We start from the raw sequence: 54896 nt of genomic DNA on the forward strand, positions 1-54896 counted from the left end.
GCATCCAGACCCTGGCCGAGTTGCAGCACAATCTGACGCAGCAAGGGTTTCTGCTGCTCAATGCCTCGCTGGTGTTCCGTTCCCATGTCGCGCCGGTGATCGATGCGCGCGCCTGGCTGCCGTTCCTGCAAACGGTCATGGCGGCGCTGGCCGCCCGGGAACAGGCGCCGACCCTGGTTTTATGGGGCAAGATTGCGGAACAACTACAAAAATTGCAGGAAACCAAGAGTTTTCCGCAGCTGAGCTCCGAGCATCCGTATAATTTGTCATTTATCCAGCATGCCGGCATGCAAGCCCTGTTCGGGCCGATGCACTTGTTGCGCGCCCCTAGCCTGTGACCCGCAGGGAAAAGTGAACATGGTTCCTGTGAAACTGACCGGGACGTCTACGTGCGGCAAGGGCCGACAATCCGCACGCCCAAGCCGCATCGTCCCATGCATGCCGGATAAGCCGCTACGCCGAAGCCCTGGCGCAATGCCGGGCTCGTGTCCAGTTGCCGGACCTGCCGCTCTTGGGGGAAATGGGGCCTTCCAAGACAAGATGCCCCGTATTTGGTATACTTGACTAATTCGATCAACTAATCCGGTCTTTGATGACAGTCTTCATCGACGTTGTTGATTGAAATGAGGCAATATTTTAACACTGTGACCGGGGTTGTGATGCGTCTGACCACAAAAGGCCGTTTTGCTGTAACTGCGATGATCGATCTTGCCCTGCGACAGGGCAAGGGCCCCGTCACGCTGTCGGGCATCAGCCAGCGCCAGGCCATTTCGCTCTCGTATCTGGAGCAATTGTTCGGCAAGCTGCGCCGCCATGAAATCGTCGAATCGATCCGCGGTCCGGGCGGCGGCTACAGTCTGGCGCGCCGCGCCGACAAGGTCACCGTGGCCGATATCATCATCGCGGTCGACGAGCCGCTCGATGCGACCCAGTGCGGCGGCAAGGAAAATTGCCACGGCGCCGATACGGCCACCGGCACCCGCTGCATGACCCACGAGCTGTGGGCCACGCTGAACGAAAAGATGGTCGACTATCTCGATTCGGTCTCGCTGCAAGACCTGGTCGACCAGCAGAAGCAAAAGAATTCTGAACAAAACGTCGTGCACGTACACCGCCCGCACGCCGCCGTCGGACAAAATTGAAGCATATTGGAGTGATTTGATGAACGCGCCTTTGGACAAAAACCTCGAGCAGACTTTCGTGACTGCCCCGCATTTCCCGATCTACATGGATTATTCGGCGACGACGCCGATCGATCCGCGTGTCGCGGACAAAATGATTCCTTACCTGCGCGAGCAGTTCGGTAATCCGGCATCGCGCAGCCATATGTACGGCTGGACCGCCGAAGCGGCAGTCGAGGAAGCGCGCGCCCATGTGGCCGCCCTGGTCGGCGCCGATCCGCGCGAGATCATCTGGACCTCCGGCGCGACCGAAAGCAACAACCTCGCGCTCAAGGGCGCGGCCCAGTTCTACAAGACCAAGGGCAAGCACATCATCACGGTCAAGACCGAGCATAAAGCCGTGCTCGACACCGTGCGCGAACTCGAACGCGTCGGTTTCGACGCCACCTACCTCGAGCCGCAAGACAACGGCCTGATCACGGTCGCCCAGCTCGAAGCGGCGATCCGCCCGGACACGATTCTGGTGTCGGTGATGCTGGTCAATAACGAAATCGGCGTGATCCAGCCGATCGAAGAATTGGCCGCGCTGTGCCGCTCGAAAGGCATCATTTTTCATTGCGACGCTGCCCAGGCAACCGGCAAGGTGCAGATCGACCTGGCCAACAGCAAGGTCGACCTGATGACATTCACCGCGCACAAGACCTACGGCCCGAAAGGCATCGGTGCCCTGTACGTGCGCCGCAAGCCGCGCGTGCGCCTGGAAGCGCAGATGCACGGTGGCGGCCACGAGCGCGGCTTGCGCTCGGGCACCTTGCCGACCCACCAGATCGTCGGCATGGGCGAATGCTTCCGCATCGCCAAGGAAGAAATGGACAGCGAAATTGCGCGCGTCACCGCGCTGCGCGACCGTCTGGCCAAGGGCTTGCAGGAGATCGAGGAAGTCTATATCAATGGCGACATGGAACACCGGGTGCCGCACAACCTGAACGTGAGCTTCAATTATGTCGAGGGCGAGTCGCTGATCATGGCGATCAAGGATATCGCCGTATCGTCCGGTTCGGCTTGTACTTCGGCCAGCCTGGAACCATCTTATGTCCTGCGCGCCCTGGGCCGCAGCGATGAGCTGGCGCATAGCTCGATCCGTTTTACCATCGGCCGTTTTTCGACCGAAGCCGACATCGACTTCGCAGTGGACCTGCTCAAGTCGAAAGTCCACAAGCTGCGCGAACTGTCGCCGCTGTGGGATATGTTCAAAGAAGGCATCGACATCAGTTCGATCCAATGGGCAGCCCACTAACCGTATTGAATATTCAGGAGTTTTACCATGGCATACTCGGACAAAGTGTTGGACCACTACGAAAATCCACGTAACGTCGGCGCCTTCGACAAGGGCGACGAAACGATCGGCACCGGCATGGTCGGCGCGCCGGCCTGCGGCGACGTGATGAAGCTGCAGATCAAGGTCGGCGCCGATGGCCTGATCGAAGACGCAAAGTTCAAGACCTATGGCTGCGGCTCGGCAATTGCCTCGTCGTCGCTGGTGACCGAATGGGTCAAGGGCAAGACCTTGGACCAGGCGCTGTCGATCAAGAACACCCAGATCGCCGAAGAACTGGCACTGCCGCCGGTCAAGATTCACTGCTCGATCCTGGCGGAAGACGCGATCAAGGCAGCCGTACTGGACTACAAGACCAAGCATCCGGCCGTCGCCTGAAGTTGAAATAAGCGTTGTAAACGCGGAGGGAAACATGGCAATCACAATGACCGAAAAAGCAGCCAAGCACATCAACCGCTTCATTGAACGTCGCGGCAAAGGTGTCGGCTTGCGTTTTGGCGTGCGCACCACGGGCTGCTCGGGCCTGGCCTACAAGCTCGAATATGTCGATGAAGCGGCGGCCGAAGACAATGTCTTCGAGTCGCATGGCGTGAAGGTCTTTGTCGACCCGAAAAGCCTGCCGTACATCGATGGCACCGAGCTCGACTTCACGCGCGAGGGCTTGAACGAAGGCTTCCGCTTCAACAATCCGCACGTCAAGGATGAGTGCGGTTGCGGCGAAAGCTTCCGCATCTGACCTCGGTCGGATAGCCGCATCCATGCAGAATCACTTCGATCTCTTCAACCTGCCGCCCCGTTTCACGCTCGACACGGGCGCCCTCGACGCCGCTTACCGCGACGTTCAGGGGCAGGTGCATCCCGACCGCTTCGTCAACGCCACCGACGCCGAAAAACGCGTCGCCATGCAGTGGGCCACGCGCGCCAACGAAGCCTACCAGACCCTGAAAAACCCGCAAAAGCGCGCGCAGTATTTGTGCGAGCAGAACGGCGTCGACCTGCAAACCGAGTCCAACACGGCCATGCCGATGGCGTTCCTGATGCAGCAGATGGAATGGCGCGAAGCGCTCGGCGACGCGCGCGCTGGCAAGGATATCGGCGCGCTGGAAACGCTCGACGAGCAGGTCAGGCAGGAGCGCACCTCGCGCCTGGTCCAGGTCGGCGAGCAGCTCGACGCGGGCGATTACGAACAGGCGGCGCAAGGGGTGAGGGCGCTAATGTTTCTGGAAAAATTCGGCGAAGAACTTAGCTTCGCCTTTGACGCGTTGGAGCAGTAGGCACGCTGTCGGACGCATGCGCCTTGCGTGTGTATGTGCTTCCCGTCCCGCGCGTACCCCGTCGTTCCCGCGCGTGCCACGTCCTTCCCGCCTGCGGGAACGACGACGTCATTCGCATATAAAAAGAAATCGGTAATCACATGGCACTTTTGCAAATTTCAGAACCCGGCATGTCGACCGCGCCGCACCAGCATCGGCTGGCCATCGGCATCGACCTGGGCACCACCAATTCGCTGGTCGCCACGGTGCGCAGCGGCAGTCCTGAAGTGTTGAGCGACGAAGAGGGCCGCCCGCTGCTGCCATCCATCGTGCGCTACCTGCCGAACGGCCACGCCAACATCGGCTACAAGGCCCAGGCCCACCAGACCACCGACCCGAAGAACACCATCGTCTCGGTCAAGCGCTTCATGGGGCGCGGCCTGGCCGACATCGCCTACGCCGAAAATCTGCCCTACGATTTCCAGGATTCGCCCGGCATGGTGCAGCTCAAGACCGTGGCCGGCGTCAAAAGCCCGGTTGAAATCTCGGCCCAGATCCTGGCCACGCTGCGCCAGCGCGCCGAAGACTCGCTCGGCGACGAGCTGGTCGGCGCCGTCATCACCGTGCCCGCCTACTTCGACGACGCCCAGCGCCAGGCCACCAAGGACGCGGCCCAGCTGGCCGGCCTGAACGTGCTGCGCCTCTTGAGCGAGCCGACCGCCGCGGCGATCGCCTACGGCCTCGATCACGGTTCCGAAGGCGTGTTCGCCGTCTACGATCTTGGCGGCGGCACCTTCGACATCTCCATCCTCAAACTGTCCAAGGGCGTGTTCGAGGTGCTGTCCACGGGCGGCGATTCCGCTTTGGGTGGCGACGACTTCGACCACCGCCTGTTCTGCTGGGTGTGCGAGCAGGCCAAGCTGGCCCCCTTGTCCGACGAAGACACCGCGATCCTGATGGTCAAGGCGCGCCAGGCCAAGGAACTGCTCTCGACCAACGCCGACACCACCATCGACGCCATGCTGAACTCGGGCGAGATCGTGCACGTCAAGATCAGCGCCGAAGTCTTTGCCGACATCACCAGGCACCTGGTCAACAAGACCATGACCGCGATCAAAAAAGCCATGCGCGACGCGTCGGTGTCGGTCGACGATGTCGATGGCGTGGTGATGGTCGGCGGCGCCACCCGCATGCCGCACGTGCGGCGCGCGGTCACCGAATTTTTCAAGACCATCCCGCACGCGAACATCGATCCGGACAAAGTGGTGGCGCTCGGCGCGGCCATTCAAGCCAATCTGCTGGCCGGTAACCGCGCCGCCGGCGACGACTGGCTGCTGCTCGACGTGATCCCGCTCTCGCTCGGCATCGAAACCATGGGCGGCCTGGTCGAGAAAATCATCCCCCGCAATTCGACCATTCCATGCGCCCGCGCGCAGGAATTCACCACCTTCAAGGATGGCCAGACCGCGCTGGCGGTGCACGTGCTGCAGGGCGAGCGCGAACTGGTGTCGGACTGCCGTTCGCTGGCGCGTTTCGAGCTGCGCGGCATTCCGCCGATGGTCGCTGGCGCCGCGCGCATCCGCATCACCTACCAGGTCGATGCCGATGGCTTGCTGTCGGTGTCGGCGCGCGAAACGCGTTCCGGCGTCGAAGCGTCGATCACCGTCAAGCCGTCTTACGGCCTGGCCGACGATGAAGTGGCGCGCATGCTGCAGGACTCGTACACCTCGGCCCAGGTCGACATGGTGCGGCGCGCGCTGCGCGAAGAGCAGGTCGAGGCCGAGCGCATCCTGCTGGCCACGCAATCGGCGCTCGATGGCGACGCCGCGCTGCTCTCGAACGAGGAACGCGCCTCGGTCGACACGCTGATGGACGGCGTGCGCGCCGCGCTGGCGGCATCGAACGTCGAGGAAGGCGAGCCGGCGGCGAAGCAGGCCGCCCTGCACGCCGCGGTCGATGCGCTGGCCAACGGCACCGAAGAATTCGCGTCGCGCCGCATGGACCAGAGCGTGCGCTCCGCGCTGGCCGGCAAAACGCTCGACGAAGTTTAAGAAACACTACCAGGACAATCACCGTGCCACAAATCGTATTCCTTCCCCATCCCGTCTTCTGCCCTGAAGGCGCCGTCATCGAGGCGCCCGCCGGCAAGTCGGTGTGCGACGTCATGCTCGAAAACGATATTGAAATCGAGCACGCCTGCGACCGCGTCTGCGCCTGCACCACCTGCCATGTGCTGGTGCGCGAAGGCTACGCGTCGCTCAACGAGCCTGAAGAAAAAGAAGAAGACCTGCTCGATCGCGCGTGGGGCCTGGAGCCCGTCTCGCGCCTGTCGTGCCAGGCGATCGTGGGAACCGAAGACTTGGTGGTTGAGATTCCGAAGTACACGATCAATCATGCGGCCGAAAAGAACCATTGATCAGGAGCCTGCCATGAAATGGAGCGACATCACGGCCATCGCCGAGGCGCTGTTCGACAAACACCCCGAGGTCGATCCGGCCACGGTGCGTTTCGTCGACCTGCACAACTGGGTGATTGAGCTCGACGGCTTCGACGATGACCGCACCCGCGGCGGCGAGAAGGTACTGGAAGCGATTCAGACGGCGTGGATTGATGAAGCGCGCTGACACCACCGCCGATAAGGCCAAGCCGGCTGAAACGCTGGCGCCCGAAATCCGTCCCGGCCAGTCGATCGCGCTGCTGCAGGAACTGCACATCCTCACGCGCGACGGCAAACTCAATCAGGACAGCCGCCGCAAGCTCAAACAGGTCTATCACCTGTATCAGTTCATCGAGCCGCTGCTCAAGGAAATCCAGCAGGACCACGCCGCCATTTCGCTGGTCGACCATGGCGCGGGCAAGTCCTACCTCGGCTTCATCCTGTACGACCTGTTCTTCAAGGGCCTGAACGACGGCTCGCGCATCTACGGTATCGAAACGCGCGAAGAACTGGTGCAAAAATCGACCGCGCTGGCGCAAAAGCTGGGCTTTCCCGGCATGTCGTTCCTGAACCTGTCGGTGGCCGAATCGACCCGCTCCGACAAGCTGCCGGAACAAATCGACATCGTCACCGCGCTCCACGCCTGCAATACCGCCACCGACGACGCCATCGATTTCGCGCTCAAGAAGCGCGCAAAGTTCATGGTACTGGTGCCGTGCTGCCAGGCCGAAGTGGCCACGGTCCTCAAGAAGAACAAGGGCAAGGACCTGGGCAAGAGCGCGCTGACCGAAATCTGGCGCCACCCGCTGCATACGCGCGAATTCGGCAGCCAGGTCACCAACGTGCTGCGCTGCCTGCAGCTCGAAGCGCACGGCTACCAGGTCAACGTGACGGAGCTGGTGGGCTGGGAGCACTCGATGAAAAATGAGCTGATCATCGCCAGCTACAAAAACCTGCCGCGCAAGCGTCCCACCGACCGTTTGCAGGAAGTCCTCGCCACGCTCGGCCTGGAAGAAATGGGCGAGCGTTTCTACACTCAACATTTAGCGGAAGCCGAATCGACGACATGAATAACGACGCCACCTCCTGGATTGACCTGCGCAGCGACACCGTCACCCAACCGGGCGACGCCATGCGCGACGCCATGCACAGCGCGCCCGTGGGCGACGACGTGTACGGCGACGACCCGAGCGTCAACCGCCTGCAGGACACGGCCGCCGAGATGTTCGGCTACGAGGCCGGACTGTATGCGCCGTCGGGCACGCAGAGTAATCTGATTGCGCTGCTGCTGCACTGCGCGCGCGGCGACGAGTATCTGGTCGGCCAGGAGGCGCACACGTACAAGTATGAGGGCGGGGGCGCCGCGGTGCTGGGCAGCATCCAGCCGCAGCCGATCGCCAACCAGCCCGACGGCAGCATCGCGCTGGCCGACATTGAGGCCTACATCAAGCCGGACGACATGCACTTCGCGCGCACCCGCGTGCTGGCGCTGGAAAACACCATCGGCGGTCGGGTGCTCGGCGCCGACTACATGGCGGCTGCCACCACGCTCGCGCATGCGCGCGGCCTGGTCACGCACCTCGACGGCGCGCGCATCTGCAACGCCGCCGTCAAGCAGGGCATCAGCCTGCGCGCGGCCTGCGCCGGTTTCGACAGCGTCTCCGTGTGCCTGTCCAAGGGCCTGGGCGCGCCGGTCGGCTCGGTCCTGTTGGGGAACAAGGCCTTCATCGAACAGGGCAAGCGCTGGCGCAAAATGCTCGGCGGCGGCATGCGCCAGGCCGGCATGATCGCCGCGGCGGGTTTGTACGCGCTCGAACACAATGTGCAGCGCCTGGCGGATGATCATGCCAACGCGGCCAACCTGTCGCGCGGATTGGCGCAGATCGCCCAGCTCAAGGTGGCCACGCCGCAGACCAATATCTTTTACATCGAGGTGCCGCCAGCCGCCTGCGACGCGCTGCGTGCCACGCTGGCGCGCGAGCATATCCGCGCCACGGTCGGCCAGCATACGCGCCTGGTCACCCACCTCAACATCAACGCGGCCGACGTCGAACGTGTCGTCGCCGTATTCACCGCATTTTTTAAAGACTGGCACTGAGCTGCATGAATGATTCCACCATCCGCCTCGCCAAGCGCGTCGCCGAAATGATGCCGTGCTCGCGCGCGGAAGCCGACAAGTACATCGCGGGAGGGTGGATCAGCGTTGACGGCGTGGTCGTCGAGGAAGCCGGCGCGCGCGTGGCCGACGAGCAGGACGTCGTCATCCATCCCGAGGCAACGCTGGTCGAACTGGCGCCCGTCACCATCCTGTTCCACAAGCCCGCCGGCTACAGCGCCGGCGCCGATGCCGACGCCGAAGCGGCCCTGAACCTGCTCACGCAAGAGAACCTGCTGGTGGCGGAACACGGCAAGCAGCGCTTCCTCAAGCGCCACCTGGCCAACCTCACGTTGACATCGCCGCTCGAAACCAAGGCCAGTGGCCTGGTGGTGTTCACCCAGGACTTCCGCGTGGCGCGCAAGCTGATCGACGAAGGTGCGCGTGTCGAGCAGGAGTTCGTGGTAGAGGTCAAAGGGGATATCCGCGAAGGCGGCCTGGCGCTGCTCAATCACGGCCTGACCTTCAACGGCAAGGAAATCCCGCCGATGAAAGTGAGCTGGCAGAACGAAACGCGCCTGCGCTTCGCGCTCAAGGGCGTCAAGCCCGGCCAGCTGATGCACATGTGCCGCCTGGTCGGCCTGAGCATCGTCAGCATCAAGCGCCTGCGCATCGGCCGCCTGCCGATGGCCAGCCTGCCGTCGGGGCAGTGGCGCTACCTGCACGACTACGAACGTTTCTGACCCGGCGCCGCCAGGCTTACGAAATCAGGTCGCTGGCGGCAATGGTCGCCGCGCTCAGGCCGGGCCGCAGCGCATACACGATGCTGTTCTCCGGCAGCGCGATATCGGCGTCGAGCAGGGCGGCGAACAGCGGCGCTTCGTGCATGACGGGCGCGCTGTCGACATCTTGCGGATTCCACTTGCGCAGGCGCGCCAGGAAGCTGGCGTTATCTTCACCCTCGTGGCGCGACAGCGCGCGCAGCGTGCCATCACCCCGCAAGATCACCCGTTGCGCCCGCGCCGCCCCATGCAGCAAGGCCAGATGGAACATCGACATGCGGATGCTGCTGGCGAAGTAGGCAATCATGGCCGGGCAAACGGCACTGATGGCCGCAGTCGACGTTGCCACGTTATTGAATTCAAATCCGCCCGGTGCGTACAGGTCCAGCCAGTGCAGCTGGTTTTCCCGCAGGTCGAACACCATCGGCAGGAATACACCATTGGTCCCGGCCAGGTCGAAGCGCAGCGCCACCGTGCGCGGATCGAAGTGCGCACCTTGTACGTCGTCCCGGAACATCAGGCCGGCGAACGCATGTTCCAGGTCTTCGAACGGCATCCCCGAATAATTGTTCAGTACCGCGACCGCATAGCGTACGCCGTTCTGGCGCGCCAGTTCGCAGTCCAGGTCGACGAATTCGCTGGCGCCGTCGGGGAAGGGCGCATCCGTCAGGTCGCCCGCACTGGTGGCGATGATGCTGCCATCGCTTCCCTTGCACGTGAGCTGATAGTAGGAACAGACTCCCCGGAAGCGCCACTGGTCGTCGTAGAACGCGACCGAGAGATCGAGGTCGCTGCGCTGGCCGTTCTCCGGCTGGCACCAGTGCAGGAACAGGCGCGCCTTTTTGCCCGGCGGGACCGGCAGCACCGAGCCGCGCGGCAGCTGGATGGCCGAGCGGCTTGCGGTGCGTTCGTTGAACGGCACCATGATGTCGGCCAGCGCGGCATCGATCAACCAGTCGCCCACCGTCGGCTTGCTTGAAAAGCGCGCCAGCAGCTCGCGCTCGATCAGGGCAACTGCCTGGTTCACCGTTTCCTGCGGCAGGGGTGGGCGCTGATCGGGCGCCATGAATCCGGTCGCCACCGACCCTTTGGGCCAGTAGATGCGCGTCTCTCCCGCGTGCAGGCGGGTTGGCAGCAGGGCGCGCAAGGTCAGCAGGACCGGCGTGGCAAACTGCGGTGCGCACTTTGCAAAGGCGTCCAGCACCGCGCTGCTGGCGGCGCTGTCGCCAGCGGCCACGCGCAGGGCATGGTCGAAGCGGCGTGCCAGTTCCCCCGGCCGCTGGCGTAGCAGCGTGACCATGGCCATGGCGTCCTTGCGCATGACGGCTTGTTCCAGTCCGGCGTAAAAGGTCTCGAACTGCGGGCCCGGCGTCCCGTCCGGTCCCTTCTTGCGGATCACGCTGAACGCAAAGGCCACCTGCGGAAAACGCTTGTGATATTCGTGCGGGTGCAGGAACTGGCCGAGCCAGACCCAATACGAGCGGTGGCGCAGCATGTCCTCGGTCAGCGCGTTCGGATGCATGCCTTCCAGCAGACCCAATAGCGCGCGCCGCAGCGGCCGCGCCAGCTTGGCCACTTTGAAGCGCTTGATGCTGACCCTCATCGGAACCGATGGCTGCTCGTTCCAGTACGAGTCGGGTACAAACCAGTCCTTGAAACGCACGTAGCGGCGCGCCTGCTCGACCGGTACCTGGCGGTAGACCTCTTGCCCTTGCAGCGACGGGTCCGCGCCGGAGTAGGCGGCGATCAGGCGGATTACGTCCGTCGCGCTGCCGATGTGCGGGGCGGCGGCGGCCAGCACTGCGGCGGGCTCGCATTTCTGCAATAGGGTGCCGAACAGCAGGGCGATATTTTCGCGCACCGGAATCTGGTCGGGAACCCAGGCCAGCAGGCGCAGGCCGTACTCGCCGGCGAGCGCCTTGAAGTCGTCGGTGTCGGCCGGCGACATGGCCTGCTTGCGTTCGCACATGGCGCGTACCAGCGCCTGCGCCGTATCGTCCATGCTGGCGCCAAGGTCGATCAGCTTGAGCGGCGCGTGAGCCGCCGCCTTTTGTTTCGGCCCGGGTGCGGGCAGGAAGAACGGCGAGTCGCGGTCGGCGTGACGATGGCAGATCGGACAGGCGCTGTAATTGCCGCCGTCGAAGCAGGCGTCGCACACCACGTGCTGGCAGGGCTTGAGCACGTGGGTGGTGCCAGTGCGGGCGCAGTGCAGGCAGGGCTGGCCGGGCGCCTGCATGAAATGCGTCAGGACCCTGTCGATCCACAATCGCTCGGTGTTATGCGGGACATCGTTGGGGAAGCGCCGGAAAAGCGGCGTGTGCTGGCGGTGGCCGCCGAGCTGCGTCGCCAGCACATTCCAGATGCCTTCCTGGATTGCGCTCAGCGCGGGTGCGGCCTGCGTTTGCAGTCGCGCGCGCAGGCGCTGCGAGAGCGCGTAGCCGAGTTTGGCCAGGTCGATGTCGAACAGCTGCATGCAGGCCTCAGGCTGGCGCTCGGCGCCTTCCACGGCGAATACGCTGGACTGGCGGCGCAGCAGCAGCGCCCGGGTTTCTTTGAAATCGACAGACATGGTGGGTCCCATAGCAAAAAACGGATGCAGGCGCATGCCTTGATCCGTTTTTGAAAGGTGAGAAGGGAATCGGTCAGACTGAATCAGGGGTAGAAGGAAGCCCAACCTGAGCCTTCTCAAGCAAATGTTAGCCGATTATTAAAGTTTAATCAATACAGCCGGTTTATCGCTTCTTATTATTCGAGCGCACATTGCGCGAAAAATACGAATGCTCCTTTTTTGCCACCCAGGCGATAAACGCGCGAATATCGTCATGCTGCTGCAAGGCTTCCCACGTATGGAAGGATTTGAATAATTCGTGCTCGGTGAAGGTCGAATGGATTTTCTGGTGGCAGATCTTGTGGATATCGAACTGCTCGCGTCCCTTGTACGTCTTGGGAATCAGGTGATGGCGGTCGACATGCAGCTTTCCCAAGGGCCGGCCGCACAGGGGGCATAAGGCGTCGCTCATGTCGCCCCCTGGGTTCAGGCTTTGGCCGGCTTGGCTGCCTTGACCGGCTTGGGCAGCGAAATGAGCCGCGTGCCGGCCAGCCTGTCGTGCAGGAATTGCCGGTCCTTGTCGAGAAACACCGTCATTGCCCACGCCACGATATTGATCGCCAGCGCGCTGGCCACCTGGGTCTTGCTGGTCAGGTGAAAGCGCCAGCAGATGATGAGTGCCGGCAGCACCCAGCCCCAGCCCAGCAGGTAGCGCACGGCAGCGGCCTTGAACGGCACGCTGGCATGGCCCACCTTGACCAGCTTGATGCGCCAAGTTTTCATGGCCAGCGTATGGCCGCTGCCGGTCCAGGAATAGATGAAATAAGCGCCCGGCACCAGGAACAGCACCACCGTGCGGCCGTATTCGATGATGCTCTGGCTCAGTTTCTGGGTGACCAGCAGGAAGATGAGCAGGCCGAACATGACCACGGCGGTCAGCAGAAACAGTTCGTACACCAGGCAGATCAGACGACGTTTCAGGGTGGGCGTGGCAATCGGGGTCTTACTATTTTGCATTGGATACGGGAGCTGCCGGATTGCCCGGCGGTGTCATCGGTGGAGTTGTAACAGCCGGCGGCGTGGCCGGCGCCGCCAGCGGAGCGCCTGCAATCGAGCTGACGATGCAACGCGGCACGGCAGCCGGGGCATTGCGGATCGTGCCGGGTGGACAGGCGGCAGGTGGCTTGGACGGCGCTTGCGGCTTGGTCTGCGTGGTCGGCGGCAAGTTGGTGACCTGCTTTTTCGCGACAGCGGCGTCAAGTGCCAGCTTTTTCTTTTCTTCTTCGGGTAACTGCTGGTATTTTTCCCATTCGACCGACTTCTTGCTCTTGTCGATCTTCTTGCTCAGGGTATAGTTTTCGCGCGCCAGGCGCCGCTCTTCGGGCGTGAGCTTGATCCAGTCGCGCATGCGCTCCTGCACCCGCAGCTGCTCATCAGGTTTCATGGAGGAATAGCGGTTGGCGATATCGAGCCACTTTTGCTTGCGTACCGTTTCCATCTGGTCCCACTCGCCCTTGAGCGGGTCGAGCGCAACCTGCTGCGGACGCGACAGCTCTTTCCACAGGGGTTTGTCGCCAATCGTTGCCGGTTTCGTGGCGGCAGGCGCGGCGATGGCGGGTGCGGGCTTGGAGATCGGCGCAATGACGGGAGTTGGAGGCTGCCCCGGAACGACTGCCGGGGCTTGCAACGGCGGGCCTGCGGGTGGCGGCGCACCGGTCTGGGCTGCGGCGATACCCGCCGCGCCAGTTGTTGCCAACAAGACAAGCGCGAGCGCCAGGGACGTCAACGATGGGGTCGCGCGCGTCATCCTTATTGGCCGCGCTGCGCGAGGTAGGCGTTGAAACCCTGGTCCAGATACGCCGTCAGCGGCAGCTCGTCGGACAGGACCGCCGCGTCCAGCTCGGCGATTTCGGCGATACGCTGCTGTTCTTCGTACTGGTACACGCCAGCCAGGCCGGCCACCAGCGCCATCAGGGGAATGGCCACGCTCATGCGGCCGAGCGAGGAAAACGAGAACAGGGCGCCGATATTGCCTGCCAGCTGAGTTTGTGCAGCCTTGACCGGGGCGTGCGGCTTCTTGCGCGCCATCGCGGCCGCGCGCGCGGCGGCCAGGCGCTCGCTGGTCGACGCCGGCAGGTCGTCGAGGTGCTCGTTCAGGGCATGGCGTACCTTGTACGCAAAGTTCAGATCGTCGGTGTTCATAATTTTATTCCCTTGGCTTTCAGCGATTCAGCGAGGGTATGGGTGGCTCGCGAGCAGTGCGTTTTGACACTTCCCTCCGAACACCCCATCGCTTCGGCCGTTTCAGCCACGTCCATGTCCTGCCAGTAACGCATGAGGAAGGCTTCCCGTTGACGCGCTGGCAGTTTTTGTACTTCGGCATCGATCAGACTGAGTGTCTGCTGGCGCTCGACCTGATCGGCGCTCGATTCCGCCGAGGCGGAACCTTGTTCTGCCTCAAGCGATTCAAGTATATCAAATTCTTCGTCTTCTCCCTCGCGTTTACCCATGCCCGAGAAGAGGCTGACCCAGGTATTGCGCACCTTTTCGCGCCGGAAGTAATCGAGGATGGTGTTTTGCAGGATGCGCTGGAACAGCATCGGCAGCTCGGCGGCCGGCTTGTCTCCGTATTTTTCGGCGAGCTTGATCATCGCGTCCTGCACGATATCCAGCGCCGCTTCATCCTTGCGGACGGCGTACACGGCTTGCTTGAAAGCGCGCCGTTCGACATTCTCAAGAAAATCGGATAACTCTTTGTCTGTGGCCATGCGAACAGGGGTGGGGAGATGAAGCACCTCAGGTACATAGCCTGTGGCATTGGAGAAAACTGACGCATGCTAGCAAAGAATGGGCCTTTTTGCATGGTATTTACTGCGATTGCCCCGTGCAGGGCCACGAAAGCAGGCAAGCCCGGCCGATTTAACTTGACCGGAATGGTGCAACGCAGTAAGGTATGTGACGCTTTGCAACCCCGAAGCTGTATGGTCAAGTCGAAAACGCCACACAAGGCCAACATCGACGTGACGCGCTTTCATATGTAGGCAGTTTGCTCTAACCCGCGCCACAAGCGCGAGAGGTTCGCAGTAATCGCTACAGAAACTCACGCCAAACGAGTTGCGTTTAGCGCCGGTTCGTAACGTATCTATGGGTACGTGAAAGATCGACGTGACCGCAGAAAGAAGGGAAGCCTGAGCACTGTCGCGCCACGCGAATTTCGTTAGGAAAGAGCATCCGATCACCTCCCAATGGGTCTTGAAAGGAATGTATCATGAACAACGAATCATCGGCCACCATCACGGGGTCCGAAATACTTGTCCGTTGTCTGGCGGAAGAAGGCGTTAAACACGTTTTCGGTTATCCAGGCGGCGCCGTACTGTATATCTACGACGCCATCTTCAAGCAAGACAAATTCCAACACGTCCTGGTACGCCATGAGCAGGCCGCCGTGCATGCGGCAGATGCCTATTCGCGCAGCTCGAACACCGTCGGCGTGGCCCTGGTCACCTCCGGTCCTGGTGTTACCAATGCCGTCACCGGCCTGGCAACGGCGTACATGGATTCGATCCCGATGGTCGTCATTTCCGGTCAGGTGCCCAGCACCGCGATCGGCCAGGATGCCTTCCAGGAATGCGACACCGTCGGCATCACGCGTCCCTGCGTCAAGCACAACTTCCTGGTGAAGGATGTGAAAGACCTGGCCGCGACGATCAAGAAAGCGTTCTTCATTGCGCGCACCGGCCGTCCCGGCCCGGTCCTGGTCGACATCCCCAAAGACATCAGCATGCACAAATGCGCCTACGACTATCCGAAGGATATCGAGATGCGCTCGTACAAGCCGATCGACAAGGGCCATTCGGGCCAGATCCGCAAGGCCGTGCAACTGCTGCTGCAGGCTGAACGTCCGATGATCTACACCGGCGGCGGCGTGATCCTGGCCAATGCCTCGCCCGAGCTGAACAAGCTGGTCGACAAACTCGGCTTCCCGGTCACCAACACCCTGATGGGCCTGGGCGGCTACCGCGCGTCGAGCGATAACTTCGTCGGCATGCCCGGCATGCACGGCACCTACGAAGCGAACATGGCGATGCAGCACTGCGACGTCCTGATCGCCATCGGGGCGCGCTTCGACGACCGTGTGATCGGCAACCCGAAACACTTCGCCTCCAACCCGCGCAAGATCATCCACGTGGACATCGATCCATCGTCGATTTCCAAGCGCGTCAAGGTCGATATTCCCATCGTCGGCAACGTCAAGGACGTGCTGATCGAATTCCTCGCGCAGCTCGACGCCGCCGACGCCAAGGTCAATGCCGCCCCGTTGAAAGACTGGTGGAAGCAGATCGGCGAATGGCGCGGGCGCGACTGCCTGAAATTCGCCGAATCGGACCTGGTCATCAAGCCGCAATCGGTGGTGCAAAAGGTCTGGGAAATCACCAAGGGCGACGCCTTCATCACCTCCGACGTCGGCCAGCACCAGATGTGGGCGGCCCAGTACTACCCGTTCGACAAGCCGCGCCGCTGGATCAATTCCGGCGGCCTGGGCACGATGGGTGTGGGCTTGCCGTACGCCATGGGCGTGCAGATGGCCAATCCCGACGCGACGGTCGCCTGCATCACCGGCGAAGGCTCGATCCAGATGTGCATTCAGGAGCTGGCTACCTGCAAGCAATATCACCTGACGCCGAAAATCATTTTGCTCAACAACCGCTTCCTCGGCATGGTGCGCCAGTGGCAGCAGATCGACTACGGTTCGCGCTATTCCGAGTCCTACATGGATTCGCTGCCGGACTTCTCGATGCTGGCCGAATCGTTCGGTCACGTCGGCATGAAGATCGAAAAGCCGGGCGACGTCGATGGTGCACTGAAAGAAGCTTTTGGGATGAAAGACCGCCTCGTGTTCATGAACTTCATCACTGACCAGTCCGAAAACGTCTGGCCGATGGTCAAGGCCGGCAAGGGCTTGTCCGAAATGCTGCTCGGCTCGGAGGACCTGTAATGCGCCATATCATTTCTGTCCTGCTTGAAAACGAAGCCGGTGCGCTCTCGCGCGTGGTCGGGCTGTTCTCGGCCCGCGGCTACAACATTGAAACCCTGACCGTGGCGCCGACCGAAGACGCCACCCTGTCGCGCATGACCATCGTCACCAGCGGCTCGGACGATGTGATCGAACAGATCACCAAGCACCTGAACCGCCTGATCGAGGTGGTCAAGGTGGTCGACCTGACCGAGGGCGCGCATATCGAGCGCGAGCTCATGCTGATCAAGGTGCGCGCGGTCGGCAAGGAACGCGAAGAGATGAAGCGTACCGCGGATATCTTCCGCGGCCGCATCATCGACGTGACGGAAAAGACCTACACGATCGAGCTGACCGGCAACAAGGGCAAGCTCGACGCGTTCATCGATTCCATCGACCGCGCCTCCATCCTCGAAACGGTACGTACCGGCGGGTCGGGTATCGGCCGCGGCGAACGCATCCTCAAAGTTTAATCCGTGCCCACAGGCACGTCCCACACTAAAAATTATAGGAAAATTATCATGAACGTTTTTTACGACAAAGATTGCGACCTCTCCCTCGTTAAAGGCAAAAACGTTGCCATCATCGGCTACGGTTCGCAAGGCCATGCGCACGCACAGAACCTGAACGATTCGGGCGTGAACGTCACCGTCGGCCTGCGCAAGGGCGGCGCGTCGTGGACCAAGGTCGAGCAGGCTGGCCTGAAAGTGGCGGAAGTGAACGATGCGATCAAAGCAGCCGATATCATCATGATCTTGCTGCCTGACGAAAACATCGCCCAGGTCTACACCGAAAACGTGGCACCGCACGCCAAGCAGGGCGCCGTGCTGGCCTTCGCGCACGGCTTTAACGTGCACTACGGCCAGGTTGTGCCACGCGCCGACCTCGACGTGATCATGATCGCCCCGAAAGCGCCGGGCCACACCGTGCGCGGTACCTACGCAGCCGGTGGCGGCGTGCCGCACCTGATCGCCGTGTACCAGGACAAGTCCGGCTCGGCGCGCGATATCGCCCTGTCGTACGCCATGGCCAACGGCGGCGGCCGTGCCGGCATCATCGAAACCAACTTCCGTGAAGAAACCGAGACCGATCTGTTCGGCGAGCAAGCGGTTCTGTGCGGTGGCGCGGTCGAGCTGATCAAGGCCGGCTTCGAAACGCTGACCGAAGCGGGCTACGCGCCGGAAATGGCGTACTTCGAGTGCCTGCACGAGCTCAAGCTGATTGTCGACCTGATCTACGAAGGCGGCATTGCCAACATGAACTACTCGATCTCGAACAACGCCGAGTACGGCGAATACGTGACGGGTCCGAAAGTGGTGACGTCGGCCACCAAAGATGCAATGCGCCAATGCCTGAAGGATATCCAGACCGGCGAATACGCCAAGAGCTTCATCCTGGAAAACAAAGCCGGCGCACCAACCCTGATCTCGCGCCGCCGCTTGACGTCCGAGCATCCGATCGAAGAAGTCGGCGCCAAGCTGCGCGCGATGATGCCGTGGATCGCCAAGAACAAGCTGGTTGATCAGTCGAAGAACTAAGCGTACCACCGTCGTTCCCGCGCCAAGGCGGCACTCGGCGGGAACCCAAGTTCGTAGATCCGCTCGTGGCTTCGGTACAAACTTGGGTTCCCGCCTGCGCGGGAACGACGAGTTAACGAGATGTAATCAACCTTCTCAAATTTGCAAATTTTGATTACAACGGTACGTGGTCCCTTCGATTCCGGGTATCGTCCGGGTTAACCAAGCTGATGAGGTTTCATACCTCGCGTGCTTGTCATTCACCTGGAGAAAAACATGTCCCTCAAAAAAATTGCATTAATCGCCGCCCTGACGCTCGCCACCCAGGCTTCCGCGCAGAACACGCTCGCGACCGCCGGCGCGCTGGTGATCGTTCCCGCCTACGGTGAAGTGACCCATCCGAATGACCAAGTCGTTGCCACTTTCTTTATCGAAGAGCAGGACAAGGACAAGGCCGCCGCCGCCTCGCGTGTGAACCAGAAGATGAAGCAGGGCACCGAGATCGTGCGCCGGGAAGACCCGAAAGCGATCCTGAAAACGGTCGGCTACTACACCTATCCGGTCTATCCGGAAGTGGCGCCGCGTCCCGACGGCCAGCCGCAGCCTCGTCCGCTCGTGCCGACCGGCTGGCGCGTCGGTCAGTATCTGGAAGTAAAAACCACCAACCTGGCCAACCTGCCGAAAATGACGGCCGCCGTGCAGAAAATCCTGGCCCTGAACGGTCTCAATTTCGGCCTGTCGCCGGAAACCACCCGCAAGCTCGACGATCAGCGTCTCATCGCCACCTACAAGAACCTGAACGAACGCGTTTCCGCGATCGCCAGCGCCATGGGCCGCAAGATGAGCGAAGCGGTCATTGAGACGCTGGACTACGAAGGTTCCGGCAACTATGCTGGCCAGCAGGATGCTGCCCCGATGTTAATGCGCGCCGCCAAGGCCGAAGCGGCCGACGTGGCCGAACCGAGCTTCGAGCCTGGCGAAACCACCTTGCAGATGCGTCTTGTAGGAAAGGTGAAATTCAAGTAAAAGTATCTGATCGCTAAGTTGACGGTGCTCCCACTATAATAAGTGGCAAACCAGCCGCGTCCACTCTCGGACGCGGCCGCACGAAGCGATCCAATTACTTGAAACGGAAACATATGGCCACCTTCCCACGCCGCAGAAAGCCCTCAGTCCCGAAAGCGAAGGGTGGCAAGTTGTCCCGCTTTAGCAAGATTGGCCGCCAGCGGCTCGATGCCGACGGCAACCCGATGCGGCGCCGTGGAATCTACCTCTTACCGAATGCCTTCACCACCGCCGCGCTGTTCTGCGGCTTTTACGCCATCGTCATGGCCATGAACCAGCGCTTCGAGCACGCCGGCTGGGCCATTTTCATCGCCATGATCCTCGATGGCCTCGACGGGCGCATCGCCCGCCTGACCAACACCCAATCCGAATTCGGCGCCCAGTACGACAGCCTGGCCGACATGGTGTCCTTCGGCGCCGCGCCGGCGCTGGTCATCTACGAATGGTCCCTGCGCGGCCTGGGCAAATTCGGCTGGCTGGCCGCCTTTGTCTACTGCGCCGCCGCGGCCTTGCGCCTGGCGCGCTTCAACACCAATATCGAAGTGGTCGACAAGCGCTTCTTCCAGGGCTTGCCCAGCCCGGCCGCCGCCGCCATGGTGGCCGGCTTCGTGCTGATGATGACCGACCTGGGGTTTTCCGGCGCCGAGCTGCCGTGGATCTCGTGGGGCATCGCGCTGTTCGCCGGCCTGACCATGGTCACCAACGTCCCGTTCTACAGCTTCAAGGACGTCAACTTCCGCAAATCGGTACCGTTCATCGTCGTGTTCCTGATCGCGCTGGCGCTGGCGCTGGTTTCGATCGACCCGCCAAAAGTGCTGATGCCGCTGTTTGTTATTTATGGTTTGTCCGGCTATGCCGTGTACGCGTGGCGCCTTGCCAAGGGCAAGCCAGTGAGCATCGTGCAGACCGCCGACGAACCTGTCGACCCGAGCGAACGCCGCTGACCATCGATGCGATTCGATGGCGGCCGGCACGCACCCGCCTTACACTAGCCCAATGGAGCCGCCATGACGAATTCGAATCGCCTGATCATTTTTGATACCACCCTGCGCGACGGCGAGCAATCGCCCGGCGCATCGATGACCAAGGATGAAAAGGTCCGCATTGCGCGCCAGCTGGAGCGCATGCGCGTCGACGTCATCGAGGCCGGCTTCGCGGCCGCCTCGCCGGGCGACTTCGAAGCCATTCGCGCCATTGCCAGCGCCGTGCGCGAATCGACCATCTGCTCGCTCTCGCGCGCCAACGACCGCGACATCGCGCGCGCCGCCGAAGCGCTGGCGCCGGCCGAACGCAAACGCATCCACACCTTCATCGCCACCTCGCCTCTGCACATGCAGATGAAGCTGCGCATGGAACCGGAACAGGTGCTCGAGCAGGCCAAAATCGCCATCCGCTGTGCGCGCCAGTACACCGACGACATCGAGTTTTCGCCCGAAGACGGCAGTCGTTCCGACGAAGACTTTCTGTGCCGCGTGCTCGAAGCGGTGATTGCCGAAGGCGCCACTACCATCAACTTCCCCGACACCGTCGGCTACGCCGTGCCGGAGGTGTTTGGGGCCACCATCAAACGCCTGCGCGAGCGCATCCCCAACTCCGACAAGGCCGTCTGGTCGGTCCACTGCCACAACGATCTTGGCCTGGCGGTCGCCAACTCGCTGGCCGGCGTGATGATCGGCGGCGCGCGCCAGATCGAATGCACCATCAACGGCCTGGGCGAACGCGCCGGCAACACCGCGCTCGAAGAAGTCGTGATGGCGCTGCGCACCCGCAGCGACCACTTCGGCCTGGAGTTGGGCATCGACACCACCCAGATCGTGGCGGCGTCGAAAATGGTGTCGCAGATTACCGGCTTCGCCGTGCAGCCGAATAAGGCCGTGGTGGGTGCCAACGCCTTTGCGCACGCCTCCGGCATCCACCAGGATGGTATTTTGAAGGCGCGCGAAACGTACGAGATCATGCGCGCCGAAGACGTGGGCTGGGCCGCCAACAAGATCGTGCTGGGCAAGCTCTCCGGCCGTAACGCGTTCAAGGAACGCCTGCGGGAACTGGGCATGGAGCTCGAATCCGAAGCCGAAGTCAATGCCGCCTTTGCCCGTTTCAAGGAGCTGGCGGACCGCAAGTCCGAGATCTTTGATGAAGACATCATGGCGCTCGTCTCGGACGAAGAGCACGCGCAGGAAGACGAGCATTACCGCTTCGTGTCGCTGTCGCAGCGCTCCGAAACCGGCGAAATCCCGACCGCCAAAGTGGTGTTCGCGATCGGCGGCAAGGAGTTCGCATGCGAAGGCGAGGGCGATGGCCCGGTCGACGCCACCGTCAACGCCATCGAAAAGGAAGCGGCCAGCGGCGCCGAACTGGTGCTGTTTTCGATCAATGCGATCAGCAACGGTACCCAGTCGCAGGGCGAGGTCACGATGCGCCTGTCGCGTTCGGGCCGCATCGTCAACGGCGTTGGGTCCGATCCGGATATCATCGTCGCCTCGGCCAAGGCTTACCTGTCAGGGCTGAACAAGCTGCACTCGAAGATCGAGCGCGTCAACCCGCAGCAGTAGCAGGCATGCGCCTGTCCGCACTGTTCGTCGCTGGTTTGTGCGCCGCCGCCGGCGGCGTGCAGGCCAGCTCCTGCACGTTCGAGGAAATCCACTGGGCCCGCACCAGCGCCACCGGCGAGATCCTGGTGCGCGCGAGTTTCGGCACCGTGCGCAGCCTTGACCATGGAAAGACATGGCGCGACGTGACCGGCAAGCTCGCCGACCGCAGCGATACCGTGGCCGCCGGTGGTGGTGAATCCATTGTGTACACCGGCAGCGACGGCGTGCAGTACGCCACCCGCAGCACCAATCATCGCCGTCATCTGGTGCGCAAGGCCGCTGCTGGCGCGCCCTGGAAACGGCTCGAACTCAATTACGCCGGCACTGCCGCCCCGTATAACGCGGTGCTGGTGGGTGCGCAACAACGCACCCTGTACTTCATCGGCGGCGTCGATTCGCAAGCATCGCCGGTGCGCCCGAATGCCTTGTACCGCGCCAGCGCTGGCCGTGCCGAGAAGCTGGTGGACCTGGACGAAGCCCTGGCCGAAGGCGCGCGCGCCTTTTTCATCAGCGACGACGGCAGCATGGCGTACGCCGGACCAAACAAGCTTTGGGTCAGTTTTGCCGCAGGCGCCAACTGGATCAACATCGACGGCCAGTCCCTGACCAAGCTGCCCTGGACGTTGTGCCACAAAACGCGCATGTGACGGCGCGCACGCATGCCTGCCGCCAGCTGGCGGCATCCTCGCTCGGCCCCGCCGCGCTTCGAGGACTTGTCGACCTCCCGAATGAACTTGAATGCCTTCTTCGCCAACGGCCTACCATTTCTGCCTGGTGGCCGCCTGTTCGCTCGGTTCGCAGGTGGTCGTCTTGTGCTGGATGCCGTTTTTCATGGTGTCCAGGCCATCGGGCGCGTGGTTCGATTCGACCGTGATGCAGTAGGTGCCGTCGGCGCCGACCACCCGGTAGCGCCGCCTGCTGTACGGGCCGGGATCGATAATCTCGGTCACCTTGGGCGCCTCATACCGGCGGTTGGGTACGGCGTCGGCCGCTGCCTGCAAACCCTGGGCCAGCCGGGTTGCCCCGTTGGTCACAGGCGCCGTGATCGGCTGCCCCGGATGGGCCTTGCGTAAATCCTGATCGATTTTCCCGATGCCGCGTCTGGCCTGCCGCATGATCTCGGCCGCGCTTGGCGCTGGCGTGGGTGGCGCGTCCTCCGCCGCCACCTCGGCCGGCTGTTCGGCCGCAGGCTGGGCGGGGGCTTGCATTGGCGGCGCGGCGGGGGCAGGGCGCGCCGCCGCAGCAGCCACGCCAACCGTTTTTCTCAGGTCTGGCGGCACCGGTTTTGGTGCCGGCGTGTCCGCCTTCTTCGGTTGCGGCGTGATCGTGACCCACTGGATCGTCTGGACTGGATCGTTGTCGACCGGGGGGATGCGCCGGGCATATTGCCAGCCCACGATCAGCACAGCGTGCACGAGCAAGGTCAGCGCGAAAGCGGTGGTGTGGCGCTTGTCTGGAGTTGGCGCGAAGGTGAGGACCATGGCAGCAAGTATAGCCATGGTTTCGCTGGCGTAACAGAGGTGTGCTTTCCTGTTTTCATCGCTTCGCGAAAGTGGCGCCTGGCGGTACCAGTGGTGCCGCCAGGCGACCTGCGCTGCGGCACCGGGGAGTTTGAACGGCACATCATTTCGACAGCCGAGGCTGACGCAGCCGGCGAAGAAGGTGAACGGTTTCCGGGGACACGCAAGCCGACACAGCTTCCCCGCCAGTCGTGGTTAAATGGGGGTGGTGATTTTCGGTTCCTTCAAAGCGACTTGGGGAGTGGCGAACGGATGGCGATGTTAATGGCGGTATGGTCATGCGGCTGAGCTATCTGTTTCTGTTGCCGGCGCTGGCGCTGGCGCTGCGCCTCGCGCATGGCGCTGAAACCGTGCAGCTGGCGACCTACTATGAATACGTGCCGTGGTTCGTGCCAGGCCAGCCTTCCGCCGGCCTCAACGCCCGGCTAGCTGGCAAGCTCAACAGCCTTTCCGGCGGGCGCTATCACTTTGAATCGGTCTATATTCCGCGCCGGCGGCTCGATGTGCTCTTGCAAAACGGAAAGGTCGCCATCGTCGTTCCCTGGGTGCATCCACGCTTTTTTGACGATCCCGGACGTACGCGCTATCTCTGGACCGGCGCCCTGATGAACGATGAATCGCTGGTGGTCTCGCCGCGCGCGGCGCCGCTGGAGTACAACGGGCCGGACTCCCTGCGCGGCAAGCGTTTCGGTGCCCCGAGCGGGCACCGCTTTCCCGACCTGGACCCGCTGATTGCGGCCGGCGAGATTACCCGCGTCGATGTGCCGCAAATCAAGAATGCGCTACAGATGATCGTCTCGAACCGGCGCCTGGACTTTACCATTGTCGACCGTTCCACCCTGGACGCGCTCAGGAATGATGCCTTCATGGACCCGGCGCTGCTGCATGTGGCGAGCCGGCCCAGGACGGCATCGTACGAGCGCGGCATCCTTGTGCCGCTCGATCAACCCGAGCTGTATCGCTTCCTGCAGGGCGCGGTCGATGCCTTAAGGCGCGAGCACAACTGGCTGGCGCCGCATAAGCGCTTGCCGGACAAGCGGGCTGTCACGGCCGACAAATAGGAGCCTTGGTGTTTATCCGGAAGTTTTTATCGTCGTCTGGCCCCGCTCCAGAGAGGTCCGATACGGGCCACGACTGAATTGACGAGATGCGCGAACAGCGGATTGCGCCGTGGCGCCCAGGATGTCACGGCAGTTCGGCCGGCGGTATGGCACATCCCGCCGTTTTCCACTCAGCCAGCGCGCAGCCCGTGCGCTTCCTGAGCCACCACCACGATACGGAGTGCGACTATGCCATGGACTAAAGCGGTCAATACAGCAGTAGCGGCAGATGCCTGGAATTGCCTGGTAAGCGTTATGCCAGACTGCACCCCCGAGCAAGCGCGCCGACACGCACTTCTTGACCCGACTATTGCTTACTTTTTTCACTGCCGCGAGCCGATGCTGGTCTCCAATCCCGCATGGCCGTCACCGCGACAATTGAATGCCGGTGATTGCGCCTTCTTCACCGGAACGCCTTCACCCGGCAGTGCGCCGCAGGCGGACGCTTACACCAAGACCGGGATGAGCATTGCCTACGTGAATCACCTTAGCCCGGAGAATCTGCTGAAAGTGCTGTGCTACGTCGACACTGACGGCAATGCCGCAGTGGATGTAGTCTGCATCTTCGCGGCAAACCTCAATGCGACGCTCCCTCCTGATTACACGGCGCTTGCGCCCCGCATCACGCCCCCGCCAGGCGGAACCTACGCCTGCGCCAACGAGCGAACGCTCAACACCTTGAATTCGGGTGCCATCGCGACCTTGCAACTGCGTGGAATCACAGTGCTGTTAACATTCCTGGGCAACAACGACGCCGCTGGCTGGAGCAATTTTCCCACTGCCGAACTGGCGGGTAACTTCGTCGATCAGCTGGCCCATGTGGTCAGCACCTACGGCCTGGATGGCATCGACATCGACGACGAATATTCCGATCGACCGCCGTCGCCGGTCATGCCGCTGGTAACGGTGACAAGCATGATCAAGAAGGCCATGCCCGACAAAATCCTGTCCAAGGCGCTGTTCCAAGACCTCGACGCGTTCCAGCCTGTTTATAACAACATGACGCTTGGAGAGACGCTCACCTACGGTTGGGAGATGAGCTACGGCGGCGATCCCGCCTCGCGTCTTAGTCCGTACACGGAATTCATGAAGCCGGCCACGTTGGCCCTGGGCTTCGAGGCGCCGTCGGGGTTGCCTGTCGCGCGTACCGTTGAGTGGCTCAAGGAGGGCGGGTACGCCGGCGCGATGGTCTATGCGTTCGAGATGGATGACGACGCGAATTTGCTCGGCGAGCTCATCATCAAATGGTGCGGACCCGACGCGTGGTGCAAGTCGGACCAGTGCGCCGATGGTACGGCGCCTGGCTGATCTCATCGTCCTTGCGGGGCCGCCCGGATCACGGCGGGCGCATACCCCGCAGCGCGCGGCGCGCGTGCAAAGCCGCCGCGCGGCTGGAATGGCGGCCTTTCTCCGCGCCCGGTTTTGCCTCAATCGCGGAAAAACCCGCGCTTCTCTTCATACATCGGATCCGGCCCGCTGATCATTTTCCTGACGATGCCGGCGCGGTCGAAGTGCACATGCATCATCGAATTCCACACGCCGCTCTCTTTATAGCGGTATGACCACACCTCCAGGTCCGACAGGGCCAGATACGAGCGCTCGGCCGGGCGTCCCACCGTCGCCATCACATCGGCCCTGGTCGACTTGTCGATCTTGATGCGCCCGAATCCCACGTCGCCCAGCACCTGCTCGAACGCGAGCAGCTTGCCATCCGGCCCCATGCGCGCCATCCAGGTGAACTGGCCGTACGGTCCGGTCGCGTATTCGAGCACCTGGCCCGATGGCAGCGCGTGGACCGTGGTCGGCTCGCCGAACTTGGCGCGCACCACCTCGAGCGTGTCGCCCGGCACCGGCGGCGTGCGCATCATCGCGGCGCAGCCGCCCAGTGCCAGCAGCGCGCTCAGAATTGCAGTTTTGACTAGTTTTCGCATAAAAACCACCTTTGACAGGACCAAAACGCCATCATGCACCACCTTGCGCCAAGCGGCACTGGCAGCACGCCGGGTTTTCGCATATACTTGCGGGTCTGGCCGTTTTGGCCGGTTCATCAATCGAAGTTCACGGTGTGTCGGGTTGCGACTCGTGCACCGCATGTGAAAGGTATCATCATGACCGTAGAAAACATCAACAAAGCCGCGATCATCGCGGACAACGCCCGTGCGCAAAACGACACCGGCTCCCCTGAAGTTCAGGTCGCTCTGCTGACCGCACGCATCAACGAACTGAACGGCCACTTCAAAGCTCACGCTAAAGATCACCACTCCCGCCGTGGTTTGATCATGATGGTCAACCGTCGTAAGAGCCTGCTGTCCTACCTGAAAAGCAAAGACGCAACCCGTTATCGCGATCTGATCGCTAAACTCGGCCTGCGCAAGTAATTTTTGCGGATTCAAGTTTATCAAGAAATGCCTGCGCAGCTTGCTGTCGCGGGCATTTTGCATTTTTAGTCCCGAAAAAGTAGTAAAGGCAGCAAGCAATGTTGCCTGTGGTGAGGTGGACGACAGCGCCTGAAAATCTGTCGGCAAATAGAAAGGGATTACCCATGTTTAATAAAGTTACGAAAACCTTCCAGTACGGCCAACATCAAGTTACCCTGGAAACCGGCGAAATCGCCCGTCAAGCCTCCGGCGCCGTCATGGTGTCGATCGAAGACACCGTTGTCCTGGCTACCGTGGTTGCGCGCAAAGACGCCAAGCCAGGCCAGGATTTCTTCCCGCTGACGGTCGATTACGTCGAGAAAACGTACGCAGCCGGTAAAATCCCAGGCGGTTTCTTCAAGCGCGAAGGCCGTCCTTCCGAGAAAGAAACCCTGACCAGCCGCCTGATCGACCGTCCGATCCGCCCGCTGTTCCCAGAAGGCTACCTGAACGAAGTTCAGATCATCATCCACGTGCTGTCGGTCAATCCTGAGATCGATCCGGACATCGCCGCCATGATCGGCGCTTCGGCTGCCCTGTGCGTCTCCGGCATCCCGTTCAGCGGCCCGATCGGCGCCGCGCGCGTCGGCTACGCCAACGGCCAGTTCATCCTGAACCCGACCACCACACAGCTCAAGACATCCGAGATGGACCTGGTCGTTGCCGGTACCGAAACCGCCGTGCTGATGGTCGAATCCGAAGCCAAGCAACTGTCCGAAGAAATCATGCTCGGCGCCGTGGTCTACGGCCATGACCAGATGAAAGTCGTGATCGATGCGATCCACGAACTGGTACGCGACGGCGGCAAGCCGGAAGTCGAATGGACCGCTCCCGCCAAGAACGAAGCGCTGATCGCCCGCGTCAAGGAACTGGCTGAAACGAACATCAACGAAACCTACCAGATCAAGGACAAGGTTGCCCGTACCGCCAAGCTGAAAGCATCGTTCCAGGAAGTCTACGCCGCCCTGGCCGCTGACGCTGCCGCCACCGGCATACCGCAGCCGGACAATGTCGATGTCGGCAACGTCCTGTTCGACATCGAAGCCAAAGTCGTGCGTTCGCAGATCCTCAATGGCGAGCCACGCATCGACGGCCGCGACACCCGCACCGTGCGTCCGATCGCGATCCGCACCAGCATCCTGCCACGCACCCACGGTTCGGCCCTGTTCACCCGCGGCGAAACGCAAGCGCTGGTCGTCGCTACCCTCGGCACCGCGCGCGACAGCCAGAAGATCGATGCGCTGATGGGCGAGTACACCGATGACTTCATGATGCACTACAACATGCCTCCGTTCGCCACCGGCGAAACCGGCCGTGTCGGTACCCCGAAGCGTCGCGAAATCGGCCACGGCCGCCTGGCCAAGCGCGCGCTGATCGCCGCCTTGCCCAACCCTGAAGACTTCAGCTACTCGGTGCGCCTGGTATCGGAAATCACCGAATCGAACGGTTCCTCGTCGATGGCTTCCGTCTGCGGCGGCTGCCTGGCGCTGATGGATGCCGGCGTGCCGATGAAAGCGCACGTGGCCGGTATCGCCATGGGCCTGATCAAGGAAGGCGGCAAGTTCGCCGTCCTGTCCGACATTCTGGGCGACGAAGATCACCTGGGCGACATGGACTTCAAGGTAGCCGGTACCGCCAATGGCATTACCGCGCTGCAGATGGACATCAAGATCATGGGCATCACCAAGGAAATCATGCAAGTGGCACTGGCGCAAGCCAAAGAAGGCCGCCAGCACATCCTCGGCGAAATGCAGAAAGCCATGCCGCACGTGAAAACCGAACTGTCGGATTTCGCACCGCGCCTGATCACCATCAAGATCAATCCTGAGAAAATCCGTGACGTCATCGGCAAGGGCGGCGCAGTCATTCGCGCGCTGACCGAAGAAACCGGCACCCAGATCGACATCAGCGACGAAGGTATCGTCACCATCGCGTCGGTCGACGCTGCCGCCGGCCAGGAAGCCAAGCGCCGCATCGAAGAACTGACCGCGTCGGTCGAAGTGGGCAAGACCTACGACGGCGTCGTGCTCAAGCTGCTGGACTTCGGCGCGATCGTCCAGGTCATGCCAGGCAAGGACGGCCTGCTGCACATCTCGCAGATCGCCAACGAGCGTGTGAACGCGGTTGCCGACTACCTGAAAGAAGGCCAGGCAGTGCGCGTCAAGGTCCTCGAGACCGACGACCGCGGCCGCCTCAAGCTGTCGATGAAAGCTGCTGAAGGCGCGGAAGCGGCTCCTCAGTAATCGTTGCCAAGCAACGCCTGTGAAAAACCGCCAGCGCGCAAGCCCTGGCGGTTTTTTTCACGCTGCCACTTAGAAAAGGATAAGGCTCATGGATGACCTCAGCGCCCCGTACCACGCCCACATTTACTACGACGACGCCACCCGCCCGCAGGCACTGGCCTTGCGCCAGCGTTTGCTCGACGCCAAACAGTCAGGTTCCATCGCCGAGCTGTTTTTTGTCGGTGAATTAAGCGACCACGCGGTCGGCCCGCACCCGCTGCCCGAATACGAGATCCACTACAGCGCCGCCATGCTGCCGGCGGTCATTGCGCTGCTTGAAGCGTCCGGCCTGCGCGCCCTGGTGCACCCGCTGACCGACGACGACGTGGCCGACCACACCACCCTGGCGCACTGGATCGGCGAGCCGCTGCCGCTCAAGCTGGAAACCTTGGACCCGCCCGGCGTGAACCAGGGCGTGGCGCGCTTCGGCAAGTCGGCCTTCTAGGCTGATCTTACTGCGTCATCAGCCGGTTCAGCGCTGAATAGCCCATTGGCGCATACGGCCCGGCAGCGACCTTGCCGCTGTCGAGGAATTGGCGGGTCAGGGCATCGACGCAGCCGAACATGGCCTCCGAGATGGCCGAGCCGGCGCTCAGGCGCCGCGCACCCAGTTGCGCCAGGCGCGCCGGCGCCGGCACGCCTTCGCGCAGCATCACGTTGAGCGGCAGGGGCGTTGCCTTGACCACGGCCGCGATGTCATCCTCGGACGTAATGCCGGGAACGAACAGGCCGCTGGCGCCGGCCGCTTCGTACAGGGCGGCGCGGGCAAGGACTTCCTGCACGCGCAGGCTCGCATCCACGCCACGCAAATAGACATCGGTGCGCGCATTGATGAACAGGTTCACGCCGCGCGCGTCGGCAACTGCCCGGATCGCCCTGATCTTTTCCGCCAGCAGCGCCGGCGTGCCGCCGCCATCTTCGATATTGATGCCGACCACACCAGCATCGATCAGTTCCCCCACCAGCGCCGCCGCCTCGGCCGGATCGGCGCTGTAGCCATCCTCCGCATCGACCGTCAGCGGCAGGGAACTGACCCGCAGAATCGCCTTGACGGACGCCATCAGCAGTTCGCGCGGCAAGGTGCTGCCATCGGCGAAGCCGTGCGACCAGGCGACGGCGGCGCTGCTCGTGGCCAGCGCCTTCGATCCCGCCGCCGCGGCAATGCGCGCACTGCCGGCGTCCCCGCAATTGGACAGCATCAGCAGGCCATCGGCGTGCAGCGCGTGAAACAGAACATCATTACGGACTTGCATCGTTTCTCCTTCGTGAACGTCAAACCGGGTGCGCCCAAGCACAAAACGCCTGTTGCGCTATCGATATCACTATACCGGTTCCACGAAAAATAGTTCGGCATGCCCTCTGGAGGGAAGGGGGATGCGGCGCTTGCGAAACGCGTTTCGCCGTACCGGCCCCGAACGACGGCTTGCACGAAACGCGTTTCGGCGCCGCCACCGCCAAGCTGGCCGGTTGCCCGGTGCGCGCGCTGGCACAGCCCTTGCGATAGATGGATCAGGACGCGCAGCAGCAACAACCATTCTTCCACGCGCATCCACCACTAACCAGAGGGGCTGCCCGTGAACCGTCGCCTGCTTGAATACAGTCCGGTCTTCGACATCTTGACCAACGCCGCGCCGCGCGCGCAGGCGCAGCAATTCGAAGCAGGCCCGCTCTCCGACGAAAGCGCCGACCTGGCACTGGCCGCCGAACTGCTCGAAGCGTCCGACCCGGCCGACCTGCGGCGCGTGCTAAGCCGCGCCATCGCCGGCGCCGGCGTACTCGGTGCGCGTGTGGCCCGCTCGCCTATGGGCCCATTGCTGGTGGCCGAACTGCTGCGCGCCGTGCAGCCGATCCTCACGCCGCAGCGCCGCCTGCCGCATGGCGCCAGCGCCAAGACCGTGAGCATCAACCTCGGTGCGCGCATGTTCGGGCTCGAACTCGAAGGCTTGAGCCCTGAGGACAAGGAATTCGTCCTGGCGCGCCAGCTGGTGCGCCTGGCCGACGAAGCCGCGCGCCACGCCGGCAATGCGCGCAGCGCGTCGCCGCAGTCCGCGCGCGCCGCCGTGCAGGCCGCCGCGCGCCAGATTGCCCCGGGCTTGCTGCCGCATGTGCATGCGCAGCCGGCACAACAGGGACGCTGGACCCGCCAGGCAGGCCGGCTGGTTCTTCACGATTGCTGATCCGGACGGATTGTCCATCCGGGCATTTTGTTGTTTCACTCTTCTTTGGGAGCGCATCATGCATGACATCGACCGCACGACAATGGAATATGGCCAGGAAACCTCCAGCTACGAAGGCGAACAGTTCGAATTCGGCCAGGGAGAGTGGAGCGGCGAATCGGGCCTGAACGAACAGCAGGAGGCCGAATACGCGCAGGAACTGCTGAACGTGAACAGCGAAGCGGAGCTCGACCAGTTCCTGGGCGACTTCATTCGCAAGGTCGGCGCCACCGCCGGCCGCGTGATCCGCTCGCCGGTCGGGCAGGCGGTCGGCGGCGTGCTCAAAGGCGTGGCCAAGAAAGCGCTGCCGCTCGCCGGCGGCGCCATCGGCGGCTATTTCGGCGGCCCGCTGGGCGCCAAGATCGGCAGCGGCCTGGCCTCGGCGGCCGGCGGCGCGCTCGGGCTGGAAGGCGAAATGAGCGGCGAAGACCGCGAGTACGAAGGCGCGCGCCAGTTCGTGCGCCTGGCCGCCGACACGGTGCAGAAGGCATCGCAGGCCCCGGGCTCGGGCGACCCGCGCATGATCGCCCAGAATGCGGCAACGGCCGCGGCGCGCCAGCATGCGCCAGGCCTGCTCGGACGGGGCGCTGCCGGCGGTGGCTGCGCGAAATGCAGCGGCGGCGGTGGTGCGGGCCTGGGCGGCGCTGGCATGTCGTCCGGTGGTGGCCTGGGCGCCGGTGGCGGGCGTGGCGCCAGCGGACGCTGGAGCCGCCAGGGCAACAAGATCGTCATCTACGGCGCCTGACCGCCATGAGCCCCTATGCCGCGTCGCTGCTCGAACAGGAAGCGCGCTCCCTGCAAACCAGGCTGGCGCGGGTCCGCCCCTTTGCCCTGATCGAGCCCATGGTACCGGCGGCGGCGCTGCTGCCGACGGCGCAGGCGGCGCTCGAACGCTACCTGGTCACGGGGCGGCGCGAGCTGCAGGCGCTGGTCGCGGCTTTCCAGCACTGGCTGGCCGGTGCGCGCGAAACCGCCAGCGCGGCCGAGGCGCAGCGCCGCTTCACCTTCCTGCGCCTGAAGTTCAATGCCACGCTGACCCAGTTCGACCTGTTCAACGACGTCATCACCCAGCGCAGCGAGCACGAAAACGGGGTCTGGCTGTCAGGGCTGGACGCTGTCGCGGCGGATGCCTTGAGCCTGCCGGGCGACTACTACCGCCTGCCGCCCGTGGTCTGCTATCTCGACCGCGGGCCGGGCGCGGCGATCCGGCGCGCGCGCACCCGCCTGCCGGGCGGCGGCGAGAACCCGGTGGCGGTGGTGCGGGTTCCGCGCGAACGCATGATCGGCAGCGGCATCGCCTCGTCGCTGATCCACGAAGTCGGGCACCAGGGCGCGGCCCTGCTCGACCTGGTCAACTCGCTGCGCCCCGAACTGCAGGCGATGCAGCAAAGCGACCCGGCCCAGCGCGAGGTGTGGCAGTGGTGGGAACGCTGGATTTCCGAGATCGTGGCCGATTTCTGGTCGGTGGCGCGGGTCGGTGTGGTATCGACCCTGGGCCTGATCGGGGTGGTCAGCCTGCCGCGCGTGTTCGTGTTTCGCCTCAGTCCCGACGACCCGCATCCGATTCCGTGGATCCGCGTGATGCTCAGTTGCGCGATGGGGCAGGCCCTGTATCCGCATCCGCAATGGGAGCGCCTGGCCAATGTGTGGCACGACTACTACCCGACCGCGACGCTGGCGCCGGAAACGGTCGATCTCCTGGGGCGGCTGCGGCGCGGCATGCCGGCCTTCGTGGCGTTGCTGACGCGGCACCGGCCGGCCGCGCTGCGCGGCAAGACGCTGCCCGACGTGCTCGATGTGGCGGCGCGCCAGCCGGCCGCGCTCTCGGCCCTGTACGGGCGCTGGGAAGGCGCGCCCGCGCAGATGTACCGCGCTCCGCCATCGCTGGTGTTCGCGGTGCTGGGCCAGGCGCGTGCCGATGGCCTGGTCGGGCCGGAAGATGAAAACGTCCTGCTGGCCAAACTGCTGACGCACTGGGCGCTGAGCAGCACGCTCGACACGAGCTTCCTGTGCTCCTCGCTGGACGCGCGAGCGCCGGCGCTTCCCCGGGCACCTTTGACTTTCCACTGAGGAGAATGACATGAGCAGCAAGAACAATGTGAAGGAAGCCCGCGCGGGGTCGCTCGAAGTGACCGTGCACGAGGCCCAGACCGGCGCGCCGGTGTCGAACGCGATGGTCAGCATCTACCGCCACCCGTCCGGCGTCGGCAGTTTCGATGCGCCAAACTGGGCGCCGTCGCCGGCCATGCTGGAGGCCACCGCCCTCACCGGCAGCGCCGGCGATGCCACCGTGCCTAATCTGGCGCCGGGCAGCTACGTGGTGGTGTACGACCATTATCCGGTCACGGCGCCGCGCTGCGTGCAGGTCGATGGCGGCTGCCGCGCCGTGGTCTGCTTCCAGCTGGCGCTGGAACTGCGCGCCGAACTCAGATACGAGACGGTCGACTGCAACGCCAACACCTGCAGCGTGGCGCGCGTGTCGGACCGGGTGGTGGCGAAGATCTGCTTCAGCGACAACCAGTCCGCTCTCAAGCCCCACGTGCGGGTCACGCCCGCCCCCGAATGGAGCGTGCGTCCGGATGATCCCTACGAGTTCACGCGCGTGGTGCAGCATGCCGGCCCGCAGCAGTTCGAGGCGGTGCTGGGGTTCGCGCGTCGCTCCCTCCCCATGGCTGCTGGCCCCGGCCACATCGCCGTGGCCGCCGCTGCCGTTCCGCCGGCGCCAGGCGTCACCATGGACGCGGCGCCGCCGGCCCTGATCGGCATCCGCCAGGGTTTCGTGGCCGTCGAGCGCACGCCGACGCCGATCTCGGGCAGCATCGGCGTGTCGATGACGCGCACCGAGACCGAACCGACCGACGACTTGCCGCTGTGGACCCTGATCCGCAACAGTACCGATGCGATGTCGTTTACGAATTACCTGAACTTCATGGATGCGCTGTTCTGCACCCCGGCCAACCGCGGTGCCGGCTTCGAGGCCAAGAACCATCTGTTCGAGCAGCTGGGCCGGCACCGCGCGCTGCCGTTCACCGATTCGGAAGCTTACCGCGTGCTGAAGGTCGCCACCGAAGCGTTCGTGATGGTCAACTGCGGGGTGCTCAGCCAGCCGGCGCATTTCAATCCGGCCGCTGACAAGGCTTACCTGGACCGGCGCGACATCCCCGCCACGCACGACCTGGAGACCACCTTCAACGCCCATTATCTCGAAGAGACGGTCGACGGCACCAAGGTGCTGCCGTACCTGGCGATCATCCGGCGCAAGCTGCCCGACGTGCCGATGAACATCCTGCGCGGGAAGGAGGGCGAGGCCGATATGTGCTTCGGCATCGTCCAGCAAAAGCTGGCCAGTCCCTGCCTGCTGGAGCTGATCTGGTCCTACTGGCACGAAGAGGGCATGCTGGTGCAGACCATGCACGCGATCACCCAGCGCTTCCAGAACGTGCGCGCGCTGGGCCGCGACGATCCGCTCGCGAACCTGGAAATCGATCCCCTGCGACCGCTGAATAACCTGATCTGGGGTTACACGCAGGACGAACAGCATCGCCTCACCGTGGTACGGCGCAATTACGAGTACGACCACCATTACGGCGTGCGGCTCGACGGCAAGGCGGTCCAGCATTTCCGCCCGGCCGACACGCGCTCGAAATTCCTGGAAGCGTTCCACTACCTGCTGCGCCTGTGCACCTCGTTCTATCGCCAGGACGACGACACCACCGTCAAGGCGGACGCCTTCCCGGTCTTGAATGGCCTCAAGGAAGTGCACCTGATCCTGTCGCAGGGCGCGCACAACCAGTTCGGCGACCTGCCGTCGACGGCGCGCATCGAAATGCTGATGCAGCAGTGGATGCTGGCGCGGCCCGAGTTCCGCGAGTTCCTCCCGACCCGCGTCATGGTCGCCTATCCGGAACCGTGGATGGACCGGGTCGACGCCATGAAGAAGCTGCAGGGATGGTCCGACACCAGCGTGATGCACTTCCGCAGCCTGGCCATGTTCGGCGAACAGGTGCTGCTGTCGGTGCGCTACGGCGCCTGGAGCGATATCTACGAGCCGACCCAGGCCTTCAACTGGGCGCGCTTCTGGCGTCCGCAAATCCAGGGCTATATCCACGCCTACCGCGCCGCCACCGGGGTCGACCTGACGGACGACGCGCGCGACGCCAAGGCGGAAGGCACCTTGCCCTCGATCCTGCTGCGCAAGCGCCTGGACCAGCAAGCGCGGATGGCCTGAGCAAGCTCGCGACATGCTCGACTTTGCCAACGCCCTGTACCTGGGCCTGCGCCATCCCAGCACCGGGCTGGGGGAGTGGGATGCGCTGACCCTGGGGCGGCCCGCGGCAAGTGCCGATCCGCCGGGCGCGGCGCAACTGGCGGCGGCGCTGGCGCTGCTGTGCGGCTGCGAGGCGGCGACCCTGCTGCCATCGACCCTGCACCTGTTCTGCGATCTGTTCGAGCTGATGGCGCAGACACCGGTGGCGATCCTGGTCGACGGTGCCAGCTACCCGATCGCGCGGGCCGGCGCCGAACGCGCGGCGGCAAAGGGCACGCCGCTGACGGTGTTCGCGCATGGCGACGTGGGCGCGCTGCGCCGGCTGGCGCAGGTGGCGCGGCGCCAGGGGCGGCGTCCGCTGATCCTGGCCGACGGCTACTCGCCCGGCGCGGCCCAGGCGCCGCCGCTGGCAGCGTATGCGGCGCTGGCGCGCGAGGCGGGCGGCTGGCTGGTGCTGGACGACACCCAGGCCATCGGCCTGTTCGGTGCCGGCGGTGGCGGTTCGCTGCGCCGGCACGGCATCAAGGGGCCGCACGTGGTGGTCGGCAGTTCGCTGTCAAAAGCGTTCGGCGCACCGCTGGCGGTGCTGTGCGCCAGTGCGGACCTGGTGCGGCGCTTCGGGCAATCGAGCCAGGCGCGCGTGCATTCCAGCCCGCCGTCGGTGGCGTCGATCCGGGCCGCGCTGGCGGCGCTGCGCATCAACCGCGCGCACGGCGACCAGCTGCGGCAGCGCCTGTGGTGCCGCGTGGCGCAGTGGCGCGCCGGCGCGGCCAGGCACGGCATCGCGCTGCGTGCCAGCGGGTTTCCGGTGCAAACGCTGGCGCTGGACGGCCGCACCGACGGCGTGGCGCTGCACGCCTGCCTGCGCCGCGCCGGCGTCGACGCGGTGCTGCAGCGGGCGGGCACGCAGGCCACGCTCAGTTTCATCGTCACGGCGCGCCATGCGCCGGACGACATCGAACGCGCACTGGCGCTGCTGGCGGCCTGCCTGCGTGCGCAGGCAGCTTCAGTCGGACATACAAGGAGGGAGTATGAATACGGAATTTGAAATGCTGGAATTCGGGATGGAACAAGAGCGCGGCGCACGCCGTGGGGCGCCGGCGCGCGCGCCACGGCCCCCGATCGGGCGCACCTGGCCGGCCAGGCCGCCTGCGCCGCGCCGGCCGGCGTGGGGCGGCTGGCGCTACCCGGTGCTGGCGCCCTGGCCGGAACCGTATGGGTACGGCCCCGCGCCCGACGACGACGAGCCGCAGGATGAAACACCCAAGACCATCAAACCGGCACTCGACAAGATGGGGGGCGGCGCGCCACAGTACAAACGCATTGGCTCGCTGCGCGATGCGGTGCGCTCGCCGGACGCCAATGTGGCGGGCCTTTACCTGATCGAGTTCGATGGTCCGACAGGCAAGCGCGCCTACAGCGGCCAGAGCGATAGCGTGAAGCGCCGCCTCCAGCAGCATCTGCTGTGCGCCACCATACTGGGACTGGACGTGGCCAAACATACGGTCTTCGTCGCCAAAACCGCCATGAAGGACGACCAGCGCCGCGACCTGGAAAAAGACTTGCACAAAAAGATGGGTGTCAAGCCGAACCCGACCGGCACGAAAAAACCGACGCTGACCAACACGCGCACTGAGTTGGAGGCCGAGCTGTTCGGCGAATCCTGGCGCTAACGTTCGCCAACGCTTCATCAACCGAAGGAGATCATCATGCAAGAGTCAGGATGTGGTTGCGCCAAATGCCGCCAGGCGGCGGAAAGCGAACTGGAAATGCTCGAATTCGAAGCGCCCGGTCCGTTCGGGGAGCAGGAGGAAATCGCGCTGGCGATGGAATTGATGTCGGTCGCCAGCGAGGAAGAACTTGAACAGTTCCTCGGCAAGATGTTCAAGGGGATCTGGAAGGGCGTAAAAAAGGTCGGCTCCGTCATCGGCAAGGTCGCCAAGCCGCTCGGCGGGATGCTCAAGGGCCTGGCCAAGACCGCGCTGCCGTTCGTGGGCAAGGCGCTCGGCTCCTTCATTCCGATTCCGGGCGTGGGCACGGCCATCGGCGGCGCGCTTGGCGGCGCCCTGGCCAAGGCGCTGGAGATGGAAACGGCCGGCCTCGATGGCGAGGAGCGCGAGCTGGAAATGGCGCGCCGCTTCGTGCGCATTGCCGGCAGCGCCGCGCAGCAGGCCGGCATGGCGGGGCAGGGCGCCGACCCGCAGCGCGCCGCGCGCCAGGCCATCGATGCGGCGCTGCGCTCGCACCTGCCGCAATTACGCCAGCCATCGCCTTCCCGCGCAGGCAACAGCGGCACCTGGCGGCGCCAGGGGGGCGGCCAGATCGTGCTGGACTTATGATCATCGATTGCCACTGCCACGCGGGCGAGGGCGACGGCTTTTCCGGCCCATGGGACAGCGACGCCGGCCTCGAACGCTACCTGGCGCGGGCGCGCCAGGCCGGCATCGCGCGCACGGTGCTGCTGGCCGCTTTTCACTCCGACTATGCGCAGGCCAACCGCAGCGTGGCGCGCATCGTGGCCGCCGATCCGGGGCGCTTCTACGGCTTCGCTTTCGTGCATGCGCAGCGCGACCGCGGGCGGGTGCGCGCGATGGTGCGCGTCGCCGTCGAGGAGTACGGCTTCGTGGGCATCAAGCTGCACCGGCACGACGCGCGCATCTCGCGCGAGGTGTGCGAGACGGCGCGCTTCTTCCGCTTGCCGGTGCTGTACGACGTCACGGGCGAGGTGGCGGCGGCCGAGCTGCTGGCCAGCCAGTTCCCGGACGTAAATTTCATCCTGCCGCACCTGGGCAGCTTTGCCGACGACTGGAGCGCGCAGCTGGCGCTGATCGACCATCTTGCGCGCCACCGCAATATCTACGCCGACAGCGCCGGCGTGCGCCGCTTCGATCTGCTGGAGATGGCGGTGCGGCGCGCCGGCGCGCACAAGCTGCTGTTCGGCTCCGACGGTCCGTGGCTGCATCCGGGCGTGGAGCTGGCCAAGATCGGCATGCTGGGCCTTGCGCCCGACGACGAGGCGCTGGTGCTGGGCCAAAACCTGCTGCGCCTGATCGGGCATTGAGGACGTTCGTGCAGGGCGGGGCTCCTTGCGCGGTAATCCAGGGCACGGCAGCTGGCATCGAGACGTTGACGATCGCGGCGTTGAATGCGTCGATGATGCGCAGGTAGCAATTCCATTTGAATATTGACGTAATTGCATTAAGCGTAACATTATTGCAAGTTCGGTTCATATGCTGTGGCGGCGCAGCCAGTCGTTTACCCGTCAACGCAATAATAAGGAGTTCGGCCATGTCGCAATCGAGGTCATTGATCACGTTGGCATTTCTATCCCTGCTCGCATTAGGAAGGTGCAACAATAATGTTAAAGACAATGGGAATTTGGACAGCAACAAGAGTGCTATCGACACTTACGTGCCTTAGCACGATCCGCGCTTGCTGAAAGGTGAGCCAGTGAACGTCGAGGCGTCACCGGCCAAGGCGCAAGCGCGTCCGAAGGACGATGCAAAGTGATGCACTCCTCGCTTTTTTTCGACGGCGGCATGGGGCCGCAATGAAGATTGCGAAGGCGTTCCGGGTGTTCAGCCAACGCTGCCTCTCTTAATGGTGCGATGCGCCCCTTCACTTCTTTCGCGATTGCATATGGCAAGAGACGTCCCAGCCTTCGCCAATCGCGGCGAATTTCCCTGAGCAGGGCTGGTCTTCATGAGCCGGCGTCCGAATGCCTTACCCGCTCATCACGTGTGCGCGGAGCCTGATTGACGCTTGTGGCCTCGCCAGGTTCGAGGCCGCGCGAGCCGACGCGTACGGTGAAGCCGCAGGCGCGCGTTCAGTGGGCCTCGGCCCAGGCCTTCCTCCTGATCTGCAGCGCGCGGTCGGTCACGCCCAGGCGCAGCGCGGCGCGCTGGTTATTGTCGCCTTCCTGTTCCAGCACCAGCTGGATCGCGATGTCGGCCGCGGCCTGGCTGATGCGCGCCAGGCCGATGCGCAGATCGATGGCCTCGCGGATCGCGCTCTCGAAGCGCACATCGGGCCAGCAGGGGGCCACGGCACCGCGCGCTGGCCGCTCGTCGGGCGCCAGGTCGCCGATGGTGATCGGCCCGGGGCCGCTGTGGCGGTACCACAGGCGCGAGACGGTCTGGCGCAGTTCGCGCACATTGCCGGGGTACTGGCGCAGCAGCAGGAATTCGCGCACGGCGTCGTCGAATTCGCAGGCCACGCCCGGCCCGGCCAGCAGCGCCAGGAAGTGGCGCGCCAGCGGCAGCACGTCGTCGCTGCGTTCGCGCAGGGGCGGGGTGCGGCAGCGCCAGGCGGCGATGCGGTGGTACAGGTCGGCCCGGAAGCGGCCGTTCGCCACGTCTTCCTCCAGGCTGCGGTTGGTGGCGCACACCAGCCGGAAGCGCGAGTGCTGCCAGGTATTGCTGCCGACCCGTTTATAGGTGTGCTCCTGCAGCACGCGCAGCAATTGCGCCTGCAGCGGCAGGGGCAGCTCGCCCACTTCGTCGAGGAACAGCACGCCGCCGTCGGCCAGCGCGAAGGCGCCGTCGCGCGCGTTGGCGGCACCGGTGAAGGCGCCGCGCTCGTGGCCGAACAGTTCGCTGCCGGCCAGCTCGGGCGTGAGGGTGGTGCAGTCGAGTACAGTGAGCTCGCCGCGTCCGCCGAGGCGGTGGATTAGTTGCGCAATCTGGTCCTTGCCGGTGCCGGTTTCACCCGTGATCAGCACCGGCGACTCGGTGAAGGCGGCTACTTCGACCACGCTGCGCACCAGGGCGCGCCAGGCCGGGCTGACGCCGACCAGGCAGTTGCACACGGCGGGCGAGTCGGCCAGGCGCTGCAGGGCGTCGCGCCGCTCCAGGCGGGCCCGGACTTGGGCGGCGTCGCCGCTGGCGTCAGTCCAGCTGAGCACGTCGAAGGCACCGGCCTCCAGCAGGGCCCACATGTCGGCCGTGGCCGGCGCGCGCGCACCGACGGCGATGGCGAGCACGCTGGCGCTGGCGGCCAGGGTTCGCACCCGCTCCAGCACCGCGCTATCGACGCCGTCGATCAGGGCCAGGCCGAAGCCGGCCGGCACGGCGCCGGGCGCTTCCGGCTGCAGCCCGGCCTGTTCCAGCGCCGCCGCCACTTTGGCGCGCAGTGCCGCACTGACCGGTTCAAACGCGTGGATCCAGAGTGGGAGGGCCAGTCGGGCTTGCATGCGCGTCATTCTCCCGGTCAAAGAAAGTTGCACAATATTTGACAAGGCTCAAATTTCGCTGAGCCCGGATGGATATAAACCACTATACGTGCTCCTATCTGCACAAACTTTGATCTAGATCAATACAGGTTTTGTTGCGCAAAAGTGCAGTACATGGCACGAAAAATGCCGCCTGCCATGCGCGCACGCGGACCGATCCCGGACGAAAAAAACCGCCGAGGCATAGCCGGAGCGGTTGTTGCACTGCTGATGTAACCGGTTACGTCGGCAGCCGAAAAACTGCTTACTTGAGCAGGATGGCCAGAATCGGCGCTGTGCAAGGTTATCTTGCAGGCCTACCATTTAGTGGGTAGACTGCGTGCTCCGCCCACATTCGACTGCGAGAGCAGTTGCCGAAAAGGACAACCGATGCCTCCCGCGAGCGCGTCGAGGAACTGCATAAGGTCGTCACCAAAACCTCGGTTAACCTGGCAAACTTCTCCAAGGCTATCCGCATGGTGTCCAAGCTGGAGGTTCTTGAGGCATAATCGTCCACTTGTGTGCTTCGGTTGTTAATCTGGCAGCTGCCGGCAAAGTTCGGCCGCTGCTTTCACCAAAACCAACAACCCGATCCGGCCGAGGCTGGAATTGGGTCGTTGGTGCAGGAGTTTGTCATGTCAGTTAGCACCCGGGACGCTCTCTTGAAGAGCGCTGAAATCCATTTGCGAACCAAAGGCTACGCCGCCTTCAGTTATGCCGATTTAGCGGAAGAAATCGGAATCCGCAAAGCCAGTATCCATCATCATTTTCCTACCAAGGAAAATCTTGGGGAGGCGCTGATCAGGCAATACGGCGACCTGTTCATGGAAAAATTGGCCTCTCTCGACGACATGCACGCCGATCCGGTCGTGCGGCTACGCGAGTATTCGCTTCTCTTTCTGGCCAGCGTCAACGATCGATTGCTGCCGCTGTGCGGTGCCCTGGCTGCCGAAATGGCGGCGCTGCCCGAGTCCCTGCAGATTCTCGGACGTGAGTTATTGGCGCAACAGTTGGCCTGGATAGAACAGCAGCTGGTGCTGGCCGCGCCGATGCATGGCTGGGCACCGTCCAAGCCAGCCAATGAGTGCGCCCGCATGTTATTGAGCGCGCTCGAAGGCGCCAGCTTTATCGACTGGGCATTGGGCCCTTCTGCCGACCCGCTGGCGGCCTTCAACCACATCCTCGCCACACTGGCCTGAACAGCATTTCCCTGCGCGGAAGAACACGCCGGCCACGGCCAGTGCTTCCGCCCCCTCTTTGACGCTTCCTTGAGCGCGAGTCCCTGGCGCGGATGGCAGCGCAGGTGGGCGTGCCGGCGAACGCGGTGCAACGCGCCTGGTCGACGCCGGATTTGCGCCAATCGGTGCCACGGGACCAGCAAACCGCCTCGCACATCGCTTCCGGCGTGCCACTGTTCGTCTTTAGCGATGGCACGCAGATATCGGGGGCGCAATCCCGACAGGTGTTTGCCGCCCCGTGCCAGCGATGCACCGACGGGAACTCGGGCGGCGCAGCCGTTTCCGATTTCCCGTTCGGCGGATCCAAGCTGGGACTCAGGCAGTCGCAGGGTCCGATGCCGGCAGCAGCCAGCGCGCCGTCGTTGCCACAACGTACTCCGTCAGCGTGCGAGTCAATGCCGTCTGGATGCTCCAGCAGTGCCACGTCAACGCAACGTCGAGATAGCATCCGGGTGTCAGGTCGACCAAGGTGCCGCGTTCGAATGCAGGCCGCGCCTGCAGCATGGGCACCATGCCGTAGGCATGGCCGGCTTCAATGAAACCGACGAAGCCTTCGGAGGTCGCAAAGGTGTGATGCGGAATCTGCCCGATAACACCAAGCTGCTGCCGCAAGTAAGCGCTGTGGAGCGCATCTCGCTGGTCATAGATCAATGCGGGCGCTCGTTCCACTTCCGCACGGCCAACTCCTTGCCCGGCATGCGAAAGACATTCTCGACGTGCGTGCGCACCGTTCTCCAGCTGATGTCCAGCGGGGGTCACTTCCCTCCTGGTCTGCCCCAGATTGATGCGTTGCCGGGTTTTTTCGCACTTCTGCATGCTGCGCTCGCGTGCTGTGCGGGCAACGCGGAGGATTCCCTCAACGAGGTGTTGAACGCCGCTTATTTAAACGGGATGTTCAGAATCAGAGGGGGAATCTTGGGGTAGGCGAACCAGCCGACCCCATTCCGGGTCTTGCCGTTCACGCTGCCCATGCAGGAAAACGCCGGCGTCGTGAATGGAACAGCGACGTTCTGATCGTCGACGATCACCATCTCGCATCGTGCCGAGTTGCCGCGGTTATACAAGCGCGCTTCGTACTTTGCTCCCGGTACGGGCAGGAACGTGGCGGTCACGGAACAGCCTGCATTGGCGCCACCCTGCACCTCGATCGTCGCCAGGTCGAAGGTGAACTCCTTGCCCGCGGCGATTTGCTGGGCCGGCAATTCGTCACGCTCGTCCATGCCCATGCGGGTGCCAATGCGTTCGCCTGACGGCAGCCTGTCGCACGCCGGATTGGCAAACACGGTTGCCAATCCGGTAAGCATATGGCCGGATGTATCGTTCTCGAAATACATCCCCAGGGACGCGGTCGGCCCGTCGGGCGGCGGCGCGTAGGTAACGCAGCCGGTCAAGGCTGCCAGCAGGATGAGCAGGGGAAAAGTGTTGATGGTCATGGCAGGTAGCCGGCCGAGCCGGCGGATAGTGTTCGGAAAAACGGGCAAAAAACAAGCCGCCGGTGCTTGCGCAGCGGCGGCTGTCGGGCCGGTCAATCGAACACAGGCACGCCGTGCCTGCTCCCGGCTTACTTCTCCTGGACGGTGAACTCCCCGTATTGCTTCAATTGCTCGGCCACGGCGGCATTATCGCCGACCACGACCACCGACTGTAGCTCTGGAGCAAAATATTTCTTGCCCATCTCGCGTACCTGTTCGGGCGTAACCTTCTGGATCAGCGGCACATACTGGCCGAGGAATTCGGACGGCAGCCCCACCAGCCAGTTGTTGGCCAGCGTACCGGCCACAGCGCGCTGCATCTGGTTGCTGATCAGGTAGCCGCCGGCCACATAGCGCTTGTTCATGCTCATTTCCGCGTCCGGCACCAGCTCGGTACCGATACGCTTGTACTCGTGCAGATATTCCTTGAGCGCGGCGCCGGTCACTTCATTGCGCACATCGGCCCCGCCGACGATGCTGCCGCCGTTGCGGAAGATGCGCGCGCCGGCCGAGGCGCCGTAGGTATACCCCTTTTCCTCGCGCAGGTTGAGGTTCACGCGGCTGCTGAAACCGCCGCCGAGGATGGTGCTGGTCAGGCGCAGCGGCACGTAGTCGGTGGCGCTGGCGGCCATGCCCGGGCTGCCCAGGCGCATGGTCGACTGTACGCTGCCGTCGCGCTGCAGGATCATGCGCACCGGTTTGGCGGCCAGGCTCGCGCCCGGCGTATCGGGCAGGGCGGCGCCCTCGGCCTTCCAGTCGCCGAAGGCGGCCGTGGCCAGCTTGAGCGCCTCGGCTTCGCCGATGCGGCCGGTGATCACCAGCAGGCTGCGGTCGGGGCGGAAGCGCTTGGCGTGCTCGGCGCGCAGCATTTCCGGCGTGACGCCCTTGATCGATTCGACCGTCGGGCTGGTGTTGCCGTACGGGTGAGGGCCGAAAACCGCCTTGTTCAGGGCGCGCTCGGCGCGAAAGCCCGGGCTCGTTTCGGACACTTTCAAGCCCTCCAGCGCATTACCCTTGCCCAGTTCGACTTCCTGCGGCGGGAAGGCCGGCATGCGCGCCACTTCGGCCAGCAGTTGCAGCATCGGGCCGGCGTTCGAGGTCAGGGCGTTGGCCGAGACGATGACGCCGTCGTGGCTGGCGCCGGCGCCGACTTCGCCGCCCAGGCCCTGGGCCGCTTCAGCGATGGCGCGCGAGTCGCGTTTGGTGCTGCCTTCATTGAGCAGGCTGGCCATCAGGTTGGCGAAGCCGGGGTGCTTGCTGTCGTCGGCGGCCAGGCCGGCGCCGCGCACGGCCAGCACGTAGTCCACGCGCGGCAAGCCCTGGCGCGGCACGACCCACACCTGCAGGCCGTTGGCCAGGGTCTTCTTGATGATTTTCGGGGCCGGAATGGTCTTGTCCTTGCCGTACGGGGGCAGGGAATTGGCGGCGGCCTTGGCGCTGCCGGCGGCGAAGGCGGCCGGCGCGAACAGCAGGGAAATGCTCAGTGCCAGCATCAGTTTTTTCATGGCGGCTCTCCTTAATTCTTCACGGCGGTTGGGGCACCCGGCGCAGGGGCGCCCGGCGCAGGGGCAGCGGCAGGCGCGGCGGCGGTCTTGGCCACCGGCTTGCGGTCGATGACGGTGCGGTTGGCGGCGGTCAGGTAGGTTTTTGCGACGCGCTGGAGGTCTTCCGACGTCACGCCATCGATCCAGCCGGGGATCTGGTTGACCACGTTGGCGTCGCCCCACAGGGTTTGCAGCTTGGCCAGGGTGTCGGCGCGGTCCATGAAGCTTTCCAGCGTGTTGTACCAGTTGGCCAGCATGCGTGTCTTGACGCGGGCGAGCGTGGCGGCATCGGCGCCGCTCGCGACCACCTTGGCGATTTCTTCATCGATGCTCTTGAGCATGACGTCGGCGCTGCTGGTCGGCTTGTACAGGGCGAACACGGTAAACAAGGTCGGACCGTCGAATTCCCACGGGCTGGTCAGCCCGTACAGGGAATCGACGTTGAGCGCCACTTCGCGCCCCTTGACCAGGCCCTGGTACAGCACCGAGGCGTCGTCGCCGGCCAGCAGCTCGCCCAGCACCGCCATCGGGGCCAGGTCCTTGCTGCCGCGCGTCGGCATTTTCCAGCCGGCGGCAATGGCCGGCACCTGGGCCAGCGCATCGCTCTGCTCGATGCGCTTTTCGGCTGTGTTCAGAGGCTCGCTGAAGTCGCTCGTCGGCGGGGTAGGGCGTTTCGGGATGCCTGCGAAATACTTCTTCGCCAGTGCGAAGCCCTGGGCCGGCGTTACGTCGCCCGAGATCGCCAGGACCGCATTGTTGGGACCATAGTAATCGCGGTGGAAATTGCGCACGTCGTCCAGGCTGGCGCCTTCCAGGTCCTGGAAGCTGCCGTAACCGTCGTGGTTGTTTTCCCACTTCTGGAACGCCTGCTGGTTGATGTCGATCCACATGAAGCCGCCGTACGGCTGGTTCTTCACGTTGACCCGGATTTCTTCCTTGACCACGTCCTGCTGGTTCTTGAGGGTTTTTTCATTGAAGTCGAGCGTCTTCATGCGGTCCGCTTCGAGCCACAGGATCGAGTCGATCGACGACACCGGCGCCGTTTCAATATAGTTGGTGAAGTCGGGCCGGGTCGAACCGTTGTTGCGTCCGCCGCCGCCGGTGATGGTCTTGTCGAACACGCCCTTGGGGGCGTTCGGCGTGCCCTGGAACATCAGGTGTTCGAACAGGTGGGCGAAGCCGGTGCGGTTTTTCGGTTCGAGCCGCATGCCGACGTGGTACACCACGCTCACGCCGACGGTGGGCGAGGTATGGTCGGGCGAGACGATCACGGTCAAGCCGTTATCGAGCTTTTTGACGTTGACGGGAATGTTCCATTTGTCGGTGGTGGCCGCGAAGGCGGTCAGCGACAGGGAAAGTCCGGCGATGAGAACGGGGAGATGGCGCATGCGCATGAAAGACCTCACGATAAAAACCTGAAAACGACGTTGGCCGCAGGGGCGGGGCCCGCTGCACGGCGAAGTATCTTAACGTACGTTGGTTTTTAAACAAACATATGCATGCGAAAAAAAACCCTCGCGCCACGCGCCAGGGCGCGCTACGCGAGGGTTTTCATGCACGGCGCGTGATTGCTTACGCTGCCAGTGCGGCGGCTGCTGCCTTTTTGTTGCGGCGGCGAGCGGTGAAGCCCAGCAGGCCGAGGCCGGCCAGCATCATGGCGTAGGTTTCTGGCTCAGGTACTGGCGCCAGAGCGATGTTTGCCGAGTAACGGCCAGCGGCGTTCGACAGGATGCTGCCTTTGATCTGGATCGTGTAGGCGCCAGCGCTCAGGCTGGAGGTCGACAGCGACCATTGGTCGGTCGCGCCGGTCGACAGCAGGGTGCCGCCGAACAGCGAACCGGTGCTGTCGATCAGGTTGAAAGCGGTGATGTCCAGACCGTTTTTAGCGTTGCCGGTGATCGACAGAACGCCAGCGGCGAATTCGCCAGCCTGGGTCAGGGTGAAGTTGTAGTTGTCGACGAACGTGTCGCCTTTTTGGCCGCCTTTGAAGAAGCCGTCGGCTTCAGCGAAGTTGTCTACCAGTTCCAGGGTCGACGTGTTGATGATTTCGACAGCGGATGCCTGGCTCGACACGAGTGCAGCGGATGCCAGCGCGATGGCCGACAGGAAAACTTTAGATTTTTTCATCATATAACACCTATTAAAGTTGCCTTTTGTTAAGGCCGGGTTTTGGCTTAAATCGCGTGTGTGGACGCGAGAGGCCAATCTAACATCGGCTTGTGACACGAGTAAGGATGAGGCCGCTTCTTTACATCTCGTTGCAATTTGCTACACAGAACGTTTAGTTGATATGGAAACCCTATGACAAACCCATCTTCATAGTGAAGAGCTTGTTCAAGATCTGCTGCAGAGCACCATTTGTGTCCATATCATTTTTGTTTGTAGTCCTAATCCTACAAGTAGACGAGAAATTTAGGAAGCTCAGCTTTAAGTAAATCCTAAGCTGGCGCACTGTTGAGCCATGTCAATACTCGGGGCTCGCCTCATGCTGGTGTGTGGCTCGCCGTCTTGGTGCTCGGCTTGTGCTGCATTGCGCCAGTTTGGTGAGGCGGACGGCCGAAATCGCCCCCGACGCTGGCACGGAAACTGCAACTGCTTGCTGGTGCGGATGGCGAAGTCGCCGCCGCCATGAAGAAGGAGAGCAACATGTTGGAAGATGCGAGCATCGCGGAGCGCCCGCGCGAAGATGGGTTTGCCGGCGTCAAGCTGTCGGGCGACGTTTTTGGCGCGCTGATCAATCTGTCGGGCCGGCGCCGCTTCACGTCGCAGCGGGTGGTCCTGTACGCGGTCCTGGCCTCGATGGGCCACGAGGGCGCGGTCGCCACCGCGCGCGAGACGCTGGCGCTGTTTCGCGACGCCCATGTCACCCTGGTCGAAGGCAAGGGCGGTTTGCCCGGCGTGTTCTGCGCCCAGCTGCGCGACGCCTATTTCGGCGTGCTGCAGGGCGACCGCGTGATCCGCGACTTCATCGCCCTGGCCGAATCGACCCTCGACGCCATCGTCGGCGAAGGGCGCGGCGCGCCCGCGCTGCTCGACGAGCTGGTACGTACCGCCACCTCCCTGCTGAGCGTGCTCAACGGCCTGACCCTGGTCTATGAAGAACAGTCGAAGCGCCACGCCCAGCTGCAAAAGCGCCAGCTGCAAGTGATGATGGGCGATATCAAGACCATCGCCAAGCAAGCCCGCATGGTCGCCTTCAATGCCCAGATCGTCGCCGCGCGCGCGGGCGAGGCCGGCAAGGAGTTTTCCGTGGTCGCCAGCAGCATGACCCTGATCACCGGCGAAATCGACGACCTGGTGCACGAAGCGCTGAACGGCGCGCTGGCCTGCTGAGACAGGGAAAAGGCGTCAGCGCGCCAGGCGCTGGCCCAGCCATTTGCCCAGGCACAGCAAGGTCAGGGTCGGCGGCAAGCCCCATGGCCCCGGAATGACCGAGGCGTCGCACACATGCAGGCCGCGCGCGCCGGCTTGCAGATTGCCGTCGACGCCGTCGCCGAGGCGCACGCTGCCGCCCGGATGGGCCGCGAAATGGCGGCTCTTGAACACATGGGTGGCGCCGCAGGCGGCCAGAATCGCGCGCGCCATGGCTTCGCCCTGCGCGAACCTGGCGCGGTCGGCCGGGTGCAAGGTCTTGTCGACCCAGCGCGGCCCCACCGCGCCGCCAGCCTGGTCGCCGATCTTGACCATGATGGAAAGCGTGCGCCGGTGCGCGAACAGGCGGTCGAAGCGTCCGGCCTGCGCGGTAAATCCCTGGTACATCGGTTTGGGCAGGGTCATGTCGGCCAGCGAAATGCCGGCCTGGTCCAGGCGCATCCCGGCCGCCTTCGGCACTTCGGCGCCGCCATCGAGGCCATCCACGCTGCCCATGAGCGCCACCACCGGATCGGTGAACAGGGTGCTGGTTGGCGAGCGCAAGCCGCTCTGGTGCAGCAGGCGCGGGCTGCCGACCCCGCCGCCGGCCAGGATCACCAGCGGCGCCAGCGCTTCCTGCGTCTTGCCGCCGCGCACGTATTCCACTCCCACTGCCTTGCCGTGTTCCAGCAGTACGCGCGTGGCGCGCGCCGCGTCGACCAGGGTGGCGCCGTGGCGGCACGCTTCGTCGATGAAGTCGCGCGCGCTCCATTTGGCTCCGAACGGGCAGCCGTAGGCGCAGCGCCAGCAGCCGCTGCGGCACAGCTGCGGGCGGATCATCTTGTCGAGTTTTTGCCAGTTCATGCCCAGCGTCCGGGCGCCCGCCATGATGCGCGTCGCCATCGGGCCGATCAGCGCATCGGGAAGCGGGCCGATCGGCAGCTCGGCGCGCAAAGCCTGCAAGGCCGGCGCCAGGTCGATGCCATGCGCCGCAAAACGCGCCAGGGGCGGATCGGCGGCGGTGGCGAAATTGATGCTGGAACTGCCGCCGGCGTTGATGCCCTGGACCAGCAGCGAGCCGTCGCGGTGGAGAAAGGCGCCCTTGCCGGGGATGGCGGCGATGCGCGCCATCTGGCCCAGCGTGCCGCTGAGCGGGGCGGCGCTTCCCTGTTCAAGGATCAGCACGCGCAGGCCGCGGCTGGCCAGTTCGCGCGCGACGCTGGCGCCGCCGGGTCCGCTGCCGACGACGATCGCGTCGTACGATGGAGTGGCGCGCGCGGCGGGCGATGGGGCTGTGGTGTCGGACATGGGTGCGAGTATCGGCCCGCGTGGCGGGCGCGTCAATCGCAATGCGTTCCATCGCGCCTATTTGCTGGAACAGGTGGCGAAAAATGCAGTTCATCGCAATCCGCTGGAAGCATGCGCGGCGCATGGCTACAGTCACACCATACCGCAACGCCCTGACGAACCCCACACAAGGAGCGCATCATGAACATCGCCAAACACATGGAAGCCATCTTTCTTGCCGTTGTCGCCGTGATCGGCGCCACCACCTTCGCCACGGCCGGCGCGCCGCCCCAGCGCAGCGCGCCAGGCGTTGCCGCTGCCACCGAGGCCGCCATGCCGGTGGTGGTGGTCAGCGCCCGCCGCCTGAGCGCGGCTGAAAAAGCGCAGTTGCCACAATAAGCTGGAACGCCGGTCCGCTTGCTGGTAGTGTACGACCGGCCGGCCCGACCGGCATGAATAAGAAGATCTGGAGACGCGCAATGAATCAGTTTTTCCACACCGGAGCGCTGGCGGCGGCCTTGTGCATGCTGTTCGCCCCGGCCGGCCCGGTCAGCGCCGCCCCCGACGACAGTACGGCCCGGATCACCGAGACGCGCGTGGTCGACGCCAGGGCGCAGCGGGTCAGGCTCGACGGCGCCATCGACCTGCGCCTGCGCCAGGGCGCCGTGCCCAGCCTGGTCATCACGGGCGAAAAGCGCCTGATGAGCTCGATTACCACCGAGCAGGAGGGCGACACGCTGACCATCGGCAGCGAGGCGCGCGGCGTGCGCGCGCTCACGCGCGGCAACAGCGTGCGGGCCGAGCTGACCCTGCCGAGCCTGCGCGAAGTAGCGTCCGAAAGCATCGGCTGGACCGATGTCAGCGGGTTTTCGGGCGACGAGCTGGAGTTGTCGCTGGAAGGGGCCGGTTCGATGAAGGTCAATTGCCATTACCGTCTCGTCAGCGCCAGCCTGGGCGGGGTGGGCAGCATGAACCTGCAGGGCGTGGTCGGCGAGGGCGTCGAGCTGGCGCTGCGCGGGGCGGGGTATGCCACCCTGGGTGGGAGCGCCAAGTGGCTCAAGGCCAATCTGGGCGGGCTCGGCGGCCTCGACGCGCAGCACTTCCAGGTCGACAGCGTGACCCTCGACTTGAACGGGCTGGGCAATGCCGCGGTGATGGCGCGCCAAAGCGCCACCCTGCGCCTGAGCGGGCTCGGTTCGGTGACGGTGTACGGCAAGCCGCCCAACCGCAACGTCAGCGTCGATGGCCTCGGCAAAGTCAGCTGGAAATAACCGTCATGCCTTACCCGTGCGACGGACGACTGGATCAACAGGACGGGCAAGCCGTTCCTGGTGCGATACGCGAACCATGAAAAAACTACTCGTTGCGATGATCGTCGCATTCGGCCTGCACGCCAGCGCGCTGGCCGGTTTTACCGAAGGTGCCAACGCCTACAATGCGCGCGATTATGCGCGCGCGCTGAAAGAAGTCGCGCCGCTGGCGCGGGCGGGGCATATGGAGGCGCAGCATTTGCTCGGCCTCATGTATTACATGGGACGCGGGGTGGCGCGCGACTACAAGCAAGCCATGCTGTGGCACCGCAAGGCGGCCGAGCAGGGCAAGGCCGACGCGCAGTATGTGGTGGGGGCGATGTATTACACCGGCAATGCGGTGCCGCTCGATCACAAGGAAGCGATCGCGTGGTTCCGCAAGGCGGCCGAGCAGGGGCACGCGGAGGCGCAGCATGCGCTGGGGCTGATGTACCGGTATCACGCGGCGGGGATGCCGCAGGATAAGGTGCTCGCTTATATGTTGTGGAACCTGGCGGCGGCCAGCGGCAATGCGAATGCGACCGAGCACAGGGCGGCCATTGCCAAGCGCATGACGCAGGAGCAGATCGACGAGGCGCAGGCGCTGTCGCGCGCCTGGCGCCCGGGGACGCCGTTGCCGAGGCAGTCGCGCAGTGGGGGTGGGGCGGGGTAGGTTGCGGCGGTGCCGCCCACTACATCGTCGTCTTCGCCACCTATACGTCGTTATCCCCCCCACCTGCGTCGTTCCCGCGAAGGCGGGAACCCAAGTTCGTTAATCCGCCACTGACTGCGGCGCGAACTTGGGTTCCCGCCTTCGCGGGAACGACGTATAGGCGGCGGGAACGATGTATAGGCCGCTGGAACGGCGGTTTTGGGGCTAGCCCGAACAACGGGCCACCCCCACTTCCCGTACAATCGCCTTTTGCTTCCAGCGAGCCCCCTCCCATGCGTGCCATCGAAATCAAGCAACCCGGCCCTCCCGATGTTCTGCAACTGTGCGAGCGTCCCGTCCCTGAACTGAAACCCGGCGAAGTGCTCATCCGTGTGCACGCGGCCGGCATCAACCGTCCCGACGTGCTGCAGCGCCTCGGCCACTACCCGGTCCCACCGGGCGCGTCTGACCTGCCGGGCCTCGAAGTGGCCGGCGAAATTGTCGACGGCGACCTGGCCGGCAGCAGTTTCCAAAAAGGCGACATGGTCTGCGCCCTGGTCCAGGGTGGCGGCTACGCCGAATTTTGCGCCGCGCCCCTCCTGCAATGTTTGCCCGTGCCCGCCGGCCTGAGCCCGCTCGAAGCGGCGTCCCTGCCTGAAAACTACTTCACGGTCTGGAGCAACGTGTTCGACCGCGCCAAACTGGCCGCCGGCGAAACCCTGCTGGTGCAGGGCGGCACCTCCGGCATCGGCGTGACCGCCATCCAGCTCGCCGCCGCGTTCGGCCTGCGCGTGTTCGCCACCGCCGGCAGCGCCGACAAATGCCGCGCCACCGAGTCGCTCGGCGCCGAACGCGGCATCGATTACAAAACCGAGGACTTCGTCGCCGTGGTCAAGTCGCTTACCGGCAACAAGGGCGTCGATGTCATCCTCGACATGGTCGGCGGCGACTATCTGCCGCGCGAAATCGATTGCCTGGCCGACGATGGCCGCATCGCCCTGATCGCCCTGCTGGGCGGCGCCAAGGCCAATATCGACCTCGGCCAGGTGCTGCGGCGCCGCCTGACGATTTCCGGCTCGACCCTGCGCCCGCGCCCGGTCGCCTTCAAGGGCGCCATCGCGGCGGACCTGCGCGAACACGTCTGGCCGCTGTTTGAAGCCGGCAAGGTGCGCCCCGTCATTTTCAAGACCTTCCCCCTGGAACAGGCCGCCCAGGCCCATGCGCTGATGGAGAGTTCTACCCATATCGGGAAGATCATGTTGCAAGTGGTGTGATCGGCTGGCAACTGCCCCCGGCCTTTGTTTGACCGACATGGGATCGGGGGTTAAAATAGCGGGTTAATTAAATCTGGGCTACTATGCGTCGCAAACTCGTCGTAGGAAATTGGAAGATGAACGGCAATCGTGCCGCGAATGCAAGCCTGTTGGCGGGCATTGTCGCAGGCGCGAATGGTTCGAACGCCTCTTGTGCGGTGTGTGCACCGGCACCATATCTGGCCCAGTGCCAGGATGCGCTGAGCGCCAGCCCGGTCGCCTGGGGTGCCCAGGATGTCTCCGCCCAGCCCGGCGGCGCCTTCACCGGCGAAGTCGCGGCGGCCATGCTGGCCGATTTTGCATGCAAGTACGTCATCGTCGGTCACTCCGAACGCCGTGCCTACCATGGAGAAAGCAGCGAACTGGTGGCGAAAAAAGCCGTCGCCGTGCTCGACGCGGGCATGACCCCGATCGTGTGCGTCGGCGAAACGCTGGCCGAGCGCGAAGCCGGCCAGACCGCCGCCGTGGTGTCGAGCCAGCTCGGCGCCGTGCTCGACCTGGTGGGCGAGCGCGTCGCGCAGATCGTCGTTGCCTACGAGCCCGTGTGGGCGATCGGCACCGGCAAGACGGCCACGCCGGCCATGGCCCAGGAAGTCCACGCCCAGCTGCGCGCGCAGCTGATGGCCAAGAATGCAGTAGCAGCCGAGACAGTGCAGATTTTGTACGGCGGCAGCATGAAGCCCGATAACGCCCTGGAATTGATGGCTCAGCCAGATATCGACGGCGGCTTGATCGGCGGGGCAGCGCTGAAGGCGGCAGATTTTCTTGCCATCCTTAATGCAGCCAATTGAAATATTATTGTTGTTAAACTTGGAATGGAATAAGCAATGAACACGTTGTTCAATCTGGTTGTAGTTGTACAGGTTATTTCCGCTCTGGCGATTATCGGTCTGGTCTTGCTGCAGCATGGCAAGGGCGCCGATATGGGAGCGGCTTTCGGTTCCGGCGCTTCCGGCAGTCTGTTCGGTGCCACTGGCTCCTCGAACTTCATGTCGAAGTCGACCGGCGTGGCCGCCGCGGTGTTTTTCGGCGCCACCCTGGGCCTGGCGTTCTTTGCCACCAAAAACAAGGGCCAGGTCGGCGGCGGCGTGATGGATCGCGCAGCCGTGACGGCGCCAGCGCCAGTGACCGGCCCGGGTGCAATCCCGACCGCCGCACCGTCGCTTGCTGCGCCTGCCGCTCCGTCGGCCGTGCCGAACGCGCCAGTTACCGGTGGGGCAGTGCCTGCCGCGCCAGTGACCGGCGGAGCAGTTCCGGCCGCGCCAGCGACAACGGTACCGGAAGTACCTGCTAATCAGGTGCCAAAGTAATCCAGTTCTGGTAGAATACTGCCCGCGCACAGAGTATTAGCGCAGGCAGCATGGCCGGGTATTGGCCAGTATCAAAAAGAAGTAAGGTTTTTCTGTTTTATCCTTGTTTTCGCGCAATTTTGCATTGAATACAGTGATGTAACAATGTTAGAATAGCGGACTCAATGCCGACGTGGTGAAATTGGTAGACACGCTATCTTGAGGGGGTAGTGGGCGAAAGCCTGTGCGAGTTCGAGTCTCGCCGTCGGCACCAAGAATATGAAAGCCAGCAAGGTTGCATAAGCGAACATGTTTATGCCTAAGCTGGCTTTTTTGCGAGGATCAGTCGTTCGGTCCTGGTGGCAAGGTTCAAGCCAGGTTCGTGCGGTAGGGCGCTGCGACATGCAGTGTTTCATTAACCGATCGTTCAATATAGGCTCCATCAAGTGAACCTCGATAATTACTTCCCCGTCCTGTTGTTCATCCTGGTTGGCATCGGTGTCGGTGTCGTCCCGCAGGTACTGGGATATCTGCTCTCTCCCCATAAGCCCGATTCCGCCAAGCTGTCGCCTTACGAGTGCGGCTTTGAAGCGTTTGAAGACGCGCGCATGAAGTTCGACGTCCGCTACTATCTGGTGGCAATCCTGTTTATTTTGTTCGATCTGGAAACGGCATTCTTCTTCCCATGGGG

57 protein-coding genes, 1 tRNA gene and 1 pseudogene (2 of these 59 cut by a window edge) are annotated in these 54896 nt (G+C 63.8%); 43 read left to right on the plus strand and 16 right to left on the minus strand.

Annotation, left to right across the window (positions count from 1 at the left end):
• The 12 genes from CR152_RS17470 to CR152_RS17525 form a co-directional block, all read left to right on the plus strand.
• On the plus strand, window positions 1–338 hold the 3' portion of the coding sequence (locus tag CR152_RS17470) for a uracil-DNA glycosylase family protein (protein WP_099876439.1). Its footprint begins 439 nt before the window's first position; only the last 338 of its 777 coding nucleotides appear in the window; the start codon falls outside the window, past its left edge; the stop codon is at window positions 336–338.
• A gap of 321 nt (window positions 339–659) precedes the next feature.
• Entirely contained in the window at window positions 660–1142 is a 483-nt protein-coding gene (gene iscR / locus CR152_RS17475; protein WP_099876440.1) for a Fe-S cluster assembly transcriptional regulator IscR, read from the plus strand.
• A gap of 19 nt (window positions 1143–1161) precedes the next feature.
• Window positions 1162–2418, plus strand: coding sequence for an IscS subfamily cysteine desulfurase (locus CR152_RS17480; protein ID WP_099876443.1), 1257 nt, complete (start codon window positions 1162–1164; stop codon window positions 2416–2418).
• Between the two features lie 27 nt (window positions 2419–2445).
• Window positions 2446–2835 carry a Fe-S cluster assembly scaffold IscU gene (gene iscU, locus CR152_RS17485; protein ID WP_099876445.1) on the plus strand — a complete coding sequence of 130 codons (390 nt, stop codon included), beginning with the start codon at window positions 2446–2448 and terminating at the stop codon, window positions 2833–2835.
• A gap of 34 nt (window positions 2836–2869) precedes the next feature.
• A complete protein-coding gene (iscA, locus tag CR152_RS17490; RefSeq protein ID WP_099876448.1) occupies window positions 2870–3193 on the plus strand; it encodes an iron-sulfur cluster assembly protein IscA in 324 nt (107 codons plus the stop codon).
• Between the two features lie 22 nt (window positions 3194–3215).
• Window positions 3216–3731: a Fe-S protein assembly co-chaperone HscB gene (hscB, locus tag CR152_RS17495; RefSeq protein ID WP_099876451.1), complete on the plus strand. Its 516-nt coding sequence runs from the start codon at window positions 3216–3218 to the stop codon at window positions 3729–3731.
• Window positions 3732–3871: 140 nt separating this feature from the next.
• A complete protein-coding gene (hscA, locus tag CR152_RS17500) occupies window positions 3872–5761 on the plus strand; it encodes a Fe-S protein assembly chaperone HscA (RefSeq protein WP_099876453.1) in 1890 nt (629 codons plus the stop codon).
• Between the two features lie 23 nt (window positions 5762–5784).
• Window positions 5785–6126, plus strand: a complete 342-nt coding sequence (fdx, locus tag CR152_RS17505; RefSeq protein ID WP_054263701.1) for an ISC system 2Fe-2S type ferredoxin — start codon at window positions 5785–5787, stop codon at window positions 6124–6126.
• 13 nt (window positions 6127–6139) lie between these two features.
• Window positions 6140–6334, plus strand: coding sequence for a Fe-S cluster assembly protein IscX (gene iscX / locus CR152_RS17510; RefSeq protein WP_099876456.1), 195 nt, complete (start codon window positions 6140–6142; stop codon window positions 6332–6334).
• Window positions 6321–7217 carry a class I SAM-dependent methyltransferase gene (locus tag CR152_RS17515; RefSeq protein WP_099876458.1) on the plus strand — a complete coding sequence of 299 codons (897 nt, stop codon included), beginning with the start codon at window positions 6321–6323 and terminating at the stop codon, window positions 7215–7217. The genes iscX and CR152_RS17515 overlap by 14 nt, the downstream gene beginning before the upstream one ends.
• A complete protein-coding gene (ltaE, locus tag CR152_RS17520; protein ID WP_099876460.1) occupies window positions 7214–8245 on the plus strand; it encodes a low-specificity L-threonine aldolase in 1032 nt (343 codons plus the stop codon). Before CR152_RS17515 ends, ltaE begins: the two co-directional genes overlap by 4 nt.
• 5 nt (window positions 8246–8250) lie before the next feature.
• Window positions 8251–8985: an rRNA pseudouridine synthase gene (locus CR152_RS17525; RefSeq protein WP_099876463.1), complete on the plus strand. Its 735-nt coding sequence runs from the start codon at window positions 8251–8253 to the stop codon at window positions 8983–8985.
• Between the two features lie 16 nt (window positions 8986–9001).
• Here CR152_RS17525 and CR152_RS17530 read toward each other — a convergent pair whose 3' ends face one another.
• From CR152_RS17530 to CR152_RS17555, 6 genes are all read right to left on the minus strand, one after another.
• On the minus strand, window positions 9002–11593 hold the full coding sequence (locus tag CR152_RS17530) for an MXAN_6230/SCO0854 family RING domain-containing protein (RefSeq protein WP_167399906.1): 2592 nt from the start codon (window positions 11591–11593) through the stop codon (window positions 9002–9004).
• Between the two features lie 163 nt (window positions 11594–11756).
• Complete coding sequence (locus tag CR152_RS17535) at window positions 11757–12044, minus strand: hypothetical protein (protein WP_099876468.1); 288 nt, start codon at window positions 12042–12044, stop codon at window positions 11757–11759.
• Between the two features lie 14 nt (window positions 12045–12058).
• A complete protein-coding gene (locus CR152_RS17540; protein WP_099876470.1) occupies window positions 12059–12589 on the minus strand; it encodes an RDD family protein in 531 nt (176 codons plus the stop codon).
• Entirely contained in the window at window positions 12579–13331 is a 753-nt protein-coding gene (locus CR152_RS17545) for a DUF3106 domain-containing protein (RefSeq protein ID WP_229413435.1), read from the minus strand. The genes CR152_RS17540 and CR152_RS17545 overlap by 11 nt, the downstream gene beginning before the upstream one ends.
• Window positions 13332–13381: 50 nt before the next feature.
• Window positions 13382–13774, minus strand: a complete 393-nt coding sequence (locus CR152_RS17550) for a DUF3619 family protein (RefSeq protein WP_099876474.1) — start codon at window positions 13772–13774, stop codon at window positions 13382–13384.
• Window positions 13771–14340 carry an RNA polymerase sigma factor gene (locus CR152_RS17555; RefSeq protein ID WP_099876475.1) on the minus strand — a complete coding sequence of 190 codons (570 nt, stop codon included), beginning with the start codon at window positions 14338–14340 and terminating at the stop codon, window positions 13771–13773. Before CR152_RS17555 ends, CR152_RS17550 begins: the two co-directional genes overlap by 4 nt.
• A 500-nt stretch (window positions 14341–14840) precedes the next feature.
• Here CR152_RS17555 and CR152_RS17560 point away from each other — a divergent pair, with 500 nt between their 5' ends.
• The 7 genes from CR152_RS17560 to CR152_RS17590 all read left to right on the plus strand — a co-directional run bounded on the left by CR152_RS17560 (window position 14841) and on the right by CR152_RS17590 (window position 22406).
• Window positions 14841–16568 carry an acetolactate synthase 3 catalytic subunit gene (locus tag CR152_RS17560; protein WP_099876478.1) on the plus strand — a complete coding sequence of 576 codons (1728 nt, stop codon included), beginning with the start codon at window positions 14841–14843 and terminating at the stop codon, window positions 16566–16568.
• Window positions 16568–17059 carry an acetolactate synthase small subunit gene (gene ilvN / locus CR152_RS17565; RefSeq protein ID WP_054263691.1) on the plus strand — a complete coding sequence of 164 codons (492 nt, stop codon included), beginning with the start codon at window positions 16568–16570 and terminating at the stop codon, window positions 17057–17059. The genes CR152_RS17560 and ilvN overlap by 1 nt, the downstream gene beginning before the upstream one ends.
• Before the next feature lie 48 nt (window positions 17060–17107).
• A complete protein-coding gene (gene ilvC, locus CR152_RS17570; RefSeq protein ID WP_054263690.1) occupies window positions 17108–18124 on the plus strand; it encodes a ketol-acid reductoisomerase in 1017 nt (338 codons plus the stop codon).
• Window positions 18125–18379: 255 nt separating this feature from the next.
• Window positions 18380–19129, plus strand: coding sequence for an SIMPL domain-containing protein (locus CR152_RS17575; protein WP_099876480.1), 750 nt, complete (start codon window positions 18380–18382; stop codon window positions 19127–19129).
• 113 nt (window positions 19130–19242) lie between these two features.
• Window positions 19243–20112 carry a CDP-diacylglycerol--serine O-phosphatidyltransferase gene (gene pssA / locus CR152_RS17580; RefSeq protein WP_099876483.1) on the plus strand — a complete coding sequence of 290 codons (870 nt, stop codon included), beginning with the start codon at window positions 19243–19245 and terminating at the stop codon, window positions 20110–20112.
• A gap of 63 nt (window positions 20113–20175) precedes the next feature.
• Window positions 20176–21720 (plus strand): 2-isopropylmalate synthase, encoded by a 1545-nt coding sequence (locus CR152_RS17585; protein ID WP_099876486.1) that lies wholly within the window; start codon window positions 20176–20178, stop codon window positions 21718–21720.
• A 5-nt stretch (window positions 21721–21725) separates the two neighbouring features.
• Entirely contained in the window at window positions 21726–22406 is a 681-nt protein-coding gene (locus CR152_RS17590) for a hypothetical protein (protein ID WP_099876488.1), read from the plus strand.
• Between the two features lie 111 nt (window positions 22407–22517).
• On the opposite strand, the gene CR152_RS17595 is transcribed toward CR152_RS17590, so the two are convergent.
• A complete protein-coding gene (locus CR152_RS17595) occupies window positions 22518–23258 on the minus strand; it encodes a hypothetical protein (protein ID WP_157778566.1) in 741 nt (246 codons plus the stop codon).
• A gap of 299 nt (window positions 23259–23557) precedes the next feature.
• Between CR152_RS17595 and CR152_RS17600 the strand changes: the two genes are divergently transcribed.
• A complete protein-coding gene (locus tag CR152_RS17600) occupies window positions 23558–24340 on the plus strand; it encodes a substrate-binding periplasmic protein (RefSeq protein ID WP_157778567.1) in 783 nt (260 codons plus the stop codon).
• 228 nt (window positions 24341–24568) lie between these two features.
• Entirely contained in the window at window positions 24569–25687 is a 1119-nt protein-coding gene (locus CR152_RS17605) for a glycoside hydrolase family 18 protein (protein ID WP_208640139.1), read from the plus strand.
• Window positions 25688–25806: 119 nt separating this feature from the next.
• Here CR152_RS17605 and CR152_RS17610 read toward each other — a convergent pair whose 3' ends face one another.
• Window positions 25807–26310, minus strand: a complete 504-nt coding sequence (locus tag CR152_RS17610; RefSeq protein ID WP_099882442.1) for a hypothetical protein — start codon at window positions 26308–26310, stop codon at window positions 25807–25809.
• A gap of 177 nt (window positions 26311–26487) precedes the next feature.
• Between CR152_RS17610 and rpsO the strand changes: the two genes are divergently transcribed.
• The 3 genes from rpsO (at window position 26488) to CR152_RS17625 (ending at window position 29523) form a co-directional block, all read left to right on the plus strand.
• Complete coding sequence (gene rpsO, locus CR152_RS17615) at window positions 26488–26757, plus strand: 30S ribosomal protein S15 (RefSeq protein ID WP_054263682.1); 270 nt, start codon at window positions 26488–26490, stop codon at window positions 26755–26757.
• 164 nt (window positions 26758–26921) lie between these two features.
• Complete coding sequence (gene pnp / locus CR152_RS17620) at window positions 26922–29039, plus strand: polyribonucleotide nucleotidyltransferase (RefSeq protein ID WP_099876498.1); 2118 nt, start codon at window positions 26922–26924, stop codon at window positions 29037–29039.
• Window positions 29040–29127: 88 nt separating this feature from the next.
• Entirely contained in the window at window positions 29128–29523 is a 396-nt protein-coding gene (locus tag CR152_RS17625) for a DOPA 4,5-dioxygenase family protein (RefSeq protein ID WP_099876501.1), read from the plus strand.
• A gap of 7 nt (window positions 29524–29530) precedes the next feature.
• Here CR152_RS17625 and CR152_RS17630 read toward each other — a convergent pair whose 3' ends face one another.
• Window positions 29531–30331: an isocitrate lyase/PEP mutase family protein gene (locus tag CR152_RS17630; protein ID WP_099876503.1), complete on the minus strand. Its 801-nt coding sequence runs from the start codon at window positions 30329–30331 to the stop codon at window positions 29531–29533.
• Between the two features lie 321 nt (window positions 30332–30652).
• Between CR152_RS17630 and CR152_RS17635 the strand changes: the two genes are divergently transcribed.
• From CR152_RS17635 to CR152_RS17670, 8 genes are read left to right on the plus strand one after another with little or no spacing between them, the layout of a single operon-like run.
• Window positions 30653–31255, plus strand: coding sequence for a hypothetical protein (locus CR152_RS17635; RefSeq protein ID WP_157778568.1), 603 nt, complete (start codon window positions 30653–30655; stop codon window positions 31253–31255).
• 58 nt (window positions 31256–31313) lie between these two features.
• Window positions 31314–32039 carry a hypothetical protein gene (locus tag CR152_RS17640; RefSeq protein ID WP_208640140.1) on the plus strand — a complete coding sequence of 242 codons (726 nt, stop codon included), beginning with the start codon at window positions 31314–31316 and terminating at the stop codon, window positions 32037–32039.
• A gap of 5 nt (window positions 32040–32044) precedes the next feature.
• Window positions 32045–33364: a hypothetical protein gene (locus CR152_RS17645; protein WP_167399907.1), complete on the plus strand. Its 1320-nt coding sequence runs from the start codon at window positions 32045–32047 to the stop codon at window positions 33362–33364.
• A gap of 10 nt (window positions 33365–33374) precedes the next feature.
• Window positions 33375–35522, plus strand: coding sequence for a carboxypeptidase-like regulatory domain-containing protein (locus tag CR152_RS17650; RefSeq protein ID WP_099876510.1), 2148 nt, complete (start codon window positions 33375–33377; stop codon window positions 35520–35522).
• A gap of 13 nt (window positions 35523–35535) precedes the next feature.
• Complete coding sequence (locus CR152_RS17655) at window positions 35536–36609, plus strand: aminotransferase class I/II-fold pyridoxal phosphate-dependent enzyme (RefSeq protein WP_099876513.1); 1074 nt, start codon at window positions 35536–35538, stop codon at window positions 36607–36609.
• On the plus strand, window positions 36593–37234 hold the full coding sequence (locus tag CR152_RS17660) for a hypothetical protein (RefSeq protein WP_099876517.1): 642 nt from the start codon (window positions 36593–36595) through the stop codon (window positions 37232–37234). Before CR152_RS17655 ends, CR152_RS17660 begins: the two co-directional genes overlap by 17 nt.
• Before the next feature lie 36 nt (window positions 37235–37270).
• On the plus strand, window positions 37271–37900 hold the full coding sequence (locus CR152_RS17665) for a hypothetical protein (RefSeq protein WP_157778569.1): 630 nt from the start codon (window positions 37271–37273) through the stop codon (window positions 37898–37900).
• The gene (locus CR152_RS17670; protein WP_099876522.1) at window positions 37897–38622 is read left to right on the plus strand and encodes an amidohydrolase family protein; all 726 of its coding nucleotides are present in this window, start codon (window positions 37897–37899) and stop codon (window positions 38620–38622) included. The genes CR152_RS17665 and CR152_RS17670 overlap by 4 nt, the downstream gene beginning before the upstream one ends.
• 765 nt (window positions 38623–39387) lie before the next feature.
• Here the strand turns inward: CR152_RS17670 and CR152_RS17675 are convergent.
• Complete coding sequence (locus CR152_RS17675) at window positions 39388–40752, minus strand: sigma-54-dependent transcriptional regulator (RefSeq protein ID WP_099876525.1); 1365 nt, start codon at window positions 40750–40752, stop codon at window positions 39388–39390.
• 404 nt (window positions 40753–41156) lie between these two features.
• Here CR152_RS17675 and CR152_RS34240 point away from each other — a divergent pair.
• Both CR152_RS34240 and CR152_RS17685 read left to right on the plus strand, forming a co-directional pair.
• Window positions 41157–41279 (plus strand): annotated as a pseudogene (locus CR152_RS34240) (OsmC family protein); the annotation flags it as partial.
• Between the two features lie 126 nt (window positions 41280–41405).
• A complete protein-coding gene (locus tag CR152_RS17685) occupies window positions 41406–41969 on the plus strand; it encodes a TetR/AcrR family transcriptional regulator (RefSeq protein ID WP_099882447.1) in 564 nt (187 codons plus the stop codon).
• Between the two features lie 354 nt (window positions 41970–42323).
• Here the strand turns inward: CR152_RS17685 and CR152_RS17690 are convergent, their stop codons facing one another.
• From CR152_RS17690 to CR152_RS17710, 5 genes are all read right to left on the minus strand, one after another.
• Complete coding sequence (locus tag CR152_RS17690; RefSeq protein ID WP_157778570.1) at window positions 42324–42824, minus strand: ArgP/LysG family DNA-binding transcriptional regulator; 501 nt, start codon at window positions 42822–42824, stop codon at window positions 42324–42326.
• A 62-nt stretch (window positions 42825–42886) separates the two neighbouring features.
• On the minus strand, window positions 42887–43441 hold the full coding sequence (locus CR152_RS17695; RefSeq protein ID WP_099876529.1) for a hypothetical protein: 555 nt from the start codon (window positions 43439–43441) through the stop codon (window positions 42887–42889).
• Between the two features lie 128 nt (window positions 43442–43569).
• Entirely contained in the window at window positions 43570–44985 is a 1416-nt protein-coding gene (locus CR152_RS17700) for a M16 family metallopeptidase (RefSeq protein ID WP_099876532.1), read from the minus strand.
• An 11-nt stretch (window positions 44986–44996) separates the two neighbouring features.
• Entirely contained in the window at window positions 44997–46418 is a 1422-nt protein-coding gene (locus CR152_RS17705; protein WP_099876534.1) for a M16 family metallopeptidase, read from the minus strand.
• A 178-nt stretch (window positions 46419–46596) separates the two neighbouring features.
• A complete protein-coding gene (locus CR152_RS17710) occupies window positions 46597–47154 on the minus strand; it encodes an FxDxF family PEP-CTERM protein (RefSeq protein WP_099876537.1) in 558 nt (185 codons plus the stop codon).
• A 516-nt stretch (window positions 47155–47670) separates the two neighbouring features.
• Between CR152_RS17710 and CR152_RS17715 the strand changes: the two genes are divergently transcribed.
• Window positions 47671–48357: a methyl-accepting chemotaxis protein gene (locus CR152_RS17715; RefSeq protein ID WP_099882451.1), complete on the plus strand. Its 687-nt coding sequence runs from the start codon at window positions 47671–47673 to the stop codon at window positions 48355–48357.
• A gap of 15 nt (window positions 48358–48372) precedes the next feature.
• On the opposite strand, the gene CR152_RS17720 is transcribed toward CR152_RS17715, so the two are convergent.
• Window positions 48373–49683 carry a GMC family oxidoreductase N-terminal domain-containing protein gene (locus CR152_RS17720; RefSeq protein ID WP_099876539.1) on the minus strand — a complete coding sequence of 437 codons (1311 nt, stop codon included), beginning with the start codon at window positions 49681–49683 and terminating at the stop codon, window positions 48373–48375.
• Between the two features lie 180 nt (window positions 49684–49863).
• Here CR152_RS17720 and CR152_RS17725 point away from each other — a divergent pair, with 180 nt between their 5' ends.
• The 8 genes from CR152_RS17725 to CR152_RS17760 form a co-directional block, all read left to right on the plus strand.
• Window positions 49864–50061: a hypothetical protein gene (locus CR152_RS17725; protein ID WP_099876542.1), complete on the plus strand. Its 198-nt coding sequence runs from the start codon at window positions 49864–49866 to the stop codon at window positions 50059–50061.
• An 80-nt stretch (window positions 50062–50141) separates the two neighbouring features.
• Window positions 50142–50933 (plus strand): GIN domain-containing protein, encoded by a 792-nt coding sequence (locus tag CR152_RS17730; protein WP_099876545.1) that lies wholly within the window; start codon window positions 50142–50144, stop codon window positions 50931–50933.
• Between the two features lie 76 nt (window positions 50934–51009).
• A complete protein-coding gene (locus CR152_RS17735) occupies window positions 51010–51624 on the plus strand; it encodes a tetratricopeptide repeat protein (RefSeq protein ID WP_099876547.1) in 615 nt (204 codons plus the stop codon).
• A gap of 272 nt (window positions 51625–51896) precedes the next feature.
• Window positions 51897–52877 (plus strand): NAD(P)H-quinone oxidoreductase, encoded by a 981-nt coding sequence (locus CR152_RS17740; protein ID WP_099876550.1) that lies wholly within the window; start codon window positions 51897–51899, stop codon window positions 52875–52877.
• Window positions 52878–52960: 83 nt separating this feature from the next.
• Complete coding sequence (gene tpiA, locus CR152_RS17745) at window positions 52961–53707, plus strand: triose-phosphate isomerase (protein ID WP_099876552.1); 747 nt, start codon at window positions 52961–52963, stop codon at window positions 53705–53707.
• Window positions 53708–53743: 36 nt separating this feature from the next.
• A complete protein-coding gene (gene secG, locus CR152_RS17750; RefSeq protein ID WP_099876554.1) occupies window positions 53744–54226 on the plus strand; it encodes a preprotein translocase subunit SecG in 483 nt (160 codons plus the stop codon).
• A gap of 166 nt (window positions 54227–54392) precedes the next feature.
• A tRNA-Leu gene (locus CR152_RS17755) sits at window positions 54393–54479 on the plus strand.
• 172 nt (window positions 54480–54651) lie between these two features.
• Window positions 54652–54896 carry the 5' portion of an NADH-quinone oxidoreductase subunit A gene (locus CR152_RS17760; RefSeq protein WP_099876556.1) on the plus strand. It continues 115 nt past the right edge of the window, so only the first 245 of its 360 coding nucleotides appear in the window; its start codon is at window positions 54652–54654; the stop codon falls past the right edge of the window.

It is taken from the genome of Massilia violaceinigra, from assembly GCF_002752675.1.
Lineage (GTDB): Bacteria > Pseudomonadota > Gammaproteobacteria > Burkholderiales > Burkholderiaceae_D > Telluria_A > Telluria_A violaceinigra.

What these genes read in the sequence shown, in the direction of transcription:
- iscR (WP_099876440.1), top strand. Translation starts at nt 660, where the DNA reads ATGCGTCTGACCACAAAAGGCCGTTTTGCTGTAACTGCGATGATCGAT.
- CR152_RS17480 (WP_099876443.1), top strand. Translation starts at nt 1,162, where the DNA reads ATGAACGCGCCTTTGGACAAAAACCTCGAGCAGACTTTCGTGACTGCC.
- iscU (WP_099876445.1), top strand. Translation starts at nt 2,446, where the DNA reads ATGGCATACTCGGACAAAGTGTTGGACCACTACGAAAATCCACGTAAC.
- iscA (WP_099876448.1), top strand. Translation starts at nt 2,870, where the DNA reads ATGGCAATCACAATGACCGAAAAAGCAGCCAAGCACATCAACCGCTTC.
- hscB (WP_099876451.1), top strand. Translation starts at nt 3,216, where the DNA reads ATGCAGAATCACTTCGATCTCTTCAACCTGCCGCCCCGTTTCACGCTC.
- hscA (WP_099876453.1), top strand. Translation starts at nt 3,872, where the DNA reads ATGGCACTTTTGCAAATTTCAGAACCCGGCATGTCGACCGCGCCGCAC.
- iscX (WP_099876456.1), top strand. Translation starts at nt 6,140, where the DNA reads ATGAAATGGAGCGACATCACGGCCATCGCCGAGGCGCTGTTCGACAAA.
- CR152_RS17515 (WP_099876458.1), top strand. Translation starts at nt 6,321, where the DNA reads ATGAAGCGCGCTGACACCACCGCCGATAAGGCCAAGCCGGCTGAAACG.
- ltaE (WP_099876460.1), top strand. Translation starts at nt 7,214, where the DNA reads ATGAATAACGACGCCACCTCCTGGATTGACCTGCGCAGCGACACCGTC.
- CR152_RS17525 (WP_099876463.1), top strand. Translation starts at nt 8,251, where the DNA reads ATGAATGATTCCACCATCCGCCTCGCCAAGCGCGTCGCCGAAATGATG.
- CR152_RS17530 (WP_167399906.1), bottom strand. Translation starts at nt 11,593, where the DNA reads ATGTCTGTCGATTTCAAAGAAACCCGGGCGCTGCTGCTGCGCCGCCAG.
- CR152_RS17535 (WP_099876468.1), bottom strand. Translation starts at nt 12,044, where the DNA reads ATGAGCGACGCCTTATGCCCCCTGTGCGGCCGGCCCTTGGGAAAGCTG.
- CR152_RS17540 (WP_099876470.1), bottom strand. Translation starts at nt 12,589, where the DNA reads ATGCAAAATAGTAAGACCCCGATTGCCACGCCCACCCTGAAACGTCGT.
- CR152_RS17550 (WP_099876474.1), bottom strand. Translation starts at nt 13,774, where the DNA reads ATGAACACCGACGATCTGAACTTTGCGTACAAGGTACGCCATGCCCTG.
- CR152_RS17555 (WP_099876475.1), bottom strand. Translation starts at nt 14,340, where the DNA reads ATGGCCACAGACAAAGAGTTATCCGATTTTCTTGAGAATGTCGAACGG.
- CR152_RS17560 (WP_099876478.1), top strand. Translation starts at nt 14,841, where the DNA reads ATGAACAACGAATCATCGGCCACCATCACGGGGTCCGAAATACTTGTC.
- ilvN (WP_054263691.1), top strand. Translation starts at nt 16,568, where the DNA reads ATGCGCCATATCATTTCTGTCCTGCTTGAAAACGAAGCCGGTGCGCTC.
- ilvC (WP_054263690.1), top strand. Translation starts at nt 17,108, where the DNA reads ATGAACGTTTTTTACGACAAAGATTGCGACCTCTCCCTCGTTAAAGGC.
- CR152_RS17575 (WP_099876480.1), top strand. Translation starts at nt 18,380, where the DNA reads ATGTCCCTCAAAAAAATTGCATTAATCGCCGCCCTGACGCTCGCCACC.
- pssA (WP_099876483.1), top strand. Translation starts at nt 19,243, where the DNA reads ATGGCCACCTTCCCACGCCGCAGAAAGCCCTCAGTCCCGAAAGCGAAG.
- CR152_RS17585 (WP_099876486.1), top strand. Translation starts at nt 20,176, where the DNA reads ATGACGAATTCGAATCGCCTGATCATTTTTGATACCACCCTGCGCGAC.
- CR152_RS17590 (WP_099876488.1), top strand. Translation starts at nt 21,726, where the DNA reads ATGCGCCTGTCCGCACTGTTCGTCGCTGGTTTGTGCGCCGCCGCCGGC.
- CR152_RS17595 (WP_157778566.1), bottom strand. Translation starts at nt 23,258, where the DNA reads ATGGCTATACTTGCTGCCATGGTCCTCACCTTCGCGCCAACTCCAGAC.
- CR152_RS17600 (WP_157778567.1), top strand. Translation starts at nt 23,558, where the DNA reads ATGCGGCTGAGCTATCTGTTTCTGTTGCCGGCGCTGGCGCTGGCGCTG.
- CR152_RS17605 (WP_208640139.1), top strand. Translation starts at nt 24,569, where the DNA reads ATGCCATGGACTAAAGCGGTCAATACAGCAGTAGCGGCAGATGCCTGG.
- CR152_RS17610 (WP_099882442.1), bottom strand. Translation starts at nt 26,310, where the DNA reads ATGCGAAAACTAGTCAAAACTGCAATTCTGAGCGCGCTGCTGGCACTG.
- rpsO (WP_054263682.1), top strand. Translation starts at nt 26,488, where the DNA reads ATGACCGTAGAAAACATCAACAAAGCCGCGATCATCGCGGACAACGCC.
- pnp (WP_099876498.1), top strand. Translation starts at nt 26,922, where the DNA reads ATGTTTAATAAAGTTACGAAAACCTTCCAGTACGGCCAACATCAAGTT.
- CR152_RS17625 (WP_099876501.1), top strand. Translation starts at nt 29,128, where the DNA reads ATGGATGACCTCAGCGCCCCGTACCACGCCCACATTTACTACGACGAC.
- CR152_RS17630 (WP_099876503.1), bottom strand. Translation starts at nt 30,331, where the DNA reads ATGCAAGTCCGTAATGATGTTCTGTTTCACGCGCTGCACGCCGATGGC.
- CR152_RS17640 (WP_208640140.1), top strand. Translation starts at nt 31,314, where the DNA reads ATGCATGACATCGACCGCACGACAATGGAATATGGCCAGGAAACCTCC.
- CR152_RS17645 (WP_167399907.1), top strand. Translation starts at nt 32,045, where the DNA reads ATGAGCCCCTATGCCGCGTCGCTGCTCGAACAGGAAGCGCGCTCCCTG.
- CR152_RS17650 (WP_099876510.1), top strand. Translation starts at nt 33,375, where the DNA reads ATGAGCAGCAAGAACAATGTGAAGGAAGCCCGCGCGGGGTCGCTCGAA.
- CR152_RS17655 (WP_099876513.1), top strand. Translation starts at nt 35,536, where the DNA reads ATGCTCGACTTTGCCAACGCCCTGTACCTGGGCCTGCGCCATCCCAGC.
- CR152_RS17660 (WP_099876517.1), top strand. Translation starts at nt 36,593, where the DNA reads ATGAATACGGAATTTGAAATGCTGGAATTCGGGATGGAACAAGAGCGC.
- CR152_RS17665 (WP_157778569.1), top strand. Translation starts at nt 37,271, where the DNA reads ATGCAAGAGTCAGGATGTGGTTGCGCCAAATGCCGCCAGGCGGCGGAA.
- CR152_RS17670 (WP_099876522.1), top strand. Translation starts at nt 37,897, where the DNA reads ATGATCATCGATTGCCACTGCCACGCGGGCGAGGGCGACGGCTTTTCC.
- CR152_RS17675 (WP_099876525.1), bottom strand. Translation starts at nt 40,752, where the DNA reads ATGCAAGCCCGACTGGCCCTCCCACTCTGGATCCACGCGTTTGAACCG.
- CR152_RS17685 (WP_099882447.1), top strand. Translation starts at nt 41,406, where the DNA reads ATGTCAGTTAGCACCCGGGACGCTCTCTTGAAGAGCGCTGAAATCCAT.
- CR152_RS17690 (WP_157778570.1), bottom strand. Translation starts at nt 42,824, where the DNA reads ATGCAGAAGTGCGAAAAAACCCGGCAACGCATCAATCTGGGGCAGACC.
- CR152_RS17695 (WP_099876529.1), bottom strand. Translation starts at nt 43,441, where the DNA reads ATGACCATCAACACTTTTCCCCTGCTCATCCTGCTGGCAGCCTTGACC.
- CR152_RS17700 (WP_099876532.1), bottom strand. Translation starts at nt 44,985, where the DNA reads ATGAAAAAACTGATGCTGGCACTGAGCATTTCCCTGCTGTTCGCGCCG.
- CR152_RS17705 (WP_099876534.1), bottom strand. Translation starts at nt 46,418, where the DNA reads ATGCGCATGCGCCATCTCCCCGTTCTCATCGCCGGACTTTCCCTGTCG.
- CR152_RS17710 (WP_099876537.1), bottom strand. Translation starts at nt 47,154, where the DNA reads ATGATGAAAAAATCTAAAGTTTTCCTGTCGGCCATCGCGCTGGCATCC.
- CR152_RS17715 (WP_099882451.1), top strand. Translation starts at nt 47,671, where the DNA reads ATGTTGGAAGATGCGAGCATCGCGGAGCGCCCGCGCGAAGATGGGTTT.
- CR152_RS17720 (WP_099876539.1), bottom strand. Translation starts at nt 49,683, where the DNA reads ATGTCCGACACCACAGCCCCATCGCCCGCCGCGCGCGCCACTCCATCG.
- CR152_RS17725 (WP_099876542.1), top strand. Translation starts at nt 49,864, where the DNA reads ATGAACATCGCCAAACACATGGAAGCCATCTTTCTTGCCGTTGTCGCC.
- CR152_RS17730 (WP_099876545.1), top strand. Translation starts at nt 50,142, where the DNA reads ATGAATCAGTTTTTCCACACCGGAGCGCTGGCGGCGGCCTTGTGCATG.
- CR152_RS17735 (WP_099876547.1), top strand. Translation starts at nt 51,010, where the DNA reads ATGAAAAAACTACTCGTTGCGATGATCGTCGCATTCGGCCTGCACGCC.
- CR152_RS17740 (WP_099876550.1), top strand. Translation starts at nt 51,897, where the DNA reads ATGCGTGCCATCGAAATCAAGCAACCCGGCCCTCCCGATGTTCTGCAA.
- tpiA (WP_099876552.1), top strand. Translation starts at nt 52,961, where the DNA reads ATGCGTCGCAAACTCGTCGTAGGAAATTGGAAGATGAACGGCAATCGT.
- secG (WP_099876554.1), top strand. Translation starts at nt 53,744, where the DNA reads ATGAACACGTTGTTCAATCTGGTTGTAGTTGTACAGGTTATTTCCGCT.